General features: G+C 65.8%; 48 protein-coding genes and 1 tRNA gene (2 of these 49 running past the window's edge). 5 read left to right on the top strand and 44 right to left on the bottom strand.

Annotated features, from left to right (window positions below):
* From AC56K1_RS17050 to AC56K1_RS17000, 11 genes are all read right to left on the bottom strand, one after another.
* On the bottom strand, positions 1–1,157 hold the beginning of the coding sequence (locus tag AC56K1_RS17050; protein WP_497158982.1) for an ExeM/NucH family extracellular endonuclease. 1,819 nt of this gene lie to the left of the window's left edge; 1,157 of the gene's 2,976 nt are visible here — the first part of the coding sequence; its start codon is at positions 1,155–1,157; the stop codon falls past the left edge of the window.
* A 221-nt stretch (positions 1,158–1,378) separates the two neighbouring features.
* Positions 1,379–2,437 (bottom strand): TIGR03790 family protein, encoded by a 1,059-nt coding sequence (locus AC56K1_RS17045; protein ID WP_497158981.1) that lies wholly within the window; start codon positions 2,435–2,437, stop codon positions 1,379–1,381.
* Positions 2,438–2,550: 113 nt separating this feature from the next.
* Positions 2,551–3,261, bottom strand: coding sequence for a PEP_CTERM-anchored TLD domain-containing protein (locus AC56K1_RS17040; RefSeq protein WP_497158980.1), 711 nt, complete (start codon positions 3,259–3,261; stop codon positions 2,551–2,553).
* Between the two features lie 239 nt (positions 3,262–3,500).
* Positions 3,501–4,919: a mannose-1-phosphate guanylyltransferase/mannose-6-phosphate isomerase gene (locus AC56K1_RS17035; protein WP_497158979.1), complete on the bottom strand. Its 1,419-nt coding sequence runs from the start codon at positions 4,917–4,919 to the stop codon at positions 3,501–3,503.
* The gene (locus AC56K1_RS17030) at positions 4,916–6,094 is read right to left on the bottom strand and encodes a nucleotidyltransferase family protein (RefSeq protein ID WP_497158978.1); all 1,179 of its coding nucleotides are present in this window, start codon (positions 6,092–6,094) and stop codon (positions 4,916–4,918) included. The genes AC56K1_RS17035 and AC56K1_RS17030 overlap by 4 nt, the downstream gene beginning before the upstream one ends.
* 16 nt (positions 6,095–6,110) lie before the next feature.
* A complete protein-coding gene (galE, locus tag AC56K1_RS17025) occupies positions 6,111–7,109 on the bottom strand; it encodes a UDP-glucose 4-epimerase GalE (protein ID WP_497158977.1) in 999 nt (332 codons plus the stop codon).
* Positions 7,110–7,275: 166 nt separating this feature from the next.
* Complete coding sequence (locus AC56K1_RS17020; protein ID WP_497158976.1) at positions 7,276–8,034, bottom strand: WecB/TagA/CpsF family glycosyltransferase; 759 nt, start codon at positions 8,032–8,034, stop codon at positions 7,276–7,278.
* 13 nt (positions 8,035–8,047) lie between these two features.
* On the bottom strand, positions 8,048–9,160 hold the full coding sequence (wecB, locus tag AC56K1_RS17015; RefSeq protein ID WP_497158975.1) for a non-hydrolyzing UDP-N-acetylglucosamine 2-epimerase: 1,113 nt from the start codon (positions 9,158–9,160) through the stop codon (positions 8,048–8,050).
* Between the two features lie 28 nt (positions 9,161–9,188).
* Positions 9,189–11,153 (bottom strand): heparinase II/III family protein, encoded by a 1,965-nt coding sequence (locus AC56K1_RS17010; RefSeq protein WP_497158974.1) that lies wholly within the window; start codon positions 11,151–11,153, stop codon positions 9,189–9,191.
* Positions 11,150–12,274, bottom strand: coding sequence for a glycosyltransferase (locus AC56K1_RS17005; protein ID WP_497158973.1), 1,125 nt, complete (start codon positions 12,272–12,274; stop codon positions 11,150–11,152). The genes AC56K1_RS17010 and AC56K1_RS17005 overlap by 4 nt, the downstream gene beginning before the upstream one ends.
* 87 nt (positions 12,275–12,361) lie before the next feature.
* Complete coding sequence (locus AC56K1_RS17000; RefSeq protein ID WP_497158972.1) at positions 12,362–13,582, bottom strand: glycosyltransferase; 1,221 nt, start codon at positions 13,580–13,582, stop codon at positions 12,362–12,364.
* 322 nt (positions 13,583–13,904) lie between these two features.
* Between AC56K1_RS17000 and AC56K1_RS16995 the strand changes: the two genes are divergently transcribed.
* Positions 13,905–14,807 carry a DUF4394 domain-containing protein gene (locus AC56K1_RS16995; RefSeq protein WP_497158971.1) on the top strand — a complete coding sequence of 301 codons (903 nt, stop codon included), beginning with the start codon at positions 13,905–13,907 and terminating at the stop codon, positions 14,805–14,807.
* A 68-nt stretch (positions 14,808–14,875) separates the two neighbouring features.
* On the opposite strand, the gene AC56K1_RS16990 is transcribed toward AC56K1_RS16995, so the two are convergent.
* From AC56K1_RS16990 to AC56K1_RS16860, 27 genes are all read right to left on the bottom strand, one after another.
* Positions 14,876–17,110, bottom strand: a complete 2,235-nt coding sequence (locus tag AC56K1_RS16990; protein ID WP_497158970.1) for a heparinase II/III domain-containing protein — start codon at positions 17,108–17,110, stop codon at positions 14,876–14,878.
* 278 nt (positions 17,111–17,388) lie between these two features.
* A complete protein-coding gene (locus AC56K1_RS16985) occupies positions 17,389–18,171 on the bottom strand; it encodes a glycosyltransferase family 2 protein (protein WP_497158969.1) in 783 nt (260 codons plus the stop codon).
* Positions 18,161–19,372, bottom strand: a complete 1,212-nt coding sequence (locus tag AC56K1_RS16980) for a glycosyltransferase family 4 protein (RefSeq protein WP_497158968.1) — start codon at positions 19,370–19,372, stop codon at positions 18,161–18,163. Before AC56K1_RS16980 ends, AC56K1_RS16985 begins: the two co-directional genes overlap by 11 nt.
* Positions 19,373–20,908 (bottom strand): oligosaccharide flippase family protein, encoded by a 1,536-nt coding sequence (locus AC56K1_RS16975; RefSeq protein ID WP_497158967.1) that lies wholly within the window; start codon positions 20,906–20,908, stop codon positions 19,373–19,375. It lies immediately after the preceding gene.
* Entirely contained in the window at positions 20,908–22,368 is a 1,461-nt protein-coding gene (locus tag AC56K1_RS16970; RefSeq protein ID WP_497158966.1) for an O-antigen ligase family protein, read from the bottom strand. The genes AC56K1_RS16975 and AC56K1_RS16970 overlap by 1 nt, the downstream gene beginning before the upstream one ends.
* 22 nt (positions 22,369–22,390) lie before the next feature.
* Entirely contained in the window at positions 22,391–23,083 is a 693-nt protein-coding gene (gene epsI, locus AC56K1_RS16965; RefSeq protein ID WP_497158965.1) for an exosortase-associated protein EpsI, B-type, read from the bottom strand.
* The gene (gene xrtB, locus AC56K1_RS16960; RefSeq protein ID WP_497158964.1) at positions 23,080–24,045 is read right to left on the bottom strand and encodes an exosortase B; all 966 of its coding nucleotides are present in this window, start codon (positions 24,043–24,045) and stop codon (positions 23,080–23,082) included. Before xrtB ends, epsI begins: the two co-directional genes overlap by 4 nt.
* Before the next feature lies 1 nt (position 24,046).
* A complete protein-coding gene (gene epsG / locus AC56K1_RS16955; protein WP_497158963.1) occupies positions 24,047–24,916 on the bottom strand; it encodes a chain length determinant protein tyrosine kinase EpsG in 870 nt (289 codons plus the stop codon).
* A 47-nt stretch (positions 24,917–24,963) separates the two neighbouring features.
* The gene (epsF, locus tag AC56K1_RS16950; RefSeq protein ID WP_497158962.1) at positions 24,964–26,370 is read right to left on the bottom strand and encodes a chain length determinant protein EpsF; all 1,407 of its coding nucleotides are present in this window, start codon (positions 26,368–26,370) and stop codon (positions 24,964–24,966) included.
* A 66-nt stretch (positions 26,371–26,436) separates the two neighbouring features.
* Complete coding sequence (gene epsE, locus AC56K1_RS16945; protein WP_497158961.1) at positions 26,437–27,225, bottom strand: polysaccharide export protein EpsE; 789 nt, start codon at positions 27,223–27,225, stop codon at positions 26,437–26,439.
* Positions 27,226–27,269: 44 nt separating this feature from the next.
* Complete coding sequence (locus AC56K1_RS16940; protein ID WP_497158960.1) at positions 27,270–28,322, bottom strand: EpsD family peptidyl-prolyl cis-trans isomerase; 1,053 nt, start codon at positions 28,320–28,322, stop codon at positions 27,270–27,272.
* Between the two features lie 125 nt (positions 28,323–28,447).
* A complete protein-coding gene (gene fcl, locus AC56K1_RS16935) occupies positions 28,448–29,539 on the bottom strand; it encodes a GDP-L-fucose synthase (protein WP_497158959.1) in 1,092 nt (363 codons plus the stop codon).
* A gap of 2 nt (positions 29,540–29,541) precedes the next feature.
* A complete protein-coding gene (gmd, locus tag AC56K1_RS16930; protein ID WP_497158958.1) occupies positions 29,542–30,657 on the bottom strand; it encodes a GDP-mannose 4,6-dehydratase in 1,116 nt (371 codons plus the stop codon).
* A 280-nt stretch (positions 30,658–30,937) separates the two neighbouring features.
* Positions 30,938–32,320, bottom strand: coding sequence for an undecaprenyl-phosphate glucose phosphotransferase (locus tag AC56K1_RS16925; RefSeq protein ID WP_497158957.1), 1,383 nt, complete (start codon positions 32,318–32,320; stop codon positions 30,938–30,940).
* Between the two features lie 22 nt (positions 32,321–32,342).
* Positions 32,343–33,563: an XrtB/PEP-CTERM-associated polysaccharide biosynthesis outer membrane protein EpsL gene (gene epsL / locus AC56K1_RS16920; RefSeq protein ID WP_497158956.1), complete on the bottom strand. Its 1,221-nt coding sequence runs from the start codon at positions 33,561–33,563 to the stop codon at positions 32,343–32,345.
* 39 nt (positions 33,564–33,602) lie between these two features.
* Complete coding sequence (locus AC56K1_RS16915) at positions 33,603–34,403, bottom strand: CAAX prenyl protease-related protein (protein WP_497158955.1); 801 nt, start codon at positions 34,401–34,403, stop codon at positions 33,603–33,605.
* Between the two features lie 43 nt (positions 34,404–34,446).
* Positions 34,447–36,393 carry an ATP-binding cassette domain-containing protein gene (locus AC56K1_RS16910; protein WP_497158954.1) on the bottom strand — a complete coding sequence of 649 codons (1,947 nt, stop codon included), beginning with the start codon at positions 36,391–36,393 and terminating at the stop codon, positions 34,447–34,449.
* A gap of 220 nt (positions 36,394–36,613) precedes the next feature.
* Positions 36,614–36,688: transfer RNA gene (locus AC56K1_RS16905), tRNA-Arg, on the bottom strand.
* A 233-nt stretch (positions 36,689–36,921) separates the two neighbouring features.
* A complete protein-coding gene (locus AC56K1_RS16900; RefSeq protein ID WP_497158953.1) occupies positions 36,922–37,485 on the bottom strand; it encodes a MarR family winged helix-turn-helix transcriptional regulator in 564 nt (187 codons plus the stop codon).
* Between the two features lie 7 nt (positions 37,486–37,492).
* Positions 37,493–39,121 carry an AMP-binding protein gene (locus tag AC56K1_RS16895; RefSeq protein WP_497158952.1) on the bottom strand — a complete coding sequence of 543 codons (1,629 nt, stop codon included), beginning with the start codon at positions 39,119–39,121 and terminating at the stop codon, positions 37,493–37,495.
* A gap of 80 nt (positions 39,122–39,201) precedes the next feature.
* Entirely contained in the window at positions 39,202–39,870 is a 669-nt protein-coding gene (locus tag AC56K1_RS16890; protein WP_497158951.1) for a response regulator, read from the bottom strand.
* A 54-nt stretch (positions 39,871–39,924) separates the two neighbouring features.
* Entirely contained in the window at positions 39,925–44,154 is a 4,230-nt protein-coding gene (locus AC56K1_RS16885) for a hybrid sensor histidine kinase/response regulator (RefSeq protein ID WP_497158950.1), read from the bottom strand.
* A 14-nt stretch (positions 44,155–44,168) separates the two neighbouring features.
* Entirely contained in the window at positions 44,169–45,338 is a 1,170-nt protein-coding gene (locus AC56K1_RS16880) for a patatin-like phospholipase family protein (protein ID WP_497158949.1), read from the bottom strand.
* A gap of 148 nt (positions 45,339–45,486) precedes the next feature.
* Positions 45,487–45,735, bottom strand: a complete 249-nt coding sequence (locus AC56K1_RS16875) for a hypothetical protein (protein ID WP_497158948.1) — start codon at positions 45,733–45,735, stop codon at positions 45,487–45,489.
* Between the two features lie 44 nt (positions 45,736–45,779).
* Complete coding sequence (gene ggt, locus AC56K1_RS16870) at positions 45,780–47,558, bottom strand: gamma-glutamyltransferase (protein ID WP_497159038.1); 1,779 nt, start codon at positions 47,556–47,558, stop codon at positions 45,780–45,782.
* A gap of 105 nt (positions 47,559–47,663) precedes the next feature.
* Positions 47,664–48,422: a 3-hydroxyacyl-CoA dehydrogenase gene (locus AC56K1_RS16865; protein ID WP_497158947.1), complete on the bottom strand. Its 759-nt coding sequence runs from the start codon at positions 48,420–48,422 to the stop codon at positions 47,664–47,666.
* A gap of 116 nt (positions 48,423–48,538) precedes the next feature.
* Complete coding sequence (locus AC56K1_RS16860) at positions 48,539–49,159, bottom strand: hypothetical protein (RefSeq protein ID WP_497158946.1); 621 nt, start codon at positions 49,157–49,159, stop codon at positions 48,539–48,541.
* Between the two features lie 67 nt (positions 49,160–49,226).
* On the opposite strand from AC56K1_RS16860, the gene AC56K1_RS16855 reads away from it, so the two are divergent.
* Positions 49,227–49,823 (top strand): DsbA family protein, encoded by a 597-nt coding sequence (locus AC56K1_RS16855; protein ID WP_497158945.1) that lies wholly within the window; start codon positions 49,227–49,229, stop codon positions 49,821–49,823.
* A gap of 201 nt (positions 49,824–50,024) precedes the next feature.
* On the opposite strand, the gene adk is transcribed toward AC56K1_RS16855, so the two are convergent.
* From adk to AC56K1_RS16825, 6 genes are all read right to left on the bottom strand, one after another.
* Positions 50,025–50,681: an adenylate kinase gene (adk, locus tag AC56K1_RS16850; protein WP_497158944.1), complete on the bottom strand. Its 657-nt coding sequence runs from the start codon at positions 50,679–50,681 to the stop codon at positions 50,025–50,027.
* Between the two features lie 184 nt (positions 50,682–50,865).
* Complete coding sequence (gene kdsB / locus AC56K1_RS16845; RefSeq protein WP_497158943.1) at positions 50,866–51,618, bottom strand: 3-deoxy-manno-octulosonate cytidylyltransferase; 753 nt, start codon at positions 51,616–51,618, stop codon at positions 50,866–50,868.
* 8 nt (positions 51,619–51,626) lie between these two features.
* Positions 51,627–51,797: a Trm112 family protein gene (locus tag AC56K1_RS16840; protein WP_081926130.1), complete on the bottom strand. Its 171-nt coding sequence runs from the start codon at positions 51,795–51,797 to the stop codon at positions 51,627–51,629.
* Complete coding sequence (gene lpxK / locus AC56K1_RS16835) at positions 51,778–52,809, bottom strand: tetraacyldisaccharide 4'-kinase (RefSeq protein ID WP_497158942.1); 1,032 nt, start codon at positions 52,807–52,809, stop codon at positions 51,778–51,780. Before lpxK ends, AC56K1_RS16840 begins: the two co-directional genes overlap by 20 nt.
* Positions 52,810–52,849: 40 nt before the next feature.
* The gene (locus tag AC56K1_RS16830; RefSeq protein ID WP_497159037.1) at positions 52,850–53,290 is read right to left on the bottom strand and encodes an ExbD/TolR family protein; all 441 of its coding nucleotides are present in this window, start codon (positions 53,288–53,290) and stop codon (positions 52,850–52,852) included.
* Entirely contained in the window at positions 53,290–53,898 is a 609-nt protein-coding gene (locus AC56K1_RS16825) for a MotA/TolQ/ExbB proton channel family protein (protein ID WP_497158941.1), read from the bottom strand. The genes AC56K1_RS16830 and AC56K1_RS16825 overlap by 1 nt, the downstream gene beginning before the upstream one ends.
* A 1,281-nt stretch (positions 53,899–55,179) precedes the next feature.
* Between AC56K1_RS16825 and xseA the strand changes: the two genes are divergently transcribed.
* From xseA to AC56K1_RS16810, 3 genes are all read left to right on the top strand, one after another.
* Complete coding sequence (gene xseA, locus AC56K1_RS16820; RefSeq protein WP_497158940.1) at positions 55,180–56,553, top strand: exodeoxyribonuclease VII large subunit; 1,374 nt, start codon at positions 55,180–55,182, stop codon at positions 56,551–56,553.
* A 99-nt stretch (positions 56,554–56,652) separates the two neighbouring features.
* The gene (locus AC56K1_RS16815) at positions 56,653–57,231 is read left to right on the top strand and encodes a superoxide dismutase (protein ID WP_497158939.1); all 579 of its coding nucleotides are present in this window, start codon (positions 56,653–56,655) and stop codon (positions 57,229–57,231) included.
* A gap of 222 nt (positions 57,232–57,453) precedes the next feature.
* A protein-coding gene (locus AC56K1_RS16810; RefSeq protein WP_497158938.1) for a sigma 54-interacting transcriptional regulator crosses the window boundary here: on the top strand, positions 57,454–57,671 show its start. Its footprint extends 814 nt past the window's final position; the window shows 218 of its 1,032 coding nt (coding positions 1–218); it begins with the start codon at positions 57,454–57,456; its stop codon lies off the right edge, out of view.

The following is a 57,671-nucleotide window of genomic DNA, read 5'->3' as shown; positions in this document are numbered from 1 at the left end:
CCGGTGACGCGCACCAGGTCGCCCACCTTGCCTGCGGTGGTGCCAAACACGAAAATGCCGTCCGAGGTGGTCGAATCCTGGTCGCCGGCGGCATCCTGGATGAAATAGCCGCTGCCGACCTTGGCGGTGATCACGCCTTCGGTGGTCTGGATCGTGCCGGTGTAGCTGCTGGCTGCGCCCGCGCCCTGGATGACCGGGATGCTGAGGTTGCCGCTGCTGCGCACGGTGACCGTGCAGCTCTTGGACTGGTTGGCGTCGTTGGTGAAGTTGACGGTTACCGCATGGTTGCCCGCAGCCACCGAGGCGTCGGCCACCAGCGTGACCGAGGCGGTGCTGTTGTTGCTGCCGGATGCCGTGAAGTTCTCGAGGCGAATGCCGGCGATGGCGCCGGCGCTGATGACGGCGCCGGTGACGCGGCTATCCTTGTCGATGGCGCTCAGGGCGCCCGATGCGCTTTCGTTATAAGGGCGCAGGATCGATGCCGGGCAAGTGGCGATGATCGGCTCCGCGATCACGCCGCCGCCGCAGACATTGAACGGGCTGTCGCTCTTGCGCGGGGTGATGGTGCCGACGGTGAAGTCACCGGTGTTGGAATCGGTATCGACGCAACCCGCGGTCTTGCGCGAAGCCGAGGTGGTGCTCGACAGGGTGGCGGTCGGGGCGCTGCCCTCGAAGCCGTTGGCGCCGCCGAAGCCGACCAGGTCGACCACCGGGGCGCCGGTTGGATTGGTGCCGCTCAGTGCGGTCTTCACGCTGACCAGCGCCACCTTGCCGGCAGTGCCGGACATCGGGATCGTGCCCACGATGTCTGATGGCACGTCGGCCGTGCCGGCCGTGCCCGCCGCTTCGCGGATCATGTAGTACTGGCCCGGCTGCAATTCCACCCCGTCCGGGATCGCCGTCACTTGCCAGGTGTTGCCGGTGCTCGATGCGTACTGCACGCTCCAGCCGCCGATCGGCACCGCGGTGCTGCCGCGGTTGAAGATCTCGATGAAATCGTGGCGGAAGGTCGCGCCGCTGTTGCCGCCGCCCCCATACACCTGACTGATGACGACGTTGGCCGGTTCGGCGAAAGCCGAAACCGACAGGCTGGCAAGAACTGCGGCCAGCACGGTGCGCCGTCCGGGAGTGTGTATCGAAGCGAGGAACTTGTTCATGGGGATCCTGGTAAGGTAGGGCGGATAATTGTCACAGAACATTTGTTAGCAGAACGCAATTTACCATTAGCAAAATGCATAGTAAATAAATTATTTGACAACTTGATGACAAGAAAGAAAACGATACCCGAACACATGGGCGGAATGCCCTGCGCACGCCAGAACTGTCGGGAAAGCGCGACAGTTCAAGAAGGAATACGGGGACAGGGAAGCGCCAGGCGCTAGCGGCCACGATACGGCGCCGCCAGCGGCTCGCCGATGAACAGGCCCTGGGCGGGCCAGGCCACGCTCTTCCAGTAGGCTTCGATGGCGCTGTCGCCGCCGAGGTAGCGGCGCAGCAGCACGGAGGGATTCGGGAATTTCTGCCAGTGGTTGCAGGGTTCGCTCACGGTGCCATAGCTGGCCGTGGCGCCCGCCTCGAGCCAGCGCAGGCTGCTCATCTGGCTGCTGCCCAGCAGGTCCCCACCGAGCGAGGTCAGGTGGTCGGCCAGGGCGCCGGGCACGAATTTCAGGGTGTCGAGTTTGGCGACCTCGGCCATGCCGGTCTGGTAGACCAGCACGTCCTGCGCGCCTTCGAGCACATCGCCCTGTACCTGCTTGATTGCCAGGCGATGCGCGACCACGCGGCCCGGTGGCGGGAAGAAGCCTGTGCGGCTGTTGCGTGCCTTGTTTGACGTCACCAGGTAGTAGGCGGTAGCGGGTACGGTGCGAAAACCCGCCGCGATCCCACGGTCGACCAGGTCTTTCGCGCCCTGGCGCGAAGGCCCCGCTTGCGAACCGGCCGCCTGCAAGCTGGCCGGCAGCAGCATCGAGGGGCGCAAGCCGTGCTCGCTGTAAGGACGGGCCGACCTGCTGTTGAAATAGGGACTGGGCTGGCCGGCGGCGCAGGTTTTCATGCACTGGCTGCCGTCGAAGCCGAGGGTATAGGCACTGGTAATCGAATTGCATTCCACCGCATACGGCGCGGTCCAGACCATCAGCACGGCCTGCACTTCGGGCCCGAGCTTGCTGTCGATCTCTTCTTTCAGCAGGCGGAACTGCGCGGCGCCGATGCTGCGCGGCTTCCCCGGAATCCGCACGTGCACCACGTTGGCGGCCGGGATCTCGCGCCGCTTGCGGTAGTACTCGCCGACGGCCACGCTGTCCGGGTCTTCGTCGTTGATGACGATCGCCAGCTGGGCCGGCTTGAGCGCGGCGACGGCGTCACGAGGAGGGAGGGCGCCAAGGGCAAAGGCGAAAGACAGGCAGGACGGCAGGACGGCGGATAAGCGTGGTCGCATGGAGGGTCGCAGGATGAACGGAAGGCAAGGCCGGGCTCAGGCGCCATCATGCCACAAGGACTGCCCGCCCCGTTCACGGATGAGGAGGCGCCCTGCCCGGCTTTGCCTGCCGCTCAGCCCCGGGCGCGGCGGCGGCGCATTCCGGCCCAGCCCAGCACGCCGAGGCCGGCGGCGAGCATGGCGCCAGTTGCCGGTTCCGGGACGACCGAGACCGAGTACATCTCGAGCGCATCGACGCGGAACAGCTGGCCGCCGCTGCTCAGGTCGATGATGCTGCGCCCCTCGGCTTCGCCCGCGAGCAGGCCGTACGAAACTTGCCAGGACAGGGCCGTATCCAGCCGGTCGTTGACCAGCAGGTCGGGGCCGGCGCCAAAGGTGGGTCCGTGGTCGGGCACGTTATAGGTCTGGCGTGCGCCCCGGCTCGGCAGGACGTCGTCAGATGCCACCTGGCGCCAGACGCGCGGATCGGTATAGTTGAAGATGAAGGCGGTGCGCTGCCAGGAGCGCTCGGTGACGTGCCAGCCGTCGCTTGATGACCAGCTTTGCGGGTTGTAGCCGCCGACCAGCCAGCTGTCGCCGCTGGCATTACTCACCTGCATCAGGGTGAAGGTGGTGCCGCGACCGTCCACGGCGGCGTGGAAGTCGAGCGAATCGTCGCCCGCCCGGCGCGTGTAGAGGTTTTGCAGGTCGAGCCGGCCAGCCCCGAGCCAGCGCTCGAGCTGGCCGTAGAGCGTGAGGTCCAGCAAGGGCGCGCTGTCTTGCGCCTGCGCCGCCGGCGCCGCCAGGACGAAGGCGAGGCTTCCCGCCGCAACGATCGATTTCATGATGATCTCCCGCTCGGTTCCCGTCAGGGCATTGTATGCCCGCTACCCGGATTGGGTATGTACGGTTACGGGGTGCAATTATTCAAATTCAAGCACAAAGCAATCAGGCCTGCCCCATGTTGGCGGCAGGCCCGATGTGGTTTGGCAGCACCCCTAACAGGCGATGCCTGGCGAGTGCGGGCAAGGCGCGAGGAGGCGCATGGCAAGCCATGCGACGACCGAGCAACGCCCCCCGCTCGTCAGGCACGTTTGTAAATGTCCTCGAAGCGGACGATGTCGTCCTCGCCGAGGTAGCTGCCCGACTGCACTTCGATGATGTGCAGCGGCAGCTTGCCCGGATTTTCCAGGCGGTGGTTCATGCCGATCGGGATATAGGTCGACTCGTTTTCCGATAGCAGGCTGACTTTCTCGCCGCAGGTCACGCGCGCGGTGCCCGACACCACGACCCAGTGCTCGGCGCGGTGGTGGTGCATCTGCAGGGAGAGCTTTTCGCCCGGCTTCACGGTGATGCGCTTGACCTGGAAGCGGTCGCCCGCATCGATGCCTTCGTAGTGGCCCCACGGGCGGTACACCTTGGTGTGGTGCAGGTGCTCGGTACGCGACTTGGACTTGAGGTGGTCGACCACCTGCTTGACGCGCTGGACCTGGCTCTTGTGGGTGACCAGCACCGCATCCTGGGTCTCGACCACGATCAGGTCTTCGACGCCGACCACGGCCACGATGCGGCTTTCGGCGCGCACCAGCGAATTCTTCACGCCATCGAGGTAGACGTCGCCGCGCCGGGCGTTGCCGTTTTCATCCTTCGGCTGCACTTCCCACAGCGCCGACCACGAGCCGACGTCGTTCCAGCCGATATCGGCCGGCACCACGGCCGCGTGGCGGGTCTTTTCCATCACGGCATAGTCGATGGAATCGGACGGGCTGCCGGAGAAGGCTTCTTCTTCCAGGCGGCAGAAGTCGAGGTCGCGGTAGCCGGTGCGCACGGCCTTCTCGGCCGCTTCGGCGATATTCGGCGCGTGCAGCTGCAGTTCATCGAGGAAGCGCTGGGCCCCGAACATGAACATGCCGCTGTTCCAGTAATAGCCGCCTTCGTCGAGGAAGGACTGGGCGGTTGCGGCGTCCGGTTTTTCGACGAAGCGCGCCACCTGGTAGCAGTCGCCGCAATTGGCAACGGCGTCGCCGCGGCGGATGTAGCCGTAGCCGGTTTCCGGGCCGGTCGGCACGATGCCGAAGGTGGCCAGCGCGCCCTGCCCCACCAGGCTCACGGCGCGTTCGACCGCGTCGCGGAAGGCGGCGCCGTTCTCGATGACGTGGTCGGCCGGCAGCACCAGCATCAGCGCTTCCGGATCGATCGCCTTCAGGAAGTTCGCCGCCGCCGCGACCGCCGGAGCGGTATTGCGGCCGACCGGCTCGAGCAGGATGCCGAGCGGCGTGATGCCGATCTCGCGCATTTGTTCGGCCACCATGAAACGGTGGTCATTGCCGCACACGACCAGCGGCGCCATCACTCCGGGCCAGCCGGCCACCCGCTGCGCAGTTTCCTGCAGCATGGTTTTGTCGGCAACCAGCGGCAGCAGCTGCTTGGGCAGCACGGCCCGCGACAACGGCCACAGGCGGGTGCCCGCGCCGCCGGAGAGGATGACTGGATAAATTTTCATGCGCTGACTTTCTCTTTCAATTTCTCGGATTCGTTCTCGTTCTGGCCATCGTTTTCAGACCGTCCCGAACGGCGGCGGTCGCGCGCATTGAGCCACTCGCGCGACGAATACTCGGAAGCATGCTTCATCTCGCCCTTGCGGTCGACACTGTAGTCCTTGAAAACGATCATTTCATGCAATGTTACATCATGCAACACCCGTGTGTATTCGAACAACACGCTGCGAATCACCTCCGCGCCTTCGCAGATGTGGCTGCCGTGGCCGATCCAGGTCGGGCCGACAATGCGCGAGCCGGCTTCGATCTTGACGTTGGAGCCGATGTAGACCGGGCCTTCGATGGTGGTGCCTTCCCAGTTGATGCTGGTGTTCAGGCCGGTCCAGACGCCCGGCTCGATCTGGATGCCCGGCACGTCCATATGGTTGACTTCGCCGGTCAGCACGGTCTGCAGCACTTCCCAGTAGTCGCTCATGGTGCCGATGTCGAGCCAGTTGAACGGGCGGCCCTGGGCATAGAACGGCAGGCCGCGCTCGGCCAGCAGCGGGAACAGTTCGGAACCGATGTCGAAGGCCACGCCGGACGGAATCAGGTCGATCACTTCCGGTTCGAAGATATAGATGCCGGTGGAGATGAAGTTGGACTTCGCTTCTTCTTCGCTCGGCTTTTCCTGGAATTCGGTGATGCGTCCGTCGCCGTCGGTCACCACTACGCCGTAGGACGAAACTTTGTCCCAAGGCACTTCCTTGGTGATGACGGTGGCCATCGCGCCCTTGCGGCGGTGCTCGAGCAGGGCCGCTTTCAGGTCGAGGTCGATCAGGGCATCGCCGCACAGCACGATGGTGGTGTCGTCGAAGAAGCCGCCGAATTCCTGGATCTTCTTCATGCCGCCGGCCGAGCCGATCGGCTCGGGCACGACTTCGCCGTCGTCCTTGATATAGCCTTCGAAGGAATAGCCGATCTGGACCCCGAACTGCTCGCCTTCGCCGAAGTATTCTTCGATTTTTTCGTGCAGCCAACTGACGTTGACCATGATTTCGGTCACGCCATGCTTCTTGAGGTGTTCGACGAGGTAAGCCATCACGGGCTTGCCCAGCAGGGGAATCATCGGTTTCGGCAGGTCATAGGTCAGCGGGCGTACGCGGGTGCCCTTGCCTGCTGCGAGAATCATGGCTTTCATGGGACTGTCCTTTGGATTATTTGGCTGTGGTTTGATAGCGCCAGACGTCGGCGCACATTTGAGCGACATCGCGCCCGGCAGTCCAGCCCAGCTCTTCGCGCGCCTTGGCCGGGTCGGCGTAGCACTTGGCGACGTCGCCCGGGCGGCGATCGACGATCTGGTAGGCGATCGGGCGTCCGCAGGCTGCCTCGAAGGCGCGCACCATTTCCAGCACGCTGTTGCCGCGGCCAGTGCCGAGGTTATAGGTCAGGATGCCCGGCCCCTTGGCCAGGCGGTCCAGGGTTTTCACGTGGCCGATCGCGAGATCCACTACGTGGATGTAGTCGCGCAGGCCGGTGCCGTCCGGGGTCGGGTAGTCGCCGCCGAAGACCGACAGCTTCTCGCGCTGGCCGTTGGCGACCTGGGCAATGTAGGGCACGAGGTTGTTCGGAATGCCGTTCGGCTCTTCGCCGATCAGGCCGCTCTCATGGGCGCCCACCGGGTTGAAATAGCGCAGCAGCGCAATGCGCCAGTCGGGCTCGGCCTTGGCCAGGTCGCGCAGGATGTCCTCGATCATCAGCTTGCTGCGGCCGTAGGGATTGGTGGCGAACAAAGGGAAGTCTTCGCGGATCGGCACCGAGGCCGGGTCGCCGTACACCGTGGCCGAGGACGAGAACACCAGCGACTTGACGCCGAACCTGGCCATCGTCTCGAACAGGATGACGCTGCCGTTGACGTTGTTGTCGTAGTAGCGCAGCGGCTGGGCCACCGATTCGCCGACGGCCTTCAGGCCGGCGAAATGGATCACCGCTTCCACCTGGTGGGTGCCGAACACGCGCTCGAGGGCGGCGCGGTCGCGGATGTCGGCTTCTTCGAAGATGAAGGTCTTGCCGCTGATTGTTTGCACGCGTTCCTGCACCGATGCGACGGCGTTCGACAGGTTGTCGACCACGACCACCTCGTGGCCCGCGTTCTGCAGTTCGACGACGGTATGCGAACCGATATAGCCCATGCCGCCAGTAACCAGAATCTTCATGTCGTTTCGCTCTCTGTAATATGTAATAGGTATCAATTAAGTGCCTGTCAGTGCTTCCGCGAATCACAGTCTCTCCAGACCTTGCACTGCGCAGCGCGCCGGCCCTGAAGGCGGCGGGCGCGCGGCCCTCGCGTTTCTTGTTCGACGGCGGCTTTCCGCTCCCGCCCTATCCCTGCCTGACCTGCCTGCCCTTGAGGGCTTCCTTGATGAACAGGCGAATGAACGCCATGTCCTCGATGAAATAGCGCCGGAACATGCGGCGCGGCTCCTGCAGGAAGCGGTAAAACCATTCCAGCCCCGCGCGCTGCATCCATACAGGCGCCCGCTTGACCTTGCCGATGGCGACGTCGAAGGTGCCGCCCACGCCCATCGCGAAGGGAATCCGCATGTGCGCCTGGTACTGGCCGAGGAACTGCTCCTTCTTCGGCGAGCTGATCGCCACGAACAGCAGGTCGGCCTCACTCAGACGGATCTGCTCGGCAACCAGCGCTTCTTCTTCCTCGCCCTTCCAGTAGCCGTCGCGGTAGCCGGCCAGCACGAGGAGCGGATACTTGCGGCTGTAGGTTTCGGCCACTTTACTGACGACCTCCTCGCGCGCGCCCAGCAGGAACACGCGCCAGCCCTTCTCGCCCGCACGTGCCATCAGCGCCTCGAACAGATCGACCCCGGCGACCCGCTCCTTGAGCGGCTTGCCCAGCAGGCGCGAGGCCCACACCACCGGCATGCCGTCCACGTTCACCAGCGCGCAGTCGTTGATGATCTGGCACAGCTTGGGATCGCGGCTGGCCTTGACCAGCTTGTCCACGTTGACCACCACGTGCTGATGGGGCAAGCCGGTCGCGATGAAACCTTCGACCCTGTCCAGCGTCTCTTCCATAGTCAGGTTGTCGACCTGGCAGCCCATCAACGTGATGCGTTCAGTCATGCGCTTTCCTCCACTAGACCTGCTGCAATTCCTTTGCAAGGATGGCCACGATGCGTTCGGCCGCGCGGCCGTCCCACAAGTGCGGGCGGCGGCCCTGCTTGCCTTCGCCCGCCAATACCTTGCGCGCCTCGCGCAGGATCACGACGGGGTCGGTACCGGCCAGTACGTTCGAGCCTTCGTCGACCGTCACCGGACGCTCGGTGTTCTCGCGGATGGTCACGCAAGGCACGCCCAGCGCCGTGGTTTCTTCCTGCAGGCCGCCGCTGTCGGTCAGCACCACGGCCGCGTCCTTCCACAGGTTGAGGAAGGCCATGTAGGCCTGCGGGCCGGCCAGGGTCACGTTCGGGCCCAGGTCGATGCCGAATTTCTCGATGTTCGCGCGGGTGCGCGGGTGCACCGGGAAGATCAGCGGCAATTCGTTCGAGATCTCCCTGAGCGCCCCCGCGATGCGGGCAAAGGTCGCCGGCTCGTCGACATTGCTCGGGCGGTGCAGGGTCACCACGCCGTAGCGCCCACCTGCCGCCTGCCGTGCTGCCTTATACGCGCTGGTCTCGAAGCCGGACGTATCGGTACGCCCCAGCTTCTCCGCCTGATAGAGCACGTTGTCGACCATCACGTGGCCGACGTAGTGGACGGCCGAGTCCGGCTTGCCTTCGCGCCGCAGGTGATCCACCGCGGCCGGTTCGGTGGCGAAGAACCAGTCGGAAATCGCGTCGGTGACGAGGCGGTTGATTTCTTCCGGCATCGACATGTCGCCGCTGCGCAGCCCGGCTTCGACGTGGGCCACCGGGATGCACAGCTTCTTGGCCACGATCGAGCAGGCCAGCGTGGAATTGACGTCGCCCACCACCAGCACCGCGGCCGGGTGCTCGGCCGTGCACAGCTCTTCGAAGCCGACCATGATCTTGCCGGTCTGCTGGGCATGGCTGCCGCCGCCGGCTGCCATGAACACATCCGGCTGCGGAATGCCCAGCTCGTCGAAGAAGACCTCGTTCATGTCACGGTCGTAATGCTGCCCGGTATGAATGATCTTGAAGCTGAGCGCCGACTGGGCCTGCAGCGCGCGCACGATTGGCGCGATCTTCATGAAGTTCGGGCGCGCGCCGGCAACGAGGTAAATTAGCATGATGACATTTCCAATCGTTAAGGAATTGTTAATGCAAGAACGTTATTGTAAACCTGCATTCGACTGGGACGGCGGACGATACGGTAGTGATACGCAGCACTTCGCAGGGCCGCTTCGATTCATAGGTGCGCGAGTACCAGCCCAGCGGCGGATTCTCGGCGCCGCGCACCAGTTCGAGCTGCAGGTCGGCCCCGCTGGCCTGCAGCTGCAGCACGAAACGCTTGCCGCGCACGGACAGCCCGTGGCTGGTCAGGCGCACGTCGAGTTCCGGGGCGAAATGCCAGAACAGCTCGACTTTATGTTGTTTGCGCGCCGACACCTCGTCGCGCACGATCAATGAGTTGCCGGCGCCGTCGAAGCGCACGCTGCGCAGGTGCCGCACCGGATCCGACAGCCGGGTATAGCCGTCGTGCGAGCCGCGGAACTCGAATTCATGCGGCGAGGTCGGCATGCGCTCGATGCGGGCTTCGGCCTTGCGTACCCACATGAAGCGCCCGCCGCTGACGGACTGGTCCAGTCCGTCGATGCGCACGGTGTTGTGCGCGGAGGTGCCTCGGAAATAGTCGCGCCACTTCTGCTCTTGCCAGTACGAGAAGGTGCCGGGGTCGACCAGGCATTCCTCGCCGGCCACCGACAGGGTCAGGGACAGCGCATCGGCATGGCCATGGGCCGCGATGCCGAGGTAGCCCACCGGGCCGCAATCGAGCATGCCCTTGATTTCGCTCGCTTCGCCGAAGTGGTTTCCGAACAACAGGTAGCCGCCGTCCGGAAAAGCCCAGCTTGTCGCGACTTCGTGCGGGTCGCAATCGGGACGCGTGCCGGGCAGCGCATGCAGCAGCCAGCGCACGCCGGCGTGATTGTCGGCCTGGGCCCCGAACACCGTATCGCCCAGCGCCAGCAGCTGGCCGGCCCGGTCCATGCCGGAGGCGTCGAGCCGGAACACGCAGCCGTCGTCGGCGTCCCCCACCGCCGGCAGATTGCCGCCGACGTCGCGGACCGAGCGCAGGAAGCGCAGCGCGCGCTGCAGCGCGGCCCAGTAGGGGCGCGGGAAAGGATTCTTGCTGGCCTGGCCGAACAGGCCGGCCACGAACAGGAATTCGCTCGAGAACACATGATAGGCAAAGGCCTGCTCGCGGTTGACGCCGTCGCGCGAGAATTGCAACACGGCTTCATGCTCGAGTTCGCGGCGTGCCTGGGCGCACCACTCGCTCGACTCTTTCCAGCATGGCCAGGTGCTGGCGCCCACATACAGGCCGGCCAGTTCGCCGATCAGGTGGTTATTGGCCGAGGAATGGCGCGACAGGTGGCGCGCGATGCTGCGGCAATGGGCGTGGATGCTGTCCAGCCAGTCGGCGCGCAGCTTCTGGCCGGATTCGCCGGCGAATAGAAGGCTGGCCTCGCCGCCGACGAGCTGCCACAGCAGGCTCCAGTTGATCAGGCGAATGCCCAGTTCCAGCGAGCTGGTCCAGTTGGGGCCGGTCAGCGGCGGGCATTGGTCCAGCCAGCTGCGCAACTGCTGCTCGAGCGCATGCAGCCAGCGCAGGTCGCCGCTGACGGCCCAGGCCTGGGCCAGGCGCACCAGGTGCAGGTGGCGGTTCAGCTCCCACACGTGCTTGATGTCGCCGACCTGCTCGCGATTGGTGATGGCGATGTCGCCGGCGTAGAGGGCGGGGCCGGTGACGCCGGTCTCGGGGTCGCGGTTCCAGGCGGTGGGCACGCCGACGTCGAAGCGGCGTTCGGCAAACAGCACGACGTGGCCGGCGCAGATGCGGTCGGCGTCGAGCAGCAAGGCCTCGACTTCGCTTGGGGCGAGCGTGGGGGCGCCGTGCACGGCCAGGGTCAGCGCGCGCGGCAGCGGCGCGGGCGCCGTGCGGCCCGCCATGCGCCGCCCCATGCGGGTCGTGGCTGCCTGGCGTACCCGGTAGCCCAGTTCCGCCACCGACATGCAGCGCAGCCGGTTGACCAGCCACCCTATCCTCACTGTTGCGTTCATCGATCCCCCCGGCTCGCGCTCGTGTCGCGAAGTTGTTCGTAGACTGCGGCTATCCGTCCGATCACCACGCCGGACTCGAATTGTTCTTGTATGGTGGCGCGCGCCCGTTCTCCCAGGCGCCGCCTTTCCTGTTCGTCTCCCAGCAGGCGCCCCAGGGCCGCCGCCAGCGCCCCCACGTCGCCCGGCGGCACCAGCAGGCCGTTCTCGCCATCGCGCACCGCATCCGGAATACCGCCCACGCCAGTGACTACGATCGCCTTGCCCGACGCCATGGCCTCCAGCATCGCCATCGGCAAGCCCTCGGCATGCGAGGGCAGGCAGAAGATCGCCGCGCGCGCCAGTTCATTGGCCTTTTGCCCGGCGCCCACCCAGCCCAGCTCGGTCACCCGGTCGGCCACGTTCAATTCTTGTGCGCGGCGCCGCAGTTCCGGCAATGCGCCCTGCCCGCCGACCGCCAGTTCGATATGCGGGAAGCGTTCGCGCAGCAGCGCCACCGCTTCCACCAGTTCAAAGATCCCCTTGCGCGGCTCGACCTGGCCGAGGAAAAGGATGCGCCCCGGCTCGGACCCCGCCGCCGCGGGTGGCGGCAGCGGCACCGAATTCGGGATCACCACCACCCGGGCGCCGGGCGCGAACTCGCGCAGGAAGCCGGCCCAGCGGGTCGACAGGGCAATCACGACCGAACTCTTTTCCAGCGTATGGCGGATCCAGCGCCGCATCAGGGGATTCGATCCGGCGATAAAACTGTCGAAACAGGCGCCGTGCAGGTGGAACACCGTTTTGCACCCTGCCGCGCGTCCCAGTGCCAGCAGCACCGACTTGCGCACGAAGCTGCCCTTCGAGGCGGCATGCACGTGCATGACTTGCGGGCGCCGGCCTGGGGCGCGCGCCAGGCAGGCCAGCGTACGCACCAGGCCCTTGAGGGCGGTGCCGGCCTTGGCCAGGCGCGAGCCTTCCGCATGGGTCGGCACGTAGCACACGCCTTCGCGCTCGAACAGGCCGCTTTGGCGCAGGAGCGAGACCACGGTGGCGACGCCGCCTCGCCCGCCGGGCTCGGTGCCGAGCATCAGCACCCGCGGCGCCTCCTTCACGCCTGACACCTTGCCGACTGAAGTTTGCAAAATAGAAATTTTTTTGAATAGTACAACAGTGTTGTCTCCGGGTTGCGCACGATTCAATGTCATGCGCATAACGCAATGAGGACAGCTTTATTTCCTCTCACGCAGGATTTTTGTGTACGTTTCTGCAACTATTTGACCGAGAATAGCATAGGTCCGGTGCCGCCGGACGTATGTCGGACCACGTTGCGCCAGGGTGGCGGACAGTTCCGGCTCATCCAGCAGGCGCCGCACGGCGGCGGCGAACGGCGCCGCCTGCATCGGCACGCACAGCCCTGCCCCGCTCTGCTCGATGACCAGCTGCTGGTCGGGAATGTCGTTGGCGACGCTGGGAATGCCCAGCGCCAGGTATTCGACCAGCTTGGTGGGCGACGACACGTCGAACAAGGTGCCGCGCGGGATCGGCGACAGGCCGACCTCGGCCCGCACCGCATAGCCGAGCGCGCTGCGCTGGGGCAACCAGCCGGTCAGCAGCACATGGTCCTGCACACCGCGGCGCGCGATCTCGGCGCGCATCCAGGCCATTTCGTCGCCGGAGGCGGCGTCGCCGGCGATCACCAGGAGGATGCCGGGGACCTCGCGCCTGAGTTCGGCCACGACCTCGAGCAGGAAGCCGGAGTCGCGCGCCTGGGCGATGCGTCCGAGGTAGATGATCACGCGGCGGCCCTCCAGGCGCGGGTCCGTGCTTGGTTCGACCGTGCCGCGGTCGAACAGGGCCGCATCCACGCCCATCGGCACCGCTGTCATGCGGGCCCGGTCGAAACCCTGGGCCGCCAGCCAGGCCGCCATGGCGTCGCTCTGCACGAAGATGTGGCGCGCGCCGGGCAGCACCAGCCGGTAGATCACGAAGCGCGAGGCGCGGGCGCGCACCGCATGCGCGAACCAGGCCAGGCGCCGCTTGCGCTGCTTGAGCTCGTCGCGCCGCACCTCGAAGCCTTCCACGATCGGGAAGGACATCCAGTACACGAAGGGAACGGCCAGCCACGCGGCGGCGAGGCGGCCGAGCAGGCCGGAGGCAATCTTGTCGCGCACCTGGATGCAATCGGGGCGTACCCGGCGCGCCGCCTGCAGCAGGCCGCGCAGGTCCCATAGCGGCGAGAGCACACTGGCAAAGCGCGAGCGCAGGCTGCCGACCGCGTGCATGCCGCCGGCCGCCCACGGCGCCGCAGGGCGATCGCCGCCCGCCTGGCCGACGATCTCGCTGTGCACGCCGTAGCGCGGCATTTCCTCGCCGAACAGCGTCAGCACGTCGGCGCGGGCCGGCGGCAAGGGGTCGCGGATGATGTAGGCGATCGACAGCGGTGTGCGCATGCGGGCTCATTCCGATAGGACAGGCCAGCCGATTCTAGCCCAGCAACGGGCATGCACGGTTCGGCGGCGCGGCCAGAATCTGCGGTTCAGCACATCTACGGGAAAAACAGCGTTCGCCCCCGCCACCCGCGTTGTCGAAAAAATATTTTGCAATCCCTGCATCCGGCGCCCCCCGCCGTGCGTAGAGTGGAGACCGGTTCGATGGCGATCCGGATCCCGTATTGCCGCTATCCAGGCTCACGCCTGGGGCAATGCACCGCGCGTTTCACTGAAACCAAAGCCGCTTCGCTAACGATCGAGCGGCGTGTAGAGGAGAGTCACCGTGAGAAAACCAGCTATCCTGGCGCTTGCCGCCACCCTTGCCGCCCTGTCGGCGGTCCCAGCCGTGTCGGCCGACAAGGCCGCCCCGTCCGAAAGAGCCCGCCCCGCCTGCCTGAGCGACCACCGCGAGGGCGGCCCGCTCGCGGTGGTCGGACTGACCGCCGACATGCAACTCGTCTGTTTCCGCGAAAAGCGTCCGAGCAAGGCCCGCGCCATCGGCACGATCAGCGGCCTGATGCGTGGTGATGTGCTCGTGGGTATCGATTACCGGGTCCAGGATGGCGGCCTGTATGGCGTCAGCCGGAGCGGCGGCGTGTACCGGATCGATCCGGGCACCGCCGTGGCGACCCGCGTCAGCACCCTGACGGTTGCCCTCGAGGGGACCTCGTTCGGCGTCGATTTCAATCCTGCCGCCGACCGCCTGCGCATCGTCAGCGATACCGGGCAGAACCTGCGCCACAACATCAATTCCGGCGGCACCACGATCGCCGACGATCCGCTGGACTACCCGCCCGCGACGCCGGCCAATGCCGTCGGGCCAAACGCTGTCATGGTGACCGGCTCGGCCTATACCAATAACGACTTATCAAGCACGACGGCCACCACGCTGTACGCGCTCGACACCATGCTGGACCAGGTCGCCCTGCAGTCGCCGCCGAATGACGGCACCCTGGCCGCCACCGGCAAGCTGGGCCTCGATGCCGCCGCCGAGACCGGCTTCGACATCTACAGCAGCGTGCGCAATGGAGTGACGGTGGAGGTGCAGGCCCTGGCCTCGCTGACGGGCGCGGACGGCAGGAGCAGCCTGTTCAGCATTAACCTGCCAACCGGCAAGGCGACCTTGCGTGGCATGTTCCCGGCGCAATACCGCGTCATCGGGATCGCCATCCCGCTGGACCAGTAGCAAAAAAAACCCCCGCGGCATCTGCTGCGGGGTTGTCCCTGCCCGGGCGCGTCGCGCCGGTCGGGCGCTTAGTTCAGCGTCACCGTCTGCCCACCCACCGTAATGGTGCGCACCGAACCCGAGCTTCCCATGGTCACCGCAGGCTTCTTGCAGCCGACGTCGAGCAGCACGATGAACTCGCTCGTCGCATTGGCCTCGCCCTTGAGGTAGAAGGCGCCGTGGTCTTCCACCACGTTGGCCTTGGCGCCCGGGCCGATCCACTTGGCGAAGGTCGCCGCGGTGTTCAGCGAACGCACGCACAGGGTCTGGGTGCCGGCCGCGACCTTGACGTTGAGCGGGTTTTCCACAGCCATGATGGCCGGGGTGTGCATGTTCCACTCGTAGGTGCGGGCCACGGTGCTCGACAGGCGGTCGCGCACCAGCACGGCATTGCCGGCGTTACGCAGGTGCCAGACCTGGCGCTTGGCCATGGTCAGCTGGCCACCGTAGGCCGGGGTCGCATCGCCTTCCGTATAGTCATAGGTCGGCTGGGCGGTGAAGGCGGTGATCTTGCCGTTGCGCTGCAACTGCTCGCGGTAGCCGTTCACCATCTGGCCCTTGCCGCCGTCGAAGGTGATCGCGTTCTGCGAGCGGGTCTGGTGGTACCAGTCGCTCCAGTAGGGCGAACCATACCAGTCATACCAGCCGGCCTTGACCAGCAGCGGCTGGCCGGCGCTCGACAGCAGCAGGCCGTTCTGGTCACCGTGGCTGTGGTTGAACGAGCCGTACGGGCTGGACTTGAAGAAGGTCGAGACGCGCAAGGTCGACGCCAGGTCGCTGTGCATCGCGACCCAGCCGATGCTCGGGTAGTAGGCCGAGTTCGACGGCGCCTGGTAGATTGTCGTGTCCTTCACCGGCAGCGGATACTGGGCCGACAGCAGCGACATCGCGTCTTCCATGCCGGTGGTGTTCTTCACGAACCAGGCCGCGCGCGGGGACCACATGCGCGAGGCAAAGGCGCGGAACACTCGGGCGTCCGGCTTGGTTTCGGACGCGTCGCCGAAGGCGTGCACGCGCGCGCCCGGCGGGATGAACTCCATCGCGAAGTCGAGGAAGCCGAGCGTCCAGGGCTTGCCGAAGAAGTTCACGCCGCTGGCGTGCGACAGCGGGTCCCACAGCGCCAGCAGGTAGGCGGCCGAGTATTCGGCGTAGGCGGTGCCGTTGGCGTAGCCGCCTTCCGGGCCGCTCCATGGGTTCGGGCTGAGCGCATAGGCGCGGAACGAGAAGTCGAACCACTTCTGGGCTTCCGGGATGTCGCCCAGCGACAGGCTCGAAATCAAGACCAGGAACACCAGGCTGGTATTGCCGTGCGAATCGAAGGGGAACTGGTCCAGGCGGCCATTATCGCCGGCCAGGTTGTCATACATGACGGTGGTGCGGGTCTTGACCGAGGCCAGCCAGCGCGCCTTGCGGGTCGCGTCCAGCGCGCCGGCCAGCGAGTCGATACCCTTGATCAGGCCCCAGGCGATCTGGCGCGTGGCCTGGTCCTGGTTGACATAGCTGGTCGGGCCCTTCGGGTCGAGGGCGGCCAGCTCGTCGCCGCGCTTGAGCGCTTCGGTCAGGTAGATGGACTCGCCCTTGATGCGGTACATCAGCGCCGCCGCTTCCAGCTGTCGGGTCGCCTCGTTGATGCGCTGGCGCACGTCGGTCTGCTGGGCGGCCATGGCGGCGGTCAGCGGACTGGTGATCACGATCGACCAGCGCGAGTCCGACAGTGCCGGGACGGCCGTGATCTGGGCCTTGACTTCATTGCCCAGGCGGCTCAGGTAGGATTCCAGGTCGGTCTTCTTGGCCGTGCTCCAGGTCGAGAACGGGGTCACCGAGGCCGGCAGCGAACGCGGGCGGGCCTTGGACAGGATGCGGTTGCGCACGGTGGCGTTGTCCGGCACTTCGAACACCGCTGACTTGCTGGTGATCGAGAAGGTGCGCGGGTTGGACCAGTCGCTGGTGCCGACCGGGCGCACGCGCCAGGTGTAGTTACCGAGGGCCATGGCCTTGGTCGGCAAATGCCAGTTGCGCTCGACCACGACCTTGGTGGGCGTACCGCCTACCGGGGTGATCTCGAGTTCGTAGCTGGCCGGGCCGGTGGCGTGGCGCGACCAGGTAAAGCCCGGCGGATTCTGGGCCTGTACCTGGTTCATCTCGGGCTTGGCCTGGATGACCAGCGGGTCGTTCGACTGGACCCAGTCGGCGCGGGCGGCGACGCTTGCGAACAGCGAGGCGAATGCAGCGGCCCAGACGAGGCTCTTCCGATGAAATTGCATTGTGGGTACTCCGAGAAAAATAACTGACATTCTTGCGCCGCGCCGGCAACGCCGGTGGGCTGAAGAACACTTGCCTGTTTGGTGCAGCGGCTTACTTGATGAGATTTATAGTATCTCAAAGTAAGTTGAACACAGGCAAATTCCCCAAAGAAAACACAGATTTTTCTCTTGCCCTGCAGAAATACCACGACAAAATTTCAACTTTACCGAACAATATTTGCAGGCTTTTAACGGTCGTAACCGGACTGCAAAGACAAAAGCGCAATGCTGTCGGATTGCTATGGGCTCGGCAGGGGTTGGGCAGCCTGAAGCCCGCGCAGGCGCTTCAGGTAGCGCAGGCAGTAAATACCGAAAGCCAGCGGCGCCTTGTCCATGTGCCGGCGGCGCACGTCGAACTCTTCCTGGCGTGCCTTGAGGCGGTTGGCTGACGACACGCTGCCGGCGTGGTCGCGGAACACCGTCAGCGGCTGGTCGATCATCGCCGGCTGCGCCGTGGCGCCCAGGCGCAGCCACAGGTCGATGTCCATGGCGTACTTGAGCGTTTCGTCGAACATGCCGACCCGCTCGAAGGCCGACTTGCGCACGAACACGGCGGGATGCGGGATCGAGCTGCTCCCGGAAACGAAGGCGCGGTAAGAGAATGCCGGCATCGCATACGGCGGCGCCATCTTGCCGTCCTTGAGGATCTGGATGTTCCCGTACACCCAGTCCACCGGCTCGCCGGCCAGGCTCGCCTGCTCGAAGGCGCGCCTGACGGTGGCCAGCACCTCGGGACCCTTGTAATAGTCGTCCGAATGCAGGTGGGCGATGATGTCGCCGCTGGCCGCCTCGATGCCCTGGTTCATGGCGCGGCTGATGCCGCCTTTGATATCGCGCAGCACGCGCTTGTTGCCGGGATAGGCGGCGATCATGTCCAGTGTGGCATCCAGCGAGCCGCCGTCCACGAAAATATGCTCGAAGTCCTGGCAGGTCTGCGACTGCACCGAGGCCAGGGTGTCGGCCAGGGTGGCGGCGCTGTTCCAGGTGCAGGTGACGATCGAAAAGGTAGGCTTATTGGGCATAGAACTCCAAGATAGTGGGTAGGGCCTGGAAAACGTCCATCCCGGCAGTGGCCGGCAAGGGCCGCGCCGTGGCCGGCTGTGCCAGGGTGGCGGACAACTGCGTCACCAGCTCATCCATCGAGCCGGCAAGACGCAGCTGGCCGGGAAAGGACTGGTAGATGGACAGCTCGGGATTGCCGCCGCGCGCCAGCGCGAGGCAAGGTCGCCCCAGGGCCAGCGCTTCGAGAATGGTGGTGCCACAGGGTTCTTCCCACACCGAGGGCACCACGCAGGCATGGCTGCTTGCTGCCAGCGCCACGACCTCGGCGTTCGGCTGCCAGCCGAGGAAGCGCACCTTCGCGCCCGCATATTCGGCCTCTAACTGGGCGCGCAGCGGGCCGTCGCCCACGACCAGCACTTGTGCATCGGGCGGCAGGCGGCCGCGCGCCGCGGCCAGGAATTCGCCGAAACCCTTGCCGGTGTCGATGCGTCCGGCCGCCAGCACCTGGCCCGGACGGGGCGCGGCGCCCTTGCCTGCCAGCGCGGCGAGCTTGCGGTAGTGAATGAAATTGTGGATCACGCGCGAGCGCGACAGGTCGGCTCCCGGCAGCGTGCGCAGGAACTGGCGGCGCAGGAAGTCCGACACGAAGATGGTCTTGTGGCGCGCAAAGGCGCGTGCGGTCTCGCCCCGGTATCGCGTGACCGCATGGCTGGAAAGCGCGCTGCGCAGCAGCCCCGGCGCCGGGTGGGCGCAGCCGGCGCAGGCGCGGCTGGCGGTGTCCAGGCACACGGCGCCTTCCTTGAAGCGCAGGTGGATCACGCATTCGCTGCCCTGGTCGTGGCGGGTCTGGACGAAATTGAGGGCCGGGTCGACGTACAGGCCAATCATCGGCAGGTGGCCATGGTAATGCACCACGTCGTAGTCAAGCGCATGGCCGGCAAAGGCGCGCGCCACCTTGGCCGCGAACCAGGGCCGCTTGGCCGGGTTGAAGAAGCCGAGCTGGGTTTCCTTCCAGCCGACCCGGCGCAAATCGAAGCCGGGAATGAAGCGTCCCTGGAAACCGATCTCGGCCGCACTATCGGCGTGCGCCCGGTCCGAGCGGCCCATGATGTCGACCTGGTGCCCCGCTTCGAGCAAGGCATTCGACAGGGTGACCACATGCCTGGCCAGGCCACCGAGCTGCTCGCCCGGCAAGTCTTCGGATACCATGAGGATCTTCATTCAGCTTCCCGCCGCCTGGACGCGCGCCCGCCAGGTCTTCAGGCGCGCCCAGGCTTGCCTCCGGTCGTCGCGCTCGACCACGAACAGCAGGCCGTGTATCCCCAGCAGCAGCGCGGTCATGCCCAGGATCAGCACGAAGTCCCAGGCGCCCCCATCGAACAGCTGCTCGGCCGTGGTGGCGGCCACCGCCACCAGCGCCACCCCCAGCAGGCCGGGCGCATAGCCCTGCGTCACCAGGCGGGCCAGCCGGGTCGGCACGGTGCGCCCGTGCACGTAGGCGAGGAAGGCGCAGGTGAACAGCAGCGAGCCTATTAAATGTCCCCAGGCGGCGCCATCGATGCCCCAGCCGGCCACGCCTACATACACGATGCCCAGGCCGGCCAGGGCTCTGGCGACGGCGAACAGGCCGGAGATGCGCGGATGGCCCATGCCGTCGTTGACCAGCGACGGCAGGCTGGTGAGCGAATCGACGAACTGGGCCAGCGCCATCACGGCGAGCACCAGGGCGCCATTCCGGGCAAAATCTTCGTTCATCCAGTAACGCAGGATCTGGTGGGCGAACACCGCCACCAGCACCAGGATCGCGGCGTTCAAGAACGCCACGTAGCGCGTGGCTTTCAGGTAGAGGCGGTCCAGGCGTGCCAGTTCGCCCGATGCGGCGAGGGCACTGGCGGCCGGGAACAGCACGCCGGACAGGCGAAAGCTCAGGCCCAGCACCCGGTTGGCCAGCGTCGCCGCCACCGTGAAATAGGCCAGGCCGGTGACGCCCACCAGCGCGCCAATGATCAGCTTGTCCGCATGCACGTAAGACAGCGTGGCAAAGCGCGATAAAAAAGAATAGGCCGAAAAACCCAGCAGCTCGTTGCGGATGCGGGCGCGCGGCCAGCGCCAGCGGAAGCCCGGCACCAGGCGCCGGATCGCCCGCCACAGGACCAGGCAATGCAGGCTGCTGGCCACCACCCGCAGCAGCACCACTTCGAACAGGCCGTAACCGAGCAGCAGCACGGCGACGGTCGCCAGCGGCACCAGGCTGCCGAACACCATCTCGACCCGCGCCGAGATGTCGTAGCGCATCAGCGACTGCGGCACGCTGTTCAGGTAGACCTGGACCTGGCCGAGCAGGAAGCCGAGCGCCGCCAGTTTCAAAGTAGCGATCGCTTCCGGCACCAGCGCAGGCGGCACCGAGAACACCCCGGTGATGAACCACCCTGCTCCCACGAAGAGGCCCAGCGCCCCGAGCAGGCCGATCAGGGCATACACCATCAGGCCGAAGGACATGGTCTCTACAACCTTGTCCTGGTCGGCGCGCGCATGGTGTTCGGCGATGTACTTGACCGAGCCGGCGGTAAGGTTGATGTCGATTACGGCGAAATAGCCGACGATGGCCGTCACCAGCGAATACACGCCATAGCTGGATTCGCCCAGCCCCTTCACCACCAGGGGCACGGTCGCCAGCATGACCAGCGCGGGAATCGCCCCGCCCAGCAGGTTCGACCAGGCGTTGCGCACCAGTTTTAGGGACAGGTTCGCGCTCATCAGGCGGGCACCAGGTGCGGCCGCGGCACCGAGGGCTTGTACGCCGGGTGCGCACTCGGCACCATCTTGCTCACCGCCATCGCCAGGTAGGGCAAGGCCAGGCAGAAGGCCAGCATCTGGGTGGTGCGCACCTGCGGGAAGGGAGTGCCGATCAGGAGGTCGGGAATCATGAAGGCGATGCCGGCCACGCCGGCCGTCCCGATGCCGAGCAATTCAGGCGGCAGTTGCTTCAAGGCGCGACGAGCGAACAGGACAAAAGCGATGATGGTGCCGAACAGCAGCGCGGTGCCCACCAGGCCGCTCTTGAGCGCGATGTGCAGCACCCCGCTGTGCAGGAACAGGCCACCGTCCGCGTTATTCTGCCACGAGATGTACTGGTAGCCGGTGTAGCGGCCCCAGGAGCCGATGCCGGTGATCGGCTGCGCCAGGAAGTCGGCCATGGCGAACTTCAGTTCCATCACCCGCTCGCTCTCGGCCCCGAAGCGGCGCGACTGCATGTCGTAGACCAGACTGGACAGGCCACCGGCCGCGCCCTTGGTCTGGGTCATGCGCTCCATCCCGACATAGGCCAGCGCGGCCCCGACCAGCGGCAGGCCGGCGCTCAACAGCTTCATCCGGCGTTTGACCGGGAAACGCATCATGATGACCAGGAAGGCCAGCACGAAGCCGATCCAGGCGCTGCGTCGGTAGGACAGCACGATGCACAGCGCGGTCGACACCAGGGTCATCCACTCGATGCCGCGCCAGAAGGCGGGACGGTCGGTCTTGTGCGCCTGGAACAGGTGGACCGCGGCAATCGCGAAGGCGACCGTGCACACCAGGCTGTCGTTGATGTCGAAGAAGGTCAGGCGAATCTTGATCGCGTTCATGTTCGCGTAGACATTGTTCGGGTCGCCCCCGAAGGCCGCCCAGCGCACCAGCCCGAACAGCGCCCGCCCCAGGCCGACGAGCAGGATGAAATGGCTCAGTTCCTGCACGTGCTCGCGGGTGCGGAAGGACAGCAAGATCAGCGAGATCAGCGGCGCCATCCAGATGATGTTCGAGAAGCCCTGGGGCGAGAGCGACTCGCGCAGCGTCACCCCCGACACCATGCCCACGCCAGCGTGGACCGCCAGCAGTACGCACCAGGCCCAGAACCAGGGCCGCAGGTTGCATTCCGGTGCCGGGTAGCGCTGGAAGACGGCGGCAGCCCTGGCGCAGGCCCAGGCGCCCAGCATGCACCACAGCACCATGCCGAACAGCAGCAGGCCCGATCCGCGGCTGTAGATGGCGCTGCTGGAGAACACCGCCAGACTGCCATAGCTGGTCGAGTTCATGCAGAAATACACCGCCAGGTAGGGATAAACCAGAAAGCGCGGCCACACCAGGCCGATACCGATCCCCGCGACGGCCGCGACCGACAGCAGGAGCACGAAGGCCCAGGGCAGCGAATAATAGATATAGGGGAGGATCTCGTTCATGGGCTTGCCGACGATCCTTGCCTTAGCCCTGGGCCGGGCCGGCGCCGACCAGGCGGGTACGGTCGCGCGGCGCCATCACGCCCAGCATTTCGGTGACGAAGCGGTCCTGCACCCGGTAGGCCTGGGTCTCGTCGGCCTGGATGGTCGAGACGCGCACCAGCATGCCGTCCGGGACTTCGCCCGACAGGCCGTAGGCGAGCTTGCGCAGCTTCTGCTGCAGGCCGGCCTTGGTGGCATGCTCGCCGATCGTGATCCAGTAGGTGATCGGCTCGTTGCGCTCGTGCAGGCGCGCGACCAGGCGCTTGACCGGCACCTCGCCGAAGCTGGTGGGCAGCGCACCGTCGCCCTGCTTGAGCATCTGGAAGCCCTGGGCCACGTAGCAGACCTCGGGCAGGTGCAGCTGCAGCGACTTGCTCTGGTCGCCGCCGTAGGCGATCGACAGCATCACGCGCTGGCCCTGGCGGTTGACATAGGTGCGCGACAGGGTTTGGTCGTAGATTTTTTCCAGCATGCCCTGCTGCTCAGGGTCCGGGGCGAGCGGCACCACCGAGGGGTCGATGGTCCAGTCGCCGAAACGGGTGGGAATCATTTGTTCCAGGCTGAAGCGCTCGTGGGCCTGCGGGGCGCGCGCCTTGGGCGTGAGCGCCACGGTCAGGGCCGAGGTGCCGGCCATGGCCGCGCCCAGCACCAGGCTGATGGCGAAACGGCGGTTCATGTCGCCTCCTTCATGGCGGGCCTGCGCGTGGAACTGTCGGGGCCGTCCCCGCCGCTGCCGCCATGCGTTTCGCGCCGCTTGATCCACCACTGCAGGCTCGAATCGACCGCCAGGATCAAGAGCAGCGCGGTGACGAACAGCACCATGCCGGCGAAGCCGTGCAGGAAGCCCTGCCCTGCCGCGTCGCCGAAATAATAGGTAATCAAGGTTAAGGTGATCACGCGGATCACGTTGGCCAAGAACGAGATCGGGATGATCAGGATCGCCAGGCCGATGTTACGGAAGGCCGAGGGGTGACGCATCAGGTTCAGGTAGAACAGCCCGAGCGCTTCCAGCGTCAGGAGGGTCTGCAGGCCGGCGCAGGCGTCCGCCACCAGCAGCTGGTATTGGCCGATCTGCAGCACCACGCCGGAGCGCGAAATCGGGTAGCCCAGCCCGAACAGGATGCTTTCCGTCGCCCAGGACACGGCCATTTTCATGGGCATGGTCACGGCGGCCACCAGTTCGCCCGGCAGCGGCACCATGAACAGCATGAAGAAGAAAGGGAACCACAGCAGGCGCAGCGTTTTTGCGCCGAATTTCAGCAGCACGACGGCGCCCATCACCATCATGATCGAGCCGACCTCGAACATGAGGATGTTCTGCGAGCGGCCCAGCAGGTGGATCACCAGGCCTACGGCCAGCACCGGCCACCCAAGCCAGTTCGGGCGTGCCGGATCGGCCACCGCCATCGCGTCAAGCCACTTGCGCCAGATCAGCCAGACGGCCAGGAAGAAGATGATCGGACCATGGCCCTGTTCCTCGCCGACCCAGGCGCCGGTGAACAGCCGGTAGAAGGTGGGAATGAACAGCGCCGCCAGCCCGGCCAGCACCGGCCACCATTCGGGCAAGGCCGTGCGCAGGTTGCCGGCCGGGCCTGGCGCTGGCCGGGCCGCCGCATCGTGCGGGGTCGCCGTGGCCATCTCAGAACTCCACCACCACGGAACCGACCACTTCCGCGCCGGACTCGGCCATCTGCTCGGCCATGCGGCTGATGCTCGCCACGCGGGTACGGTGCTTGCAGGCCACCAGCAGCACGCCACCGGCGCGCCCGGCCACGGCCAGTGCGTCGGCACCGGCCGCGAACGGCGGCAGGTCGTACAGGACCACGTCGTAGCGGGATTCCAGCTGGGTATTGAGGTTGCGGAAGCCCTCGCGCGCCAGCAGTTCCTGCGGGTTGGGCGGCAAGGTCCCGGCCGGCATCAGGGACAAATCGACGAAGGCCGGCACCCGCTGGATCACGTCGAGGTCGGCACGGCCGGCCAGCAGGTCGGACAGGCCCTGGCGCGGCTTGACGCCGAACATTTCTTGCTGGCGCGGGCTGCGCAAATTGGCATCCACCAGCAGGGTCTGCTCGCCGAGCTGGGAGAACACCACCGCCAGGTTCGCGGCGAACAGGCTGGAACCGTCTTCCGGGGTCACGCCGGCAATGGCCAGCGAGCGGCGCCCGCGCGCGAACCAGCGCAGCATCAGCTGGCTGCGGATCGCGCGCAGCGCCTCGACCTGGGGCGAGAACGGCTCATAGGCCGCCACCAGCTTGGGCGAGAGGTTGGCCTGCCCTTTCTGCAGATAGGGATAGGAGAACTGGCGCGCCAGCACCTGCTGGATGTCGTCCTCGCTCACCAGCCCAAGGCGCACGGCGGCTTCGCCGAAACGGATCCCGAGGTCTTTCTGCATGCGCAGCACGCGCTCGGCGTTCTCGGGCGTGAGCTTGCCCGAGTCGAGCAGCAGCGCGCCCATGCTCGAATCGGCGGCGGGGTCCAGCGGCAGGGCGGATAGCACGGATGAATTCATAATCGGTCCTCGGAGTCCTCGATGTGCTTTACTTACCGGGCCGGCCTTCAGTTCAGGCGCAGCAGGCGGCGCGGGGCCATCAAGGCGCGGATGCCGCCGCCACGGGGGCGCGACGGACGCCATTCGATGGTGCCCAGCACCGGGATGCCCAGCATGTCCTTCATGTCGCTGCTGGAACGCACCGGGCGGTTCAGCAGCTCGAGCAGCAGGGCCAGGCCGACGCCCAGGATGGTGCCCAGCAGGATCGAGACCAGGGTATTGAGCAGCACGCGCGGGCCGGACGGATCGGTTGGCGCCACCGCCGGATTCAGGATCGAGATGTCGGACTGCTCGGACTGGGCCTCGATGCGGGTCTGCGAGAAACGCTGGCTGGCCGAATCGAAGGCGCGCTGGGCGCTGTCGAGGTCTTTCAGCATCACGCCGAGCTCGTCGCGAGTACGGTTGAGCTCCAGCACACGGGTCTTTTGCGCGGCCAGCTCGGCGCGCAGCTGGGCTTCGCGCTGGCGGAAGACCTGGGCATTGGAGCCGACGCTGCGGGTGATGCTGCCCACTGCGGCATTGAGTTCCGAGCGCATCTTGCCGACCTCGGCGCTGGCCGACTGGTAGACGGGGTGGTTGCGGCCATAGCGCGAGGCCGCTTCGGCCAGCTTGGCTTCGCCGCTGGCCAGGCTCACCCGCAGGTTCTGGATCAGGGCATTGTTGGCGACGTCGGCCGAGCCCAGGCCATTGGCATTCTGCTCGCGCGAGTTCGCTTCCATCGCCTGGGTTTGCGCGGCGACCAGCTGGGCCGACAAGTCGTTCAGGCGCGAGAGCTCGACGTCGACCCGGTTGTTGTCGAGGCTGACGATGCCTTTTTCTTGCTGGTATTTCGACAGGCGCGCCTGGGCCGCTTCGACGTTGTCGCGCAGCTGCTTGGTCTGTTCGTTGAAGTAGGACGAGGCTTTCTTGGCCGGCTCGGTCTTGAGCTGGACGCTGATCTTCTGGTATTCGTCGGCAAAGGCATTGGCCACCGCCGCGGCAAAGGCCGGGTCGGCGCCCTTGAAGCTGATCTCGACCACGCTCGATTCGCGCGAAGGCAGGATCTCGAGCTTTTTCAGCAGCAGCTCGGCCAGCCAGTCGCGCACCGAACCCTTGCCTTCGCTGGCTTCGCGCCACTGGGCCTGCACCGCCGGGCTCGACGCCAGGCGCAGCGAATCGACTACCCGCAGCGCCACGTTCTTGCTGCTGATGATGTCGATCTGGGTCGCCATATAGCCCGGCATCAGGTTGCCCGGCATGGTCAGGCCGCTCACCGGGTCCACCCCCTTGTAGTTCAGCAGTACGGATGCGGTCGCCTTGTAGGTCTTCTGCTGCACCAGGCTCCAGCCCAGCGCCAGCAAGACCGTCACCAGCAGCGTCGACAGGATGATCTTCTTCCTGGCAAGAAGAATCAGCAGGAATTGATGAACGTTCATGGCCTTACCTTTGCATCAGTTGCCTTGACAGCGGGTGGACAGAAGCAGCCAGCTCAGGTCGAGCTGTTAGAACCAACTCTCGCGAATTATGATGACATCGTCGACTTGAACAGGATCGCTGGCCTTGACATTGATCGTCACCGGGTTCCCGCTGCCATCGCGGCGGGTGATCTTCATGCCGTTATTGCTGCCACGCAGGCTCAGCCCGCCACCGGCCGAGACCGCCTGCTGGACGGTCATGCCGCGCTCGAGGCGGAACGGGCCCGGACGGGCGACTTCGCCCGTGACGTAGGCTCGCGGGGCGCGCTCGACATAGATGATGTCGCCGCCAGCCACTTCGTAGTCCTTGTTCAGCTCGCCCGTGCGCACCATCTCGATGACGTCGATGGTCTCGCGCGTGGTGTTGCCGTTGCGGGTACGCACCAGGTTGATGATGTCGCCGCCCTCCCCGTGCATGCCGCCGGCCATGGCCAGCAGGTCGAGCACCTTGCGGCGCCCGTCCACCGCATAGCGGCCCGGCCGGTTGACATAGCCCAGCACCGAGACCTGCTGGCTTGCCAGCGTGGTCACCAGCATGTTGACCTGGGCCTTCTTGAGGTAGCCGCCCCTCTCGAGCAGGTCGCCGATCTTCTTCTCGGCCGCCGCCACCGGCATGCCGCCGACGGCCACCTGGCCCAGCAGCGGGAACGTGATGTTGCCGGTCTCGCTGACGCGGGTTTCGATCGAGAGGTCGGGGCTGCCGTAGACGGAGAGCTTGACCACGTCGCCAGGGCCCAGCAAGATTTCGGCCGCGCCGGCAATTCCCATGGTCAGTACGAGCGCCGTGGCCATCATCCACTTGATGAATCGTTTCATGATTGCTCCTTCAGTTCAGGGTTATCAGACGGTTTGGTGTGCGACTACTTGAGGCCGGCCACGCCACGATCGAGCGCGGCCTTGTCGGTGCCGGAGGCGTCGGCCGCCGGCGCGACCGAGTTTTGGCCGGCAACGGCGGCCGCATCCGGCCCCACGGCAGGCGCGGCCGGCGCGCCGGTCGCGGGAGCCGTCGCCGGGACGGTCGCGCCCGGCGTAGTGGCGGTCGGGGCGTATTCCTTGTTCAGGTAATCGACCTTGGCGGTACCGCGCAGGCGCTGGATCTCGGCGGCGGCCAGTTCCTTGTTTTTCTTGTTCATCAGGTACTGTCCGATCTGCGGGGCGGCCACGGCCAGCGTGACCGGCGCGTCGCGCACTTCGGCAATCGAGATCAGCATCGCGCGGTCGCCTTCCTTGACCACGAACAGCTGGCCCTTGGGCATGGCAAGCAGCTTGCCGGAGAGCTGGGGATTGAGGTCGGCGGTGCTGCGGGTAACCTGGGCGCGGCCATACTTGATGTTGCGGGCATCGAGGAAGACCGCGACTTCCTCCAGCGACTTGGCGCCGTCGGCGGCGGCGCGCACTTCCGGGGTCAGGTCGGCGGCAGCGAGGATCAGCTCGTTCATGCCGAACTGCTTGCGGTTGGCGAAGAATTGCGGGTTCTTGTTGAAATAGTCTTCCACCTCGGCCGGGGTCGGGCGCACCGGTTCACCCAGGCGCTTCTGCATGTAGGCCTGGGCGATGATCAGCGAACGGGCGCGCTCGATGGCCTGCATCACCTTCGGGTCGCGGTCGATCTTTTCCTTGGCCGCTTCGCCTTCGAGCAGCTCGCGGTCGATCAGCGCCTGCAGGATCTGCTTGCTGGCCACTGCCTGCTGCGCCGCCGGCACGCCGGCGCGCTGCATCTCCTCGTTCAGCTGCAGCACCGTGATCTCTTCTCCGTTGACGCTGGCCAGGGCCTGTCCCGGCTTGGTTTCCTTCGCCTTGTCGTTGCTGCAGCCGGCGAGGGTGGCCGCGGCGAGCACCAGCGCGGCGGTGGACAGCAGGCGCCGCGGGGTGGAAAGGGATGGGTGCTTGCTTGCAAGATGAAAGGTTTTCAAGATAGTTTCCTCGACGTTGGTGTCGGGCGCCAGCCCGTCTGTTGTTATTCGTTACCCTTTACGCGTGATCCGCCCCAGGATCAGGACTCGACCATTCTGTGTTCGCGTGTTCCATCCTCTGTACGTCAATTAACACTTTGCTGACGCACCGCTGACAGCGGGCGCATCCATGCCGCGACCGCCGCCGGGGCGGGCTCCGGCTCCTGGGCGGGCGCCGCATCGCCCTGCTGACCCGCGCGGAAGGCCTCGTAGGCACGGCACAGCCCATCCGGCAGCGCAGTCGACGCGCGCCAGCCGAGCGCGGCCAGCTTGGAGACGTCGAGCAGCTTGCGCGGCGTGCCGTCCGGCTTGCTGGCGTCGAACACGATGCGGCCGCGGTAGCCGACCGTGTCGCCCACCAGCCGGGCCAGTTCGGCGATGGTGACATCCTGGCCGGTGCCCACGTTGATGTGCGAATGCATCGGGTCGGTGTTGGCCGCATACACCTCGTGCGCCAGGTTCATCACGTAGACGCTGGCGGCCGCCATGTCGTCGACATACAGGAATTCGCGCATGGGTTTGCCGCTGCCCCAGATCACGACCTCCGAGGCATTGTTGACGGTGGCCTCGTGGAAGCGGTGCAGCAGCGCCGGGATCACGTGGCTGTTCTCGGGGTGGTAGTTGTCGCCGGGGCCGTACAGATTGGTCGGCATCACGCTGCGGTAGTCGGTACCGTACTGGCGGTTATAGCTCTCGCACAGCTTGATGCCGGCGATCTTGGCCATCGCATAGGGCTCGTTGGTCGGCTCAAGGATGCCGTTCATGAGATATTCCTCGCGAATCGGCTGGGCTGCCAGGCGCGGGTAGATGCAGGAGGAGCCGAGGAACAGGAGTTTCTGCACCCCGGCGCGCCAGGCTTCGTGAACGACATTGGCCTGCACCATCATGTTGTCGTAGATAAATTCCGCCGGATAAGTATTGTTGGCATGGATGCCGCCCACTTTGGCTGCGGCCAGGTAGACCTGGTCGATGCGCTCGCTGCGGAAGAAGTCGCGCACCTGGGCCTGGTCGGTCAGCTCGAGTTCGTCGTGGCTGCGGGTGACGATGTCGGCCTGGCCTTGGGCGCGCAGGACGCGCACGATGGCCGAGCCGACCAGGCCGCGGTGGCCGGCGACATAAATGCGCGGCTTGCTGTGTTGTGTGCTTTGTTGCGGCGAGGGCTGCGGATTGTTCAACACGTTTACTCCAGTGAAAGTGCAACGTTGTAACCATGCGATGCGAGCAGCTTGTGGCGGCGCGCCGTGTCAAGGTCATGCGCCACCATCTCGTGCACCATGGCTTCGAAACTCGTGGTCGGTTCCCAGCCCAGGCGCTCGCGGGCGCGGCCCGGGTCTCCCAACAGGCTCTCGACCTCGGTGGGACGGAAATACTGCGGGTCGACCGCGACGATCGGCTGGCCCACGGCCACCCCTGGGGCACGGTCGCCCGCGACGCCCGCCACCAACCCGCGCTCGTCCACGCCCTGCCCTTGCCAGGCGATCGTGATGCCGAGCTCGCGCGCGGCCACCTCGACGAAATCGCGCACCGAATACTGGCGGCCGGTGGCAATCACGAAGTCTTCCGGGTGGTCTTGCTGCAGCATCAGCCACTGCATCTGGACGTAGTCGCGCGCATGGCCCCAGTCGCGCAGGGCGTCGAGGTTGCCCAGGAAAAGCTGCCGGTCCAGGCCCTGGGCGATATTCGCAAGGGCGCGCGTGATCTTGCGGGTGACGAAGGTCTCCCCCCGCCGCGGGGACTCGTGGTTGAACAGGATGCCGTTGCAGGCATACATGCCATAGGCTTCGCGGTAGTTGACGGTAATCCAGTAGGCGTAGAGCTTGGCCACCGCATACGGGCTGCGCGGATAGAAGGGCGTGGTTTCGCGCTGCGGCGTTTCCTGCACCAGGCCATAGAGTTCGGAGGTCGAGGCCTGGTAGAAGCGGGTCTTTTTTTCCAGCCCCAGGAAGCGGATGGCTTCGAGCAGGCGCAGGGTGCCGATGCCGTCGACGTCGGCCGTGTATTCGGGCGATTCGAACGACACCGCCACATGGCTCATGGCGCCCAGGTTGTAGATTTCATCGGGCTGGACCTGCTGCACGATGCGGGTCAGGTTCGAGGTGTCGGACAGATCGCCGTAGTGCAGGATGAGGCGCGGGTTGTCGGCGTGCGGGTCTTGATAGATGTGGTCGATGCGGGCGGTGTTGAACAGGGAAGCGCGGCGCTTGATGCCATGCACCTCGTAGCCCTTCTCGAGCAGGAGCTCGGCGAGGTAGGAGCCGTCCTGGCCGGTAACTCCCGTAACGAGTGCTTTCTTCATCTTGTTGTCCCTGTTGTACCCTGCTCAGCAATGAGCGTGGACCGGAAGGCGAACCGGCAAGTTGCAAACTCATCAACGATTCTACGCAGGCCTGGTGGCCCTGCAAACAACTGTCCAATCGTGCGCACCAGTTTTAAGGCGAGTTTAAGCGTTTTTTTACTTTCCCGAACTTACTGCAGAGTTAGCGAAAAATAGGAGCACGTTGCATACAGTTAATTGATAATCATCAAATCCGCTACCGTCCCCGACCCTGGTTCGATGCCTGCCTTGCCGTGCAAGTTCAGTGCGCGTTCTCGCGGGTCAGCACCACCTTCACCGTCTTCAGGATGATCCACAGGTCCAGCCACAGCGACCAGTTGCGCAGGTAGTCAAGGTCGTACTGGATGCGCGCTTCCATCTTGTCGAGCGTGGCGGTTTCGCCACGCAGGCCGTTCACCTGGGCCCAGCCGGTAATGCCCGGGCGCACCTTGTGGCGCAGCATGTAGCCCTTGATCAGCTTGCGGTACTGCTCGTTGTGGGCCACGGCGTGCGGGCGCGGGCCGACCAGGCTCATGCGTCCCTGCAGCACGTTGATGAATTGCGGCAGTTCGTCGAGCGAGGTGCGGCGCAGGAAGGCGCCGATGCGGGTCACGCGCTGGTCGTTGGCCTTGGCCTGCACCACGTTGGCGCCGTCCTCGGTCACCGTCATCGAGCGGAACTTGTAGACATAGATTTCTTCGCCGTACAGCCCATAGCGGCGCTGCCGGAAGATGACGGGACCGGGCGAAGTCAGCTTGACGGCCACCGCGGTCACCACCATCAGCGGCGCCAGCAGCAGCAGGATTATGCTGCCGATCACGACGTCGCTGCCGCGCTTGAGCACGCTGTTGAAGCCCATGAAGGGCGTCTCGCTGATCGCGATCACCGGCATCCCGCCCACGGTGTCGAAGCGCGCCTGCATCAGGTCGAACACATAGACGTCGGGCAGGAAATACACCGAGGCCGTGGTGTCCTTCAGCTCGTCGACCAGCTTGCGGATGCGCGGCTGGGCCGAGATGGGCTGACTGACAAAGATCATCTTGATATGTTGCTGGCGCACATAGGCGCAGACGTCAGCCATGCCGCCCAGCACCGGATAGCACAGCGCGGCCGGCCGGCGCTCGTCGGCGCGGTCCTCGAAAAAGCCCTTCACGTCCATGAACAAATTCGGCTGCTGGTCGCACACCTTGGAGAACTTGATGCCGACGTCGTTGCAGCCGACCACCACGATCGAGCGCACCTCGCGCGAACGGTCGCGGCTGCCCGTGGCCTGGCGCACGGCCAGGTGGCTGGCCAGGATGGCGAGCGGCGTGGCGACGAACCAGGCCAGCAGCACGCGCTCGTCGTAGAAATATTTCAGGCCGCTGGCCGAGCCCAGAAAGTAGAGCACTGCGACGGTCAGGCACCAGCCGAAGATGGTATCGCGCGCATACGCCAGCATGCGGCCGCTGCGCCAGGTGCGGTAAGGGTCGACATGCTGGTAGACCGAAGAAGAAATGAAGAAGGCCAGGACCATCAGCACCAGCGAATACCCCGAGAATGGCTCGCCGTAATATAGCGTGGCCAGGTACAGGGCCCCCATGATGATCAGGGGGTCGAGTACACGCTGGAAAAACGAGATAATCGGGATATCGTTGACCGTCATATCTTACTTTGCAGGCTGTGCGTCAGAACAGCACATTTGCGTTCACCATCACGGTGTTCGCATCGAAGCTCCCCAGGCCCAGTGCCTGCGAGCCGCTGCGCTGCTGGTGCTGCCAGCCTGCCGTTACCGCCACCTTGCGCTTGACCTGCCAGGTGGCGCGCACGCTGGCGCGGCGCAGCGAGTCGGTCAGGTCGCCGCCGCCGTTGAAGCTGGCGCGCGGGTTGTAGGCCCGCTCCTCATAGGCGGCGTCGGCCTCGACCTTGATCTTGCCGGTAGCAAACCAGGTAGCGCCGATGCTGGCGCCGCGGTTGAGCGTATAGCTGACGATGGTGCTCTCGATCGGTGCGAATTCGCGCCACAGGGAAGCCTCGTAGGCGAGCTTGCCGCGCGGGGTGTAGAAGGCGTTCAGGCGGCCGTTGAATCCGCTGGTCTTGCCTTCGCCGAAAGACGGCTGCTCGCGCCGCACATAGCCGGCCAGGGCTTGCAGCCGGGTGGTGCCGGTGCCGATCCAGTTGACGCGCACCTTCAGCTCGTCCTGGGTGAAGTCGTCGTTCAGGGCGCCGGCGACCGCGTTCGGGCGGCGGAACGGGTATTCGCCCTTGAGGCGGCGCGCCACCAGGCCGATCGAGCTGCCGGTGCGCGGCGTGTACAGCAGCTCGGCCTCGCTGGCGCGCTCGGTGCGGTTGTTGAAGCGCTGGCGCAGCAGCTCGTACTCGAAGCGGTCGCGCGTGAAGCCGGTGCGCACTTTCCAGCTCGGGTGCATCTTGTAGCCGGCGTCGAACCACTGGCGGCGCTGCTCGCGCACGTTGCGCTCGTCGCTGAAGAAGTCGGTGTACGGCGCCAGGGTGCGCTCATACTTGGCGCCGGCCTGCCCTTCGAACTTGTTGCCCAGTTCCCAGAACCAGGTGCCCTGCAGGTCGCGACCATCGTAGTCGAGCTGCTTGAAATAATCGAACTTCACCTTCGAGGCCTTGGCCACGATTGCTACCCGCTGGCGGCTGATGCGCTTGTTGTAGACGGCGCCGGCATCGAGCTGGCGCCAGCGGTCGCTGCGTTTGCCGCCAAAAGCAGGACGGTCGTCGGGCACGCGCAGCAGGTTGTCGTCATAGCCCCAGCCGATGCCGCCATACAGGCGCAGCCCTTCCTCCTGCTGCTGGGCAAGGGCCTGGGCGGCCGGGAAGATGATCAAGGCGCCGGCGAGGGCGGCGGCGACGGGGCGTAGGCGTAGGCGTAGGAGCGTCATCTTGTTTGTCTTTTCTGAAGTCATTGCGCTTGGCGGGATTTACCAGAAGGTCCAGTTGCCGGTGCCGACGACCCACACGCCCAGCACGCCGTTGGTGACAGCATGGGCGAGCACCGCCGACCACAAGTTGCGGTAGCGAATATAAAGAAAGGCGTAGGCCAGCCCGGCGACGATGCCGGCCAGCCACAGGTTGTGCTCGAATCCGAACAGCAGGCTCGACACCAGCACGGCCTTGAGGCCCACGCGCGCCGGTTCGACCGCCTCGAAATCGGATGCTTCGACCCAGCGCATCAGGAAGGAGCGCCAGAACAGCTCTTCCATGAGGGGCACGACCAGGGCGGCGCCGGCAATGCGGACCGCCACCAGCAGCCAGTCGATGCTGCCGTCCGTGGAGGGGTTATAGCCTTCACTCACGCCGACCGTCATCCAGGGCGTGTCGAGATTGACCCATAGCACGAGCACCAGCAGGCCGGCGCCGACGCTGCCCAGCAGGACTTCCGGCTTCGGCAGAGGCACATGGAGTTCGTGATAATGGCGCCAGAAGGCGGCCAGCAGCAGCGCGACGCTGCCTGCCTGGACCGGGTAAAGCCAGCGCAGCGCGGCACGTTCGATGCCGGCGCGCTCGAGCATGTCACCGAGGACGATGAAGAAAATGAAGACGCCGAAAGGCAGGATGCGTACCCAGGCGGCGCGGCTAAGGAGGGGGGTAACGAGCGCAGCCGTGGAAGGATGCGCGGAAGGATGAGCGGCCGGTTGCCCGCCGGACTGGCGGCCGGCGCCTTGGCCAGGATGGGGGCCACGGACAGGTGGAGCGGTACGGGAATCGTTGTGCTCGGTCATGTCCGTGTTGGCAGGCCCTGGCCTGCTTGCCCCCATGGTTAGGCTACTCTCCCCTGGCGCGGGCTTCCATGCGCTCCCATCGGTCCAGGGCGTCGAGCAGCAATTCCTCGATCTCGGCAAAGCGCTCGTTGATACGGCGCGCGTCGGCCGGGTTCTTTTTGTAGAAATCAGGTGCATTGAGCTGGGCCGTAATCGCCGACTGCTCGTCTTCGAGGGAAGCGATCAGCTTCGGCAGCTCTTCCAGCTCACGTTGTTCCTTATAGCTCAACTTTACCTTTTTAGCAGGTGTATTCTGTGCGGCAAATGATATTTCATCAGCTTTGGCGACTTCGTGCTTGGCGGCGGCAAGCTGGTTTGCCGCAGCGGCAGCAGCGACCGCTGCCATGGCAGGCGCACTGGCGCGCACGCGTTCCCAGTCGCTATAACCACCGACGTATTCGCGCCACAGTCCGTTACCTTCCGCCACGATCACCTGGGTCACGACGTTGTCGAGGAAGGTGCGGTCGTGGCTGACCAGGAACACGGTGCCGGTGTATTCCTCGAGCAGTTCTTCCAGCAGTTCCAGGGTCTCGATGTCGAGGTCGTTGGTCGGCTCGTCCAGCACCAGGCAGTTGGCCGGCTTGGCGAACAGGCGCGCCAGCAGCAAGCGGTTGCGCTCGCCACCCGAGAGCGATTTCACCGGCGAACGCGCGCGTTCCGGCGCGAACAGGAAGTCGTTGAGATAGGTCATCACGTGCTTCTTCTGCCCATTGACCTCGACCCAGTCGCTGCCCGGCGCGATGGTGTCGGCCAAGCTGGCGTTTTCATCGAGCTGGGCGCGCATCTGGTCGAAATAGGCAACGTTCAGCTTGGTGCCGAGGCGCACCTTGCCGCTGTCGGCGGTCTCGTCGCCCAGGATGATCTTGAGCAGCGTGGTCTTGCCGGCGCCGTTCGGCCCGATCAGGCCGACCTTGTCGCCGCGCAGGATGGTGCCAGAGAAGTTGGTAACGATGGTCTTCTCGCCATAGGCCTTGTAGATGTTTTCCATGTCCGCCACGATTTTGCCCGAGCGCTCGCCCATGCCGACGTCCAGCTTGATATTGCCCTGCTGCTCGCGGCGCGCGGTGCGCTGCAGGCGCAGCGCTTCCAGGCGGCGCACGCGGCCTTCGTCGCGGGTGCGGCGCGCCTGAACGCCCTTGCGGATCCAGACTTCTTCCTGGGCAAGGAATTTGTCGAACTTGGCATTTTCCACTTCCTCGTTGGCCAGCAGCTCGCGCTTGCGCTCCTGGTAGGTTGTGAAATTGCCCGGGAACGACAACAGATTGCCGCGGTCGAGCTCCAGGATGCGCGTGGCGACATTGTCCAGGAAGCTGCGGTCGTGGGTAATGAACAGCACCGAACCGCGGTATTCGCGCAGCAGGCTTTCCAGCCATTTAATCGAGGTAAAGTCGAGGTGGTTGGTCGGCTCGTCCAGCAGCAGCACGTCCGGCGCCGACACCAGCGCCACGGCCAGCGCCACGCGCTTTTGCATGCCGCCCGAGAGCGTGCCCATCTTGGCCGCGCCAGCCAGGCCCAGGCGGTCGAGGGTCGTGTCGACCTTGTGCTGCAGGTTCCAGCCGTCGGTGGCATCGAGCTTGACCTGGATGTCGTGCATGCGCTCCATCAGCGCCTCGTCGTTGTCGCCGCCGAACTGGCCGGTGAGCGCTTCGTACTCGTTGAGCATCGCCAGCTGGTCGCCCATGCCGCCGGCCACCGCGTCGAACACGGTGGTCTCGGGGTCGAAGGTCGGCTCCTGCTCGACATAGGCGATCTTGATGCCCTGCTGCATGACGAGCAGGCCGTCGTCGAGCTTGAAGCGGCCCGAAATGACTTTCAACAGCGACGATTTGCCGGTGCCGTTGCGACCGATCAGGCCGACGCGTTCGCCGGATTCGAGGGAGAAATCAGCGTGGTCGAGCAGCGCGACGTGGCCAAAGGCCAGTTGCGCGGATGAGAGAGAAATGACAGCCATGATCCATGTACCTGCCCACCGCCAGGACCTGGCCACAGGCAAAAAAATTGAAAGAAGCGCCCATTGTACCGACTGGGCGCGTGCTACCGGCAGTTTCCGGCGGCTGCCGCCCGCCGACGCCCATTCGGCATCCACGATGCAAGCACCGGAACGCGGCGATGAAGGGAATAAGGGCAATGCGGGCCGAACTTGCACGGATCGCCCGCACGGGCGCAAGAGATGGTGTCGCCAGCAGGAATCGAACCTGCATCTAAGTCTTAGGAGGACCTTGTACTATCCATTGTACTATGGCGACACATTTGCAAGACGGGTCTTGCAGCCCGCTATTGTACCAGCGGTCCAGCCAAAGCAGAACAGCCGCCTTGCCGCTCAACACTCCGCCATTTTTCCTGTCGAAAAATCTTACGGGCGCGTCCAACACCGACTGTCGCGCCTTCCCAAGACTTTGTTTTTGCAACGCTTATTTCCCCGGGCGCGCTGGACAAGGAACTTGCCCACGCTACGGGTTCGCTCTATGCCGGCATTCTCTTACTGGCCACCGGGGGCATTCTCGTCGATCCTGAGGCGCCGCTTCATCGACGCCAGCTGCGCGATCAGGCCGGCCTTGTCCTCGGCCGGGATATCGGCCAGCATCTCGTCGATCCAGCGCTCGTGCACGGCCGCCATCTCGGCAAAGGCGGTGCGGCCGGCCGGAGTCAGGCGCACCGCCCAGGCGCGCCGGTCGCTTGGATCGGGCACCCGCACCACCAGCTTCTCGCGTTCGAGCTGGTCGGTGATGCCGGTAACATTGCCCCCCGTGACCATCATGCGCCTGGACAGCTCGCCCATGCGCAACCCGTCGGGATAGCGTTCGAGCTGCGCCATCAGGTCGAACCGCGGCAGCGTGATGTTGAAGGTGGCGCGCAGCCGGCTGCGGATCTCGTTTTCGATACGCACGGTGCAGGAGAGCATGCGCAGCCACAGCTTGAGCGACTGGTGGTGCTCGCTCGTCAGCCGGCTCGCCAGGTCCAGCCCGGCCACGCGCTCCTGCTCCGTGGGTGCCCTGCCCTGCTCCGGCCCCTTGCCGAGGTCCTGCTCTTCCAGATCCGCCATAGTTTCCTCACACTGCATCGTTACGAAGTTTAAACCGCTGCAGTTTACCGGTTTCGGTGCGCGGCAGCTGTTCGCGGAAGCGCACCACGCGCGGATACTTGTACGGAGCGATCTGCGCCTTGACGAATTCCTGCAGCGCCAGCGCCGTGTCGCCCGACGCTTCCACACCGGGCTTGAGCACCACGTGGGCTTCGACCACCTGGCCGCGCTCCGCGTCCTGCCGACCGACGACCCCGCACTCGGCCACCGCCGGGTGGTGCAGCAGTGCTTCCTCGACCTCGGCGCCGGCGATGTTGTAGCCGGCCGAGATGATCATGTCGTCCAGCCGCGAGCGGTAATAGAAATAGCCGTCCGCATCCATCTCGTAGGCGTCACCGGTGAGGTTCCAGCCGGCGTGCACGTAGTCGCGCTGGCGCGGGTCGTCCAGGTAACGGCAGCCAGTCGGCCCTTTCACGGCCAGGCGTCCGATGGTGCCCGGTGCGACCGGCTGGTCGTCTTCGTCGAGGATGCAGGCGACATAGCCCGGCACCGGCTTGCCGGTAGCGCCGGGGCGCACCTCGCTGCCGGCGGCGGAAATGAAAATGTGCAGCATCTCGGTGGCGCCGATCCCGTCGATCATGGCCAGGCCGGTGGCGTCCTGCCAGGCTTCGCGCGTCGCCAGCGGCAGCGCCTCGCCGGCCGACACCGTGCGGGTCAGGCTCGCGAGATCGAAGCGCGGCGCCAGTTGCGCCATCTGGCGGTAGAAGGTCGGCGCCGTGAAGCAGACCGTGGCGCGGTGCTGCTCGATGGCCCCCAAGAGCGTTTCCGGGCTGAGTTTCTCGATCAGTACGGCGCCGGCGCCGACCCGCAGCGGGAACAGCAGCAGCCCCCCCAGGCCGAAGGTAAAGGCCAGCGGCGGCGTGCCGATGAAGACGTCGTCGATGCTGGAACCCAGGGTATGGCGCGGGAAGCAGTCGCAGATCGCCAGCAGGTCGCGATGAAAATGCATCGTCCCCTTCGGCACACCGGTGGTGCCCGAGGTAAAACTGATCAGGCAGACGTCGTCCGCCGCGGTATCGGGCGCCGCGAACGGGGCGTCGTGGCCGGCCATGCGCGCCTCTAACGAATCGGCCGCGCCCGGGTCGTCGAACAGCAGCAGCGGCAGCCCGGGGCGCCCCATGGCGTCGATCTCGGCGCGCAGCGAGGCCGCGCACAGCACGGCGTCGACCTGCGCGCGTTCGGCGATCGTGCCCAGCTCGCGGGCGCGCAGCAGCGGCATGGTCGGCACCGCGATGCAGCCGGCCTTGATGACGGCCAGGATGCAGGCCGCCATCGTCGGGCAGTTGGCGCCGCGTACCAGCACGCGGTTGCCGGTGGCCAGGCCGAGGTCGTCGCGTAGAACGTGGGCGATGCGGTCGACCCGCGCGCGCAGCTGCGCATAGCTGAGGCGCTCGCGCGTCCCGACCAGGGCGGTGCGGGCATCCCAGCCGCGCGGCGCGGCCCCGTCCAGCAGTTCGGCGGCGCAGTTCAACCGCGGCGGGTACTGCAGTTCGGGCAGGTCGAACAGGAATTCCGGCCATTCGCCCGGGGGCGGCAGCTTGGCGCGGGCGAAGCCGTCGGCGTAGCCGGACGGCTGGAGTGCTACGGATGCGGTCATCTCGGATTCCTGTAGATATTCAGGCAACAGTCCGCAGGTACTTTAAATCTAAAGTAATACGTCAGCAAGCGGAATCGTCCTCAAGCCTGCGTGCGTCGTTCCTGGCTCCGGGCGGCGTCCAGCGCGAATGCGAGGGCGGTACTCGCGCCCTGGCTGCCTGCTTGCTGCGCAGCGGCGCGCAGCCGCAGCGCGCCGGCATGCATCCCGAGCGTGGCGCAGCCTTCGGCCAGGCGCAGCAGGGGCGCGGTGGCCGGCTCCGCGGCCGCTTCGCCGAGCTGGCGCTGCAGGCCGGCTAGGTAGACCAGCAGGCGCTCGGGCGCGATGCCCAGGCGCTGCGCCACCTCGGCCGGTGCTTCGTCCGGCGCTGCATCCGCCTGCGCCACCCGCGCCAGCTGGGCGCGTACCTGCTCCAGTGCGAAGGGCTTGACGATATAGCCGTCCGCGCCCAGGCGCCCGGCTTCGGCCATGGTCTCGGCGTCGGACGCGGCCGACACCAGCACGAAGGGCATGGATGCCAGCGCCGCATCGCCGCGCATGCGCGCCAGCAGCTCCATGCCGGAGAGCTTCGGCATGCGCAGGTCGCAGAACACGATGGCCGGCGGCAAGCCGGCCGCCAGCTGGCCCCAAGCGTCCTCGCCGTCTTCTGCTTCCGCGATTGCGTATTGCCCGCAGCTGTCGACCAGATGCATCAGCATCATGCGCGACACCACGTCGTCGTCCACCACCAGAACCTTCATGCCTGTGTCCATATTCAATCCACCGTCGTTGCAAGGATCATGCCGACATTATATGCAGGAGCCGGGTCAAGCCCCGGACGCCTGGAACGCGGCCAGCAGCATGCGCAGACGCGCCATCCCGGCCACGACCCGTGCGCGGTCGCCGGTATCGGCTGCCACCTCGAGGTCGCCGCACAAGGATTCGAGCGCGGCTTCGCCCAGGTGGGCGGCGCTGCCGCGCAGGCCGTGCAGCACCCTGCCCGCGGCCTCCATGTCGCCCGCCTCCAGCGCCGCATCGAGCTCGCCGCGGCGGCGCGGCAGGTCGGCGCTGAAGGCTGCCTGCAGGCGCGCCTTCAGGTCGTCGGCGCGGCGGCCCGGATTGACCGGCGCCGGCACGGCATCCAGGACCGGCGCCACGCCGAACATCGCGTCCAGCGCCGCCATCGGGGCCTGTTCCGCGTCCGGGCTCGCGGGGGCCGGCGGCATGGGCGCCAACGGCATGCCGCGCTGGAGCTGGCGCTCGATGGCGCGCGAGATCTGCTGGTGCAGCGCGTCCTCGTCGATCGGCTTGGTCAGGAAGGCGTCCATGCCGCAGGCCAGGTAGCGGGCGCGGTCTTCGTCGCTGGCGTTGGCGGTGAGCGCCACGATCATCAGGTGCTGGTCGAGCACCCGGGCGTCCGGCGTGCCGCCGGCGCGGATCAGGCGGGTGGCGGTGGCCCCGTCCATCTCGGGCATGCGGCCATCCATCAGCACCAGGTCGTAACGGGTGCGGGCGCAGGCCGCCACCGCCTGGGTGCCGTTCTCGGCGATATCGACCTGGTGGCCCATCTCCTCGATCATCACGCGCGCGATGATCTGGTTGGTCGGGTAGTCTTCCGCGCACAGGATGCGCAGCTTGTGCGTATGCGGGGCCAGCGCCTCGTGCTCCAGGTGCAGAGGCTCGACGCCGTCAGCCAGCGGCAGCACCACGCTGAACGTGCTGCCCTTGCCCTCAAGGCTGTTGACGGTGATGGACCCGCCCATGTGGGCGACCAGCTGGCGGCAGATCGCCAGTCCCAGGCCGGTGCCGCCGTAGCGGCGCGTGGTGGTGGTGTCGGCCTGCTCGAATTTCTGGAACAGGCGCGGCAGCGCGGCGGCCGGGATGCCGATGCCGGTATCGCGCACCGTGAAGCGCACCATGTTCCAGCCGTCGCCACGCACCTGGTCTTCCGTGCGCAGTTCCACTTCCACCGAAATGCTGCCCGACCTGGTGAACTTGAAGGCATTGCCGACCAGGTTGACCAGCACCTGGCGCACCCGCGTCGGGTCGCCCACCACGTAACGCGGCAGGTTGGCGTCGAGGCTGACGTCGAAGCCCACGCTCTTGCCCGCCGCCTGCTCTTCGAACAGGCTGGCCACGCCGCGGATCGTGCCGTGCAGGTCGAAGTCGATGTTCTCGATACTGAGCTTGCCCGCCTCGATCTTGGAAAAATCGAGCAGGTCGTTAATGATCGCCAGCAGGGCCTGGGCATTGGCCTGGCCGCGCCCGATCTGGTCGCGCGTGTTCTCGCGCAGCGCGCCGTCGCGCAGCGCGAAGCCGAGCATGCCGATCACGCCAGCCAGCGGGGTGCGCATCTCGTGGCTCATGTTGGCCAGGAATTCGGACTTCTGGCGCGTCGCATCCTCGGCGCGCTGCTTGGCCTGGCGCAGGAATTCCTCGTTCTCCTGCAGCGCACGGTAAGCGCGCGCCAGCTCGTTGGACTGTTGGCGCACGCGCATTTCCTGCTCACGCAGCGCCTGGGTCTGGCTTTCCAGCACGCGGTTCTGCTGCTCGACCTGCTCGGTGCGCGCGCCGACCTGGCGCGCCAGCTGCTCTTTCTGGCGGCGCAGGCCTGACATGCGCATGCGCACCCCGGCATACACCGAGGTAATCAGGAGCAGCGCGGCGATCGCGCGGAACCAGGGCGTGCCCCAGGGCGGCGGCTCGATCGTGATCGCCAGCGCGGCCGCCTGCTCGCTCCAGACGCCGTCCTTGTTGGCGGCGCGCACCCGGAACACATAGGTGCCCGGGTCCAGGTTGGTGTAGGTGGCGAAGCGCTTGCCGGCATCGGCCTGGACCCAGTCCTTGTCGAAGCCATCCAAGCGGTAGGCAAAGCGGTTACGCGCCGGCGCCGCGAAGTGCAGGGCCGAGAATTCGAGCGAGAACACCGAGGCCCCGGCCGGCAAGGTCACCGCCTCGGCATGCTCGATCGGGCGGTTCAAGACGCCGGGCAGCTCCTGCTCGATCGGCCGATTGAATACCTGCAGGCCTGTGATGACGGGACGCGGCGGCACCCGGTTGTCGCGGATGGCGCGCGGATCGAATGCGGTAATGCCGTTGAAGCCGCCGAAGTAGAGGGTTCCGTCTGGTCCGCGCAGCGCCGCGCCGTCGATGAAGGCACCCTCGGTGATGCCGTCGGCTGCCGCGTAGCTGCGCCAGCGCTTGCTGACCGGGTCGAAGCACGACAGCCCGTTGTTGGTGCTGATCCACAGGCGGCCGTCGCCGTCTTCCTGGATGCCGGCCACGGCATCGTCGGCCAGGCCGTCGCGGGTGGTATAGCGCACGAAGCTCACCGAGCCGTCGCTTGCCGTGACCATGCGGTTCAGGCCGACGGCGGTGCCGACCCAGACGTCGCCGCGGCTGTCCTCGAACAGGTAATGGACTTCGTCGTGGCTCAGGCTGGCCGCGTCGAACGGGTCGTGGCGGAAGTGGCGGAAGCGCCCGCTGGCGCGGTCCATCAGGTCCAGGCCGTCGAAGGTGCCGACCCACATCCGGCCGCGCCGGTCGTGCAGCACCGGACGCACGGTGTCGTCGGCCAGGGTGGTGGACTTGGCGGGGTCGTGGCGGTAGCTCTCGACCTTGCGCGTGACCGGGTCGAGCCGGTGCAGGCCGCCGCGGGTGGTGATCCACATGAAGCCGTCCGGCCCGGCCGTCACCCCGCGCACGTTGTTGGCGTCGGCATCGCCCGGCAGCAGCTGGCGCACGAACCGGCGCGACACCGGGTCGAACGAGGTGATGCCGGTGCGGCTGCCGATCCACAGCAGGCCCTTGCGGTCGCGCGCCAGCGCGGTGGCCGGCATGTCGACCAGGCTGTTCGGGTTGCGCGGGTCGTGGCGGTAGACGGTGGCTTGTCCGGTCGCCGGGTCGATGTGGTTCAGCGCGGATCCGGTGCCGACCCACAGCTTGTCGCCGTCGGCCAGCAGCGCCAGCGCCTTGCTGTCGGCCAGCGCATCAGGCCCTTCGTCGCCGCGAACGATGCGGGCAAAGCCCCCGCTGCCCAGGTCCACCCGCGACACGCCGGCATACCAGGTGCCGACCCAGAAGGTGCCGAGGCGGTCGCGGTACAGGGCCGAGACCTGGTTGTCGGCCAGGCTATGGCGGTCGGCGACGGCGTGCCGGTGGCTCTCGAACGCGTCCTCGCGGCCGCGCCAGCGCAGCAGACCATGATCGTGGGTGCCGATCCAGATCTCGTTGCCGGCGTCCTGGTACAGCGCCGTGATCCACCACGGGCCGAGGCCGTCGGCCTGGCTGAAGCGGCGCACCGCGCCGGCCGTCTTGCCGGCCAGATCGCGCCGTTCCAGCCCGCCCAGCCGGCCCACCCAGAGGCGCTGGGCGCCGTCGATCATCAGCGCGCGCACCGGATTCTCGCGCGGGCCGAGCCCCGACGCATGGTGCTCGAAACCTTCGCGCGCGGGGCCCAGGCTGTCCAGGCCCGCGCTGGTCCCAACCCACAGCCGCCCGCCCGCGTCCAGCGCCAGGGCGTTGACGCTGTCGTCGCTCAGCGTGCGCTCGTTGCCGTTTTCGTGGTGCCAGGTCGTGAAGCGGCGCAGCACGGTGTCGAAATGCTGCAGACCGTCGCTGGTGCCGATCCACAGCCCGTCGCGGCCATCGCCGACGATGGCCGTGATATGGCGGTTGCCGTTGCCGCGCCTTGCGGTTTCGTTCGGGACGAACACGGTGAAGGTCCGGGTGACCGGGTCGTACAGATTCAGGCCGCCGTCGGTGCCCAGCCACAGGCGGCCGTGGCGGTCGAGGTGCAGCACGCGCACCCAGTTGTTCGACAGGGTGCGCGCCTTGCCCGGCACGCTGCGGTAATTGATGAAGCGGTAGCCGTCGAAGCGCGACAGCCCGTTCTGGGTGCCGAACCACATGAAGCCGTCGCGGTCCTGGACCACGGCCAGCACCGTTTCCTGCGTCAGGCCCTCGGCCACCGACAGGTGCTCGAAGCGCAGGGTCAGACGCGGCGCCGCGGCCAAGCCGTTCGCGCACAGCGCCAGCAGCAGCGCTGCCGCAAGCATCCGCAGCAGCGCCCTCATTGCGGGAAAAACGCCAGCACGTCGTCGCGCCGGGCCAGGGTGTCGTGTTCGCCGAGCCGGATCAGCTCGCGCGTATAGCTGCCTTCGAACAGCAGGTAGGACGCCAGCGCCGCGCCGCGCGACTCCAGCGCGCCGATCCCGCCCAGCAGCGTGCGCACCGGCGCCGGCAAGGTGTGGACGTGGCGGCTGGCGATGTCGTCGAGCCGCTCGGACGGCGAGATCACCAGGAGCTCCAGGCGCCGTAGCGGCAGCGCCGCCCGTGCCTCCGGCGGCACGCGCTCGAGGGTCTGGTTCACGCGCTGCAGGCGCTCGATGTCGGCCGCCAGGCTGTCGAGGAAGATCGAGGACAGCGCATGGCCGGCGATCTGGGCCAGGCTCGGATAACCGGAATCCGGCGCGGGATCGGTTGCTGCCTCGGACATACGCCCTCCCCCCACCACCAGCACCCGCGTCGCGCCCAGGTGGATGGCGGGCGCTATCGGCGCCAGCTGGCGCATCGAGCCGTCGCCGCAGTATTCGCGCCGTCCGCCCAGGTAGAGCGGCACGGCCGGGAAGATGAAGGGAATCGCACTCGAGGCCAGCAGGTGCTCGATGCTGATCTGGGTCGACAGGGCCAGGCGCTGGTGCCGGGTCCACGGCACGATCTCGCGCGCGGCCTGGTAGAAGGTAATGTGGTGGCCGCTGCTGTAGGACGAAGCGGTGATCGCCAGCGCATGCAGCACGCCGTCGGCCAGCGCGGCATCGAGGCGCGGCAGGTCGAGCGCGCGGTGCAGCAGGCCGGCGAGCGGGGTGTTGTCGAGCAGGGACTGGGGCGGCGCCGCATGCCATTTTCGCAGCATCCAGCCGAACGAGAGCAGCGAGAGCCAGCGCGCGCCCGAGCGCAGCACGGCCAGCGAATCGGCGCGGTACACCTGGTGTGCAGCCATGCCCTCCCACACGCTAAGGAGGCCGCGCACGGCGCTGGAAAAGTCGTCGGCGCGGCAGGCCAGCGCGGTCGCGTTCAGGGCGCCGGCCGAGGTGCCGCAAATGATGTCGAAGGGGGAACGCAGGGCCGGACGGCCGGCGTCGGCGAGAATGCGCTCGATCGCATGCATCACGCCAGCCTGGTAGGCGGCGCGTGCTCCACCGCCTGTGAGGATCAGGCCTGTTTTCTCTTTACTGTCCACCCGGTAAGGTTAGCAAAAAACGGGGTGCCCTAGGGAAATTAAATGAATTTTAGTTGCTTTTACGCCGACTTTTGGTGTGGTTAACCGGGTCTGGCGCCAGGGCTGGCTGCCCGCCTGCACCGCGTGTGAACCTGCAGGAGAGAAAGAATCAGACGGTGTTTGGCAGGAAAAAGTGTTTGATGGCAGTGGCATACGGTTCCCACCGGGTCTTCTCGATCTCGCCAAGCATATACTGGGTGCGCGAGGCTTCGTCCCAGGAAGCGAGCTCCTCGAGTTCTTCCGTGAGCAGATCGCGGTACTTGCGGACGGTTTTGGCCCTGGCCCCTTCCAGGATGCGATTGCACAATCCAGAGGCGCGAATTGTTTCCTCGGCGCGGTGCGTCCCATCGGCGTCCAACCCTTGCCTGGGGTGGACCGTGCCAGATGAGTGGCCACCTTTCTTCAGTCCCCTTTCGCCACACCCTCGCGCCGCGGATCCGCCCCGCCATACCACAGCGGCACCCCATGCACCTCGATGCGCTGGATGCCATGCAGCCCCGAGGTCTGCTCGCCCAGCCGCACCTTGTGCCCGCGCGCATTCAGCGCCTCGATCGTGGCCGACGGGAAGCGCCCCGCTTCCAGCTCGGTCGGCCCATTGCGGCTGCCGAAGTTGGGCAGCGCAATCGCCTGCTGCACGTTCAGGCCCCAGTCGAGCGTGCCGACCAGGACTTTCGCGACGTAGTTGATGATGGCCGGGCCGCCGGGTGAACCGACCGTCAGCACCAGCTTGCCGGTTTTTTTATCGAATACCACGGTCGGCGACATCGCGCTGCGCGGGCGCTTGTTCGCTTCGACGCGGTTGGCGACCAAGCCGTCCGCATCACGCGAAGCGAAGGAGAAATCGGTGAGCTGGTTATTCAGGATGAAGCCGTTGACCATCTGGCGCGAACCAAACGCGTCTTCGACGGTGGTGGTCATCGCCAGTCCCATGCCGTAGCCGTCCACCACCGCCACGTGCGAGGTGGACGGCGTTTCGATGGCGCTGTCCTTGCCCCAGCTCCAGGCGACCTCCATGCCTGGCGGCTTGCCGGCCGGCGCCTCGCCCATCGAGCGCCGGCCTACCAGTTTGGCGCGCTGCGCGAGGTAGCCCTTGTCGATCAGGCTCGGGATGCCGCGCCCCGGCAGCGGGACGAAGTCGGTATCGGCCGCGTAGCGGTTGCGGTCGGCGTAGGCCAGCCGCCCCACTTCGCTGAAGACGTGCAGCGCATCCGGTCCCGGTACGCCGTTCGCTGGGGCCAGCGCGCGCATGTCGATGGTCTCGAACATGCCCAGCATCTGGGCCACGGCGATGCCGCCGGACGAAGGCGGCGGCATGCCGCACACGGTGTATGCGCGATAGTCGCTGCAGACCGGCACCCGGACCTTCGGCTGGTAGGCGGCGATATCAAGGGCGCTGAGCAGACCCGGATTGGTCGGGTGGCCCTGCACCTTGGCCGCGATGTCGCGCGCGATGCGGCCGGTGTAGAAGACTTCGGCGCCGCCCTCTGCGATCTCGCGCAGGGTCTTCGCCAGCGCGGGATTCTTCAGGACGTGGCCGACGGCCCAGGGCTGGCCGCCGTTACCATAAAAGTAGCGCGCCGCTTCGGCATCCTTGCGCAGGTGGGCGTCACTTAGCAGCAGCGCGTGCAGGCGCGGGCTGACCTTGAAGCCGCCCTCCGACAGGCGCACGGCGGGCGCGAACAGCGTCTTCCATGGCAGCTTGCCGTGCTGGCTGTGCGCCAGCGCCAGCATGCGCAGCACGCCGGGCGCGCCGGTCGAGCGCCCACCCACCACGCCTTCGGTGCGCGACACCGGGCTGCCGTCCGGACGCTGGAACAGGCGCTCGTCGGCCTTGGAGGGCGCGGTCTCGCGGCCGTCGAACGCCTGGGTCTGCTTGCCATCGTAATGGACCAGGAAGGCGCCGCCGCCGATGCCGGACGATTGTGGCTCGACCAGGGTCAGCACAAGCTGGGTGGCAATCGCCGCGTCGATGGCGCTGCCGCCCTGCTTCAAGATCTGGTAGCCCGCTTCCACCGCCAGCGGGTTGGCCGCGGCCACCATGTAGTTTCTGGCCGGCCAACCGGATTTCTCGACATAGCCTGTGGCCGCTTCGGGGGCGGCCTGGCGCGTGTCCTGGGCGTGGAGGGGCTGGGCGGCGGCCAGCGCCAGCGCGAGTGCCAGGCCGGCCTCACGGATCTTCATCTTGTTCAATTCAAGTCTCCGGAAAACAAAACGGGCGCGCAGCTTGCGCCGCGCGCCCGACATCTGGCTATCCTACAACAATTGGCAAGAGCCTTCAGGAATTGCTTACTTTGGCTGCATGCGGATCGCGCCGTCGAGGCGGATCGTCTCGCCGTTGAGCATGACGTTTTCGATGATGGCCTTGGCCAGGTGCGCGTATTCCTTCGGCATGCCGAGGCGCGGTGGGAAGGGAACCATCTTGCCCAGCGACTCGCGCACTTCTTCCGGCATGCCCATCAGCATCGGGGTTTCGAAGATGCCCGGAGCGATGGTCATGACGCGGATGCCGCTGCGCGCCAGGTCGCGCGCCATCGGCAGGGTCATGCCGGCAACGGCGGCTTTCGATGAACCGTAGGCGGCCTGGCCGATCTGGCCGTCGAAGGCCGCGACCGAGGCGGTATTGATGATGATGCCGCGCTCGCCGTATTCGGCGCCCTCGGTTTTACCCATGGCGTCGGCCGCCAGGCGGCACATGTTGAAGGTACCGACCAAATTGATGTTCACCGCGCGCTGGAAGGCATCCAGCGGGTGCGGGCCGTCCTTGCCGACGGTCTTGATGGCCGGCGCCACGCCGGCGCAGTTGACCAGGCCACGCAAGGTGCCCAGCTTGCCTGCCGCCTCGACGGCCGCCAGGCCATCGGCTTCGGAAGTGACGTCGCACTTGACGAACTGGCCACCGAGCTCGGCTGCCAGCGCGGTGCCGGCGTCGACCTGCACGTCGGCGATGACGACCTTGCCGCCCGCTTCGGTCAGCATGCGTGCCGTGGCTGCTCCAAGCCCCGACGCGCCACCGGTCACGATGAACACATTGTTCTGAATTTGCATGGTTTTCCCTTATAGAAGTTCTAGTAACCGCTGTTCATGACGTTAACGTAAACGTCAAACAGCGGCATTGTAGCGAACTTTTGACAGGAAAAACCATGCCTGCACTGCCCTCGGGATCAAAAGCACTGCATGGTGGCGCCGCTGCGGGTGCACAGCTGGCCGCTGCTACTGACTGCCGTATTGCCGGGACCGGCGGCGTTGTAGCCGGCGCCCGAGGTGTCGGTGCAATTGCCGCCGATGCAGCCCACCACCTGGGTAGAGGACGGGCCGGCAGGCCGCGGCGCAGCCTGAGGCTCGGCGCGGGGCGCCGGCTGGGGCATCCGGGTGGCGACGCGCGGCGTGCTCTCGATGCGCTGGTCTACCGAACGCCGCTGGGCCTGCTTGCCCTTCTTGCTTGGGGGCTTGCGCTTGCCCGCGTCCTGGCTCGGCTGACCCTGCTGTGGCTGCGCGGCTTGCGGTGCGGGACGGGCCGACGGATCGACCTCCAGGTGCTTGCTGGTGGGCGGCTGGCCGGCGCGCTCTTCCTGCGCCTGCGGCCGGGCTTCCCCGGATGGCTGCGGTGAAGCCGGGGGCGCCGGCGCCGGGGCCGGCATGGCCTGCGGATGGAGTACCGGGCCATAGGTGGCGCTGTCGACTGGTTTACTCGGCGTCGGCGTCAGCGCCGGCTGGTTCTGGGCCAGCGCGCTTGCGGCACCCAGCGCGAACAGCACGGCAATGGTGGACTTGATTGGACTCATGGCGCACCTCATGCAATTCGAATGGTCAGGCGATCATTATCGGCCTGCGCCGCCCACCGGGGCGCACATGACGGATTGTCGGCCGGTAACGGGCGGCAGGCAGACGGGAGCGCATGCGAAGATCGCGGCATCGATGACGCAAGGAGCAGGGATGAACCAGGTGCAGATCCAGGAAGACGACCACGTGCGCGGCAATCGCGATGCCGATGTCGTCATTGTCGAGTATGGCGATTTCCAGTGCCCGTATTGCGCAAGGGCCCGCCCTACCCTGCTTGAGCTGCAGCAGCGCCATGGCGAGCGGATCGCCCTGGTCTACCGCCACCTGCCGCTCGGGATGCACCCACTTGCCGAGCCCGCTGCCGAGGCCGCGGAGGCCGCCGGCGCGCAGGGCAAGTTCTGGGAAATGCACGATGCACTGTTCGAGCGCCAGGCGCAGGTGACGCCGGGGCAGTTGCCGCTGCTGGCACGCGAACTGGGCGTGGATGGGGCGCGGCTCGAGGAGGAGTTGGCGCAGCGGCGCTACCGCGAGCGGATCGCGGCGCAGGCGGCCCAGGGCAAGTCGCTGGGGGCGACAGGGACGCCGAGCTTTTTTATCAATGGCGAGCGGTATGAGGGGGATTCGGACCGGGAGTCCCTTACTGCAGCCGTCGAAGGGTATTTGTAGGGTGGACGGGATAATTTCGGGCAATGCCCGGAATGACGAACGCCCGCGCGTTCAACCATCCGACGAACACCCCCGGCGCAACAATTCACGTGGATTTGAACGCGCGGGGTGATGCGGCCCAGTGGACCGGATCACAAGCCGCCCACCTACGGGTTAACGAAAAACGGCCCCGCAGGGCCGTTTTGCTTGAAGCATCTACGCTTATTCCGACAGCGCCGCGAAGGCTGCGTCGCGCACCTGGTCGACCGGGCCGACGCCGGTGATCTTGCGGTATTTCGGCGCGCCAGGCAGGCCGGACTGGGCCCACTTGTTGTAGTAGCCGAGCAGCACTTCGGTCTGGGTATGGTAGACCGTCAGGCGCTTGATGACGGTTTCTTCCTTGTCGTCGTCGCGCTGCACCAGCGGCTCGCCAGTCACGTCGTCGATGTCGGCGACCTTCGGCGGGTTGAATTTGGTGTGGTAAACGCGGCCCGAGCCCGGGTGGGTGCGGCGGCCCGACATGCGCTCGACGATCAGGTCGTCCGGCACGTCGATTTCGAGCACGTAGTCGATGGTCACGCCGCTGTCTTTCATGGCGTCGGCCTGCGCGACGGTGCGCGGGAAGCCGTCGAACAGGTAGCCGTTGGCGCAGTCGGTTTCTTTGAGGCGCTCTTTCACCAGGCCGATGATGATGTCGTCCGATACCAGCTGGCCCGCATCCATCACCTTCTTGGCAGCCAGGCCGAGTTCAGTCCCGGCCTTGATCGCCGCACGCAGCATGTCGCCGGTGGAGATCTGGGGGATGTTGAACTTTTCCTTGATGAAGTTAGCCTGGGTGCCCTTACCGGCTCCCGGTGCTCCTAGCAGAATGAGACGCATGAGTTTCCTAGATTCCTAGAGGATGTTGATGATTATTATGTTTGCCGACGGTCGGGCTTGATGCATATCTGGTTTGCTTGACACGAAAGTTACCACAAAAGTTGGCATTAACGCCAATCCAAAGGCCGCCTGCAAGCAACTTTTGATCTGGCGCAGAAGGCCTGGAATGTGACTTTCCGCGCGGTCAGTTTGAGTAATGGCGGCGCACGCGCGCCAGGTCATCCGGGGTGTCCACACCGCCCGGCGGCGCGCTCTCGGTGACGTGCACGGCAATCGGATAACCGTGCCACAGCACGCGCAATTGTTCAAGGGCCTCGATGGTTTCGAGCGGCGCAGCTTCCAGGGCCGGATAGGCCTGGAGGAAGGCATTGCTGTAGGCGTACAAGCCGATGTGGCGCAGGGGCGCATAGCCAGCCGGGAGTGAGTCGCGGGAAGCGGCGAACGCATCACGGTGCCAGGGAATCGTGGCCCGCGAAAAATACAGTGCCCGCCCCGCCTTGTCGAGCACGACTTTCACGACATTCGGGTTGAACACGTCCGCGACGTCGAGGATCGGATGGGCGCAGGTGGCCATCGGCACGCCGTCGCGAATGCGCGCGGCGCAGGCCGCCAGCAGGCTCGGGTCGATCAGCGGCTCGTCGCCCTGCAGGTTGACCACGACATCCTCAGCACCCAGGCCAAGTGCCATTGCGACTTCGGCGATGCGGTCGGTGCCCGAAGGGTGGTCGGCGCGCGTCATGCAGGCTTCGATGCCGTGCGCGGCGCAGGCCGCCAGGATGTCGGGGTGGTCGGTGGCGACGATGATGCGGGAAGCACCGGATTCGCGCGCGCGTTCGGCCACGCGCACGATCATCGGCTTGCCGCCAAGGTCGGCCAACGGCTTGTTCGGCAGGCGGGTCGAGGCCAGCCGTGCCGGAATAATGACGGTAAAGCCCATGCGGCCGCTTACACCGGCTCGATCTTGCGCGCCTGATCGGCCCACATGATCGGGATACCGTCGCGGATCGGGTAAGCCAGGCGGTCCGGGCGGCAGGTCAGTTCCTGCGCCTTCTTGTCGTACTCAAGGGGGCCCTTGCACAGCGGGCAGACCAGGATATCAAGCAGTCGAGCGTCCACGACATTTCTCCACGATTTGTTCGGCAAGCGCAGGATCGATCCGCGCCGTCACCGGTACGACCCACAAGCGCGGGTCGTCCTTCAGGTTATCAAGCTGCCGACATTTTACTGCATCCTTCTCCGTGATCAGGATGACATCGGCATCCACCGCGTCGAAGGGACGGTCGAGGAAGTCGTGGTGGTCGGGCAGCGGCAGCTCGCCTACCGTCAATCCAGCCGCGCGCAGCATGGCGAAAAAGCGCCCCGGGTTGCCGATGCCGGCGGCAGCGACGATGCGCTTGCCGATCAGTTGTTTCAAGGGCAGGCGCGCGCCGGGCCGGCTCAGGGGTTCGGCGAACTCGCCTGCGAGTTGCATCTGGAAGGGCCGGCCGCCGACCGACTTCGCCAGTGCCGGCGTGATCTCCGGAGCATTGACCACGGTGAAATCGCGCCGGCGCGAGGGCGGCTCGCGCAAGGGGCCGGCCGGCAGCAGCCAGCCATTGCCGACGCCGCGACCGTCGAACAGGACGATCTCGATGTCGCGCCCCAAGGCGTAATGCTGCAGGCCGTCGTCGGTGATGAGGACGTTTACCTCTGGGTGGGCCGCGAGCAGTCTTCTTCCCGCTTCCACGCGCTTGCGCCCGACCACGACCGGGCAACCGGCGCGCGCCGCGATCAGCAGCGGCTCGTCGCCCACTTCAACCGGACTCGACAGGGGCGTGACTTCGCGCGGTGACGCTTCCGCGCCGCCATGGCCGCGCGAAATCACACCCGGACGCATGCCGGCTGCACGCAGCGCCTCGGCCAGCCAGATCGTCAGCGGCGTCTTGCCGGTGCCACCAATAAAGATATTGCCGACCACGATGACCGGCACCGCCAGCCGCGTACTCTTGTTGATGCCGAGGCGGTACAGCAAGGCGCGGATGCCGGCCAGCAGCCGGAAGACCAGCGCGAGCGGCAGCAAGGCGAGCGCCAGCGGGCCGCGGCGCAGCCAGGCGCGGGTCAGGGTCGATTCAAGAAAAGGCGATGCCATGCTCGAGGCGGCGGGCGCGTATCGAACGCGCCCGGTCCGCTTACTTCTTCGTGCCGGTCTGGGCGGCGAAGGTCAGCTTTTCGAAGCCGGCCACGCGCGCCGCTTCCAGCACGTTGATGACCATCTGGTGCATCGCGAACTGGTCGGCGTTGACGATGACGACGGGGTCGGTTGCCGGCTGGCCGTTCGGGCCGCTGCGGGCGGCGTTCTTCAGGTCCTCGGCCAGGCCGGCCACGCTATGGAAGGACACCGGCACATTGTTCACCGTGTAGTTACCCTTGGCGTCGATCGTGACGTTGATCTCGAAGGGACGCTGCTCGGCCTTGGCGGCGTCCGCCGTCGGCAGCGTGATCTGCAGCTCGGTGAACTTGCTGTAGGTGGTCGAGACCATCACGAAAATCAGGACGACCAGCAGCACGTCGATGAACGGGATCAGGTTGATCTCCGGTTCTTCGCGCTTGCGGCCGCGGCGGAAATCCATCATTTGCGGGCACCGTGGACGACATCGACGAATTTCACGGCCTGCAGTTCCATCTCGATGACGAAGCTGTCGACCAGGGCGCGGAAGTGACGGTAGAACACCAGGGCCGGCATCGCGATGGCCAGGCCGAAACCGGTGTTATACAGCGCCACGGAAATGCCGTGCGCCAGTTGCGCCGGGTTGTTGCCGCCGGTCGGGCTCTGGGCGCCGAAAATCTCGATCATGCCCACCACCGTACCGAACAGGCCCATCAGCGGCGCCAGCGAAGCGATGGTGCCGAGTGTGGTGAGGAAGCGTTCCAGGCCCTGGGCGACGCCGCGGCCGGCTTCCTCGATCGATTCCTTCATCACGTCGCGCGGAGCATCGACATTGCGCAGCGCGGCGGCCAGCACGGTGCCGAGCGGCGAATTGTGTTCGAGCTTGTCCACCACCTCGGGGGTGACCTTGCCGGCGCGGTAGACGCGGATGACTTCGTCCAGGAGTTGTTTCGGGAGGATCTTTTCGCGGCGCAGGTAGATCAGGCGTTCCACGATCAGGGCGACAGCGACGATCGAGGCGATCAGCAAGAACCAGATTGGCCAACCTGCAGCTTGGAAGATAGCGAGCAAAACGAACTCCTGGGGCGTGAGAAATCAATTCAGCAATGTAACAAGTTGCTAGCACTGCGGCAAGTACAGTTCTGCACATCTTCTGTGGATAAAAATGTGCGCAAGGCTCTGCGATCGATCAAACATCCTTGATTTAAAAGGGGTTTTCAGGCGTGCGCAAGAAAACGGCACGTGCCAGACGTGGTCGCCCACTTTCACCTTCGCCTGTGTTGGAGAGTATTGAGACAGATCAAACCGCTGTAGTTGCGAACACATTCTGTGGACAAAATTGTGTGCAATGGGCTGTTGTTGATGCCAAGCGCTTGATTTCTAACGATAAATTTCTATAGCGCAAAAATTGAGCAGCGCCGGGTGATGCGTTTTTCCACTACGGCTCTGTGAGCTTCCTCACACTTTTTGTGGACAATAATGTTAGCAAGCCGCTTTTCTTTGGCTTAAGACCTTGATTTTAAAAGAAAAAGACCAACTGCACAAAATTTAATCACTCAGCCATTCTCCCACGGTTTCGGTGCAAAAATACCGATCCATGCACCAGTTGTTCAGCAGTTTGGCGCAGGATGCAAAGTAAGTTCAGCTCTGCACAGATTTTGTGGATAACAATGTGGTGAACGCTATGGAGTCTAGCTTAAGTCCTTGATTTCAAAGGACCGAAGCAGTCCTGCCACCGAAACGTGCAGGTGAGGGAAATAATGACCTCGGCGGTGGCTTGGCCGCCACTGGCTAGCCGGAAGCTCAGCCAATGCCTTCGGCACAACTTGCAGCCGCGGCTGCTTTGTCATCGGGGACACGATTGTGCACATATTTTGTGGACAAAATTGTGAGCAAGCCCACCCGTCATCGATTAAGTCTTTGATCTAAAACAATATAGTTTCCCAGCGACATTTTTGGGCAGGGAACTATTTTGCCCGGCGCCCTCAACCGCTCCAACACGCTACAGGCTATGCACACCTTCTGTGGACAACAATGTGATCAAGCGCCCCCGTATGCATGCTAAGTCCTTGACGCATAAGGGAAGAGTGCGGCGAGCCTCAAAATGTCGCAGTCTTGTGTCTTATGGATGAGTTGCCCACAGTTTTTGTGGATAAGCTCGTGCCCAGGGGCCGGGGCGCGCATGCAAGCCCTTGATTCCAAAGAGGAAGCAATAGAATGCATTGAAAAAAGGCAACAACGGCATCTTCCTGGCAATCGGCATTCGTGCACGCGCACGGCTGCCGATGGCACTTGTCGTTTTCGGGTAGATGTGACATAAGCATCACCTTTGTCCGTTATTCTTTGCACCCCATGGAACGTCCAGCCGACGCTGATCCCGCCTATACCGCCGCGCCCGTCATGACCGTGACGGCCCTGAACCAGCAGGTTGCCCGTCTGCTCGAACGGAGTTTTCCACTGGCCTGGATCAGCGGCGAAATTTCCAACTTCACCCGCGCCAGCTCCGGCCACTGGTATTTCACGCTGAAGGACGATGCCGCACAGGTCCGCGCCGTCATGTTCCGCAGCCGCGCGCAAAATGTCGGCTTCAATCCGCGCGAGGGCGACAAGGTCGAAGTGCGCGCGCTGGTGACCTTGTACGGCGCACGTGGCGACTACCAGATCAATGTCGAGACGATCCGCCGCGCCGGCGTCGGCGCGCTGTATGACGCCTTCGTGCGGCTGAAGGAAAAGCTGTCCAGCCAGGGCCTGTTCGACCAGGACCGCAAGCGCGCGCTGCCGCTGTTCCCGCGCACGATCGGTATCGTCACCAGCCCGCAGGCGGCCGCCCTGCGCGACGTGCTCACCGCCCTGCGCCGCCGGGCGCCGCACGTGCGCGTCATCCTCTACCCGGCGCCGGTGCAGGGACAGTTCGCCGCGGACAAGATCGCGCAAGCCATCATGACGGCATCGACCCGGCGCGAAGCCGACGTGCTGCTGGTCTGCCGCGGCGGTGGCTCGATCGAAGACCTGTGGAGCTTTAACGAGGAATGCGTGGCGCGCGCCATCGACGCCTGCACCATCCCCGTGATCTCGGGCGTCGGCCACGAAACCGACTTCACCATCGCCGACTTCGCCGCCGACGTGCGCGCCGCCACGCCCACCGCCGCCGCCGAGCTGGCGGCCACGCCGCGCGCGGACTGGCTCGGGTCCTTGTCGAGCGACGCCCAGGACCTGCGCCGCGCGATGCGCCGCAGCCTGTCCGAAGCCAGCCAGGGCGTGGACAACTACAGCCGCCGCCTGCTCAGCCCGTCGGCCCAGATCCGCCACCAGCGCGTGAAGCTGCTGTCGATGGCCGCCGCCATGACCCATGCCGTGCGCACCCCGGTGAATCGCCAGAATCTGCTGCTGTCCCAATTGCAGCAGCGCTGGATGCGCTACCGGCCCGACCTGCGCACCCTGCGCGCCCAGCTGCTGTCCGAGGGGCGCCACCTGAACGCAAGTCTGGGCAACGCGGTCAAAGGGAGGCGCGACGGGCTGGGCGCCCTGGCGGCCCAGCTGGAGCTGCTGAACCCGCAACGCACGCTCGAGCGCGGGTATGCGATCGTCCGTAATGCCAAGGGCGAGGTGCTGCGCGACCCGGCCCAGATCAAGGCGCGCAACAAGCTCACCGTACGCCTGGCCGGTGGCAGCGCGGAAATTGGCGTGTCCAGCGTGCAAGCCGTGCTGGAGGATGCGCCCGAGTGACTCGCCACCTTGCATAGCCAAGCCTGCAACATCGCGCCATCCGGTTTAGAATAACGCCGCTCTGGAACAAAATCTGTCCAACCAAATAAGGAAGAAAACATGGAACATACCCTCCCGCCACTGCCATACGCCAAAGACGCCCTGCAGCCGCACATTTCGGCCGAGACGCTGGAATACCACTACGGCAAGCACCACCAGACCTATGTCACCAACCTGAACAACATGATCAAGGGGACCGAGTTCGAAAACATGTCCCTGGAAGAGATCATCAAGAAGTCGTCGGGCGGTGTGTTCAACAATTCGGCCCAGGTGTGGAACCACACCTTCTTCTGGAACTGCATGACCCCGAACGGCTCGGGCGCACCAAGCGGCAAAGTTGCTGATGCCATCAACGCCAAGTGGGGCTCGTTCGACAAGTTCAAGGAAGAGTTCAACAAGGCCGCGCTGGGCAACTTCGGTTCCGGCTGGACCTGGCTGGTGCAAAAGGCCGACGGCGGCGTCGACATCGTCAACACCTCGAACGCCGGCACCCCGCTGACCACTTCGGACAAGGCCCTGCTCACCGCCGACGTCTGGGAACACGCCTACTACATCGACTACCGCAATGCCCGCGCCAAGTTCCTGGAAGCCTTCTGGAATGTGGCCAACTGGGACTTCGCTGAACAGAACATGGCGTAAGCCGGTCCTGTCCCGACATCCCCTGCACGGCCCGCTTGCGGGCCGTGTGTCGTTAACGCCTTGCCGATCGCCCCGGCGGCTTGACCGGCATCAGCGCGCATCGCACACCCTTGACGCAACGGGCCTCGCGAGACAGGCCCTCTCGTAGAATACCGTTGCCATATCGATGGCGGCATACCTGCCCTTACGGCAAGCCCGACAAATCCACGGCGCAAGAGTGTCATGACGAATGCATTCAGTACGGGGGGTGGTGGCGGCAGTTCCATGCACGGCATGGTGGGACAGTCTCCCCGGTTCCAGGCCGCCGTCCGCTTGATCTCGAGAATCGCGGATGTCGATGCGCCCGTGCTGATCGAGGGGGAAACGGGTACTGGCAAGGAACTGGCGGCGCAGGGCATCCATTACGGCAGCAGGCGGCGCGCCAAGCCGTTTATTCCGGC

The sequence above is a fragment of the Telluria sp. ZB4P37 genome (assembly GCF_059685855.1).
The sequence above is the reverse complement of the archived record's forward strand: the minus strand, read 5'-3'. Positions and strand labels throughout refer to the sequence as shown.

Bases quoted from the DNA above. Each gene is read 5' to 3' on its own strand.
- AC56K1_RS17045 (WP_497158981.1), bottom strand. From the start codon at position 2,437: ATGCGACCACGCTTATCCGCCGTCCTGCCGTCCTGCCTGTCTTTCGCC.
- AC56K1_RS17040 (WP_497158980.1), bottom strand. From the start codon at position 3,261: ATGAAATCGATCGTTGCGGCGGGAAGCCTCGCCTTCGTCCTGGCGGCG.
- AC56K1_RS17035 (WP_497158979.1), bottom strand. From the start codon at position 4,919: ATGAAAATTTATCCAGTCATCCTCTCCGGCGGCGCGGGCACCCGCCTG.
- AC56K1_RS17030 (WP_497158978.1), bottom strand. From the start codon at position 6,094: ATGAAAGCCATGATTCTCGCAGCAGGCAAGGGCACCCGCGTACGCCCG.
- galE (WP_497158977.1), bottom strand. From the start codon at position 7,109: ATGAAGATTCTGGTTACTGGCGGCATGGGCTATATCGGTTCGCATACC.
- AC56K1_RS17020 (WP_497158976.1), bottom strand. From the start codon at position 8,034: ATGACTGAACGCATCACGTTGATGGGCTGCCAGGTCGACAACCTGACT.
- wecB (WP_497158975.1), bottom strand. From the start codon at position 9,160: ATGCTAATTTACCTCGTTGCCGGCGCGCGCCCGAACTTCATGAAGATC.
- AC56K1_RS17010 (WP_497158974.1), bottom strand. From the start codon at position 11,153: ATGAACGCAACAGTGAGGATAGGGTGGCTGGTCAACCGGCTGCGCTGC.
- AC56K1_RS17000 (WP_497158972.1), bottom strand. From the start codon at position 13,582: ATGCGCACACCGCTGTCGATCGCCTACATCATCCGCGACCCCTTGCCG.
- AC56K1_RS16990 (WP_497158970.1), bottom strand. From the start codon at position 17,110: ATGCAATTTCATCGGAAGAGCCTCGTCTGGGCCGCTGCATTCGCCTCG.
- AC56K1_RS16985 (WP_497158969.1), bottom strand. From the start codon at position 18,171: ATGCCCAATAAGCCTACCTTTTCGATCGTCACCTGCACCTGGAACAGC.
- AC56K1_RS16980 (WP_497158968.1), bottom strand. From the start codon at position 19,372: ATGAAGATCCTCATGGTATCCGAAGACTTGCCGGGCGAGCAGCTCGGT.
- AC56K1_RS16975 (WP_497158967.1), bottom strand. From the start codon at position 20,908: ATGAGCGCGAACCTGTCCCTAAAACTGGTGCGCAACGCCTGGTCGAAC.
- AC56K1_RS16970 (WP_497158966.1), bottom strand. From the start codon at position 22,368: ATGAACGAGATCCTCCCCTATATCTATTATTCGCTGCCCTGGGCCTTC.
- epsI (WP_497158965.1), bottom strand. From the start codon at position 23,083: ATGAACCGCCGTTTCGCCATCAGCCTGGTGCTGGGCGCGGCCATGGCC.
- xrtB (WP_497158964.1), bottom strand. From the start codon at position 24,045: ATGGCCACGGCGACCCCGCACGATGCGGCGGCCCGGCCAGCGCCAGGC.
- epsG (WP_497158963.1), bottom strand. From the start codon at position 24,916: ATGAATTCATCCGTGCTATCCGCCCTGCCGCTGGACCCCGCCGCCGAT.
- epsF (WP_497158962.1), bottom strand. From the start codon at position 26,370: ATGAACGTTCATCAATTCCTGCTGATTCTTCTTGCCAGGAAGAAGATC.
- epsE (WP_497158961.1), bottom strand. From the start codon at position 27,225: ATGAAACGATTCATCAAGTGGATGATGGCCACGGCGCTCGTACTGACC.
- gmd (WP_497158958.1), bottom strand. From the start codon at position 30,657: ATGAAGAAAGCACTCGTTACGGGAGTTACCGGCCAGGACGGCTCCTAC.
- AC56K1_RS16925 (WP_497158957.1), bottom strand. From the start codon at position 32,320: ATGACGGTCAACGATATCCCGATTATCTCGTTTTTCCAGCGTGTACTC.
- epsL (WP_497158956.1), bottom strand. From the start codon at position 33,563: ATGACGCTCCTACGCCTACGCCTACGCCCCGTCGCCGCCGCCCTCGCC.
- AC56K1_RS16915 (WP_497158955.1), bottom strand. From the start codon at position 34,403: ATGACCGAGCACAACGATTCCCGTACCGCTCCACCTGTCCGTGGCCCC.
- AC56K1_RS16910 (WP_497158954.1), bottom strand. From the start codon at position 36,393: ATGGCTGTCATTTCTCTCTCATCCGCGCAACTGGCCTTTGGCCACGTC.
- AC56K1_RS16900 (WP_497158953.1), bottom strand. From the start codon at position 37,485: ATGGCGGATCTGGAAGAGCAGGACCTCGGCAAGGGGCCGGAGCAGGGC.
- AC56K1_RS16895 (WP_497158952.1), bottom strand. From the start codon at position 39,121: ATGACCGCATCCGTAGCACTCCAGCCGTCCGGCTACGCCGACGGCTTC.
- AC56K1_RS16890 (WP_497158951.1), bottom strand. From the start codon at position 39,870: ATGGACACAGGCATGAAGGTTCTGGTGGTGGACGACGACGTGGTGTCG.
- AC56K1_RS16885 (WP_497158950.1), bottom strand. From the start codon at position 44,154: ATGCTTGCGGCAGCGCTGCTGCTGGCGCTGTGCGCGAACGGCTTGGCC.
- ggt (WP_497159038.1), bottom strand. From the start codon at position 47,558: ATGAAGATCCGTGAGGCCGGCCTGGCACTCGCGCTGGCGCTGGCCGCC.
- AC56K1_RS16865 (WP_497158947.1), bottom strand. From the start codon at position 48,422: ATGCAAATTCAGAACAATGTGTTCATCGTGACCGGTGGCGCGTCGGGG.
- AC56K1_RS16860 (WP_497158946.1), bottom strand. From the start codon at position 49,159: ATGAGTCCAATCAAGTCCACCATTGCCGTGCTGTTCGCGCTGGGTGCC.
- AC56K1_RS16855 (WP_497158945.1), top strand. From the start codon at position 49,227: ATGACGGATTGTCGGCCGGTAACGGGCGGCAGGCAGACGGGAGCGCAT.
- adk (WP_497158944.1), bottom strand. From the start codon at position 50,681: ATGCGTCTCATTCTGCTAGGAGCACCGGGAGCCGGTAAGGGCACCCAG.
- kdsB (WP_497158943.1), bottom strand. From the start codon at position 51,618: ATGGGCTTTACCGTCATTATTCCGGCACGGCTGGCCTCGACCCGCCTG.
- lpxK (WP_497158942.1), bottom strand. From the start codon at position 52,809: ATGGCATCGCCTTTTCTTGAATCGACCCTGACCCGCGCCTGGCTGCGC.
- AC56K1_RS16830 (WP_497159037.1), bottom strand. From the start codon at position 53,290: ATGGATTTCCGCCGCGGCCGCAAGCGCGAAGAACCGGAGATCAACCTG.
- xseA (WP_497158940.1), top strand. From the start codon at position 55,180: ATGGAACGTCCAGCCGACGCTGATCCCGCCTATACCGCCGCGCCCGTC.
- AC56K1_RS16815 (WP_497158939.1), top strand. From the start codon at position 56,653: ATGGAACATACCCTCCCGCCACTGCCATACGCCAAAGACGCCCTGCAG.